At 60.9% G+C, this 56,620-nt stretch carries 58 protein-coding genes, 1 tRNA gene and 2 pseudogenes (1 of these 61 cut by a window edge); 33 read left to right on the top strand and 28 right to left on the bottom strand.

Going from position 1 to position 56,620, the window contains the following annotated elements:
* Positions 1-93: the final stretch of a hypothetical protein gene (locus tag ACP5H1_RS04130; RefSeq protein ID WP_427972046.1), read on the top strand. 981 nt of this gene lie to the left of the window's left edge; the window shows 93 of its 1,074 coding nt (coding positions 982-1,074); its start codon lies off the left edge, out of view; the stop codon is at positions 91-93.
* On the opposite strand, the gene ACP5H1_RS04125 is transcribed toward ACP5H1_RS04130, so the two are convergent.
* Positions 90-1,229 carry an NAD(P)-binding protein gene (locus ACP5H1_RS04125; RefSeq protein ID WP_427972044.1) on the bottom strand — a complete coding sequence of 380 codons (1,140 nt, stop codon included), beginning with the start codon at positions 1,227-1,229 and terminating at the stop codon, positions 90-92. The two genes, ACP5H1_RS04130 and ACP5H1_RS04125, sit on opposite strands and share 4 nt — an antisense overlap.
* A gap of 111 nt (positions 1,230-1,340) precedes the next feature.
* Here ACP5H1_RS04125 and acnA point away from each other — a divergent pair, with 111 nt between their 5' ends.
* The gene (gene acnA / locus ACP5H1_RS04120) at positions 1,341-4,013 is read left to right on the top strand and encodes an aconitate hydratase AcnA (RefSeq protein ID WP_427972095.1); all 2,673 of its coding nucleotides are present in this window, start codon (positions 1,341-1,343) and stop codon (positions 4,011-4,013) included.
* A 117-nt stretch (positions 4,014-4,130) separates the two neighbouring features.
* Here acnA and ACP5H1_RS04115 read toward each other — a convergent pair.
* The 3 genes and pseudogenes from ACP5H1_RS04115 to ACP5H1_RS04105 form a co-directional block, all read right to left on the bottom strand.
* A pseudogene (locus tag ACP5H1_RS04115) lies at positions 4,131-5,488 on the bottom strand (APC family permease).
* 69 nt (positions 5,489-5,557) lie between these two features.
* Positions 5,558-6,157, bottom strand: coding sequence for an alpha/beta fold hydrolase (locus ACP5H1_RS04110; protein WP_427972041.1), 600 nt, complete (start codon positions 6,155-6,157; stop codon positions 5,558-5,560).
* Positions 6,158-6,207: 50 nt separating this feature from the next.
* Positions 6,208-6,351, bottom strand: a pseudogene (locus tag ACP5H1_RS04105) (hypothetical protein); the annotation flags it as partial.
* A gap of 193 nt (positions 6,352-6,544) precedes the next feature.
* Between ACP5H1_RS04105 and ACP5H1_RS04100 the strand changes: the two are divergent.
* The 4 genes from ACP5H1_RS04100 to ACP5H1_RS04085 all read left to right on the top strand — a co-directional run bounded on the left by ACP5H1_RS04100 (position 6,545) and on the right by ACP5H1_RS04085 (position 8,670).
* A complete protein-coding gene (locus tag ACP5H1_RS04100) occupies positions 6,545-6,691 on the top strand; it encodes a hypothetical protein (protein ID WP_427972039.1) in 147 nt (48 codons plus the stop codon).
* Positions 6,688-7,770, top strand: a complete 1,083-nt coding sequence (locus tag ACP5H1_RS04095) for an MFS transporter (protein WP_427972036.1) — start codon at positions 6,688-6,690, stop codon at positions 7,768-7,770. The genes ACP5H1_RS04100 and ACP5H1_RS04095 overlap by 4 nt, the downstream gene beginning before the upstream one ends.
* A gap of 95 nt (positions 7,771-7,865) precedes the next feature.
* Positions 7,866-8,387, top strand: coding sequence for a hypothetical protein (locus ACP5H1_RS04090; protein WP_427972034.1), 522 nt, complete (start codon positions 7,866-7,868; stop codon positions 8,385-8,387).
* A 97-nt stretch (positions 8,388-8,484) separates the two neighbouring features.
* Entirely contained in the window at positions 8,485-8,670 is a 186-nt protein-coding gene (locus ACP5H1_RS04085) for a hypothetical protein (RefSeq protein WP_427972031.1), read from the top strand.
* Here ACP5H1_RS04085 and deoC read toward each other — a convergent pair.
* A complete protein-coding gene (deoC, locus tag ACP5H1_RS04080; protein ID WP_427972029.1) occupies positions 8,656-9,402 on the bottom strand; it encodes a deoxyribose-phosphate aldolase in 747 nt (248 codons plus the stop codon). The two genes, ACP5H1_RS04085 and deoC, sit on opposite strands and share 15 nt — an antisense overlap.
* Positions 9,403-9,455: 53 nt before the next feature.
* On the opposite strand from deoC, the gene ACP5H1_RS04075 reads away from it, so the two are divergent.
* Complete coding sequence (locus ACP5H1_RS04075; RefSeq protein WP_427972026.1) at positions 9,456-10,865, top strand: FAD-binding oxidoreductase; 1,410 nt, start codon at positions 9,456-9,458, stop codon at positions 10,863-10,865.
* A 13-nt stretch (positions 10,866-10,878) separates the two neighbouring features.
* Here the strand turns inward: ACP5H1_RS04075 and ACP5H1_RS04070 are convergent, their stop codons facing one another.
* A complete protein-coding gene (locus ACP5H1_RS04070; RefSeq protein ID WP_427972023.1) occupies positions 10,879-11,001 on the bottom strand; it encodes a hypothetical protein in 123 nt (40 codons plus the stop codon).
* A 111-nt stretch (positions 11,002-11,112) separates the two neighbouring features.
* On the bottom strand, positions 11,113-12,879 hold the full coding sequence (gene glmS, locus ACP5H1_RS04065; protein ID WP_427972021.1) for a glutamine--fructose-6-phosphate transaminase (isomerizing): 1,767 nt from the start codon (positions 12,877-12,879) through the stop codon (positions 11,113-11,115).
* A 50-nt stretch (positions 12,880-12,929) separates the two neighbouring features.
* Here glmS and nagA point away from each other — a divergent pair, with 50 nt between their 5' ends.
* Positions 12,930-14,024, top strand: a complete 1,095-nt coding sequence (gene nagA, locus ACP5H1_RS04060; protein ID WP_427972018.1) for an N-acetylglucosamine-6-phosphate deacetylase — start codon at positions 12,930-12,932, stop codon at positions 14,022-14,024.
* Positions 14,025-14,132: 108 nt separating this feature from the next.
* Entirely contained in the window at positions 14,133-14,774 is a 642-nt protein-coding gene (locus tag ACP5H1_RS04055; RefSeq protein ID WP_427972016.1) for a LysE family transporter, read from the top strand.
* Here the strand turns inward: ACP5H1_RS04055 and ACP5H1_RS04050 are convergent.
* On the bottom strand, positions 14,771-15,349 hold the full coding sequence (locus tag ACP5H1_RS04050) for an O-methyltransferase (protein ID WP_427972014.1): 579 nt from the start codon (positions 15,347-15,349) through the stop codon (positions 14,771-14,773). The genes ACP5H1_RS04055 and ACP5H1_RS04050 overlap by 4 nt on opposite strands.
* A gap of 174 nt (positions 15,350-15,523) precedes the next feature.
* Between ACP5H1_RS04050 and ACP5H1_RS04045 the strand changes: the two genes are divergently transcribed.
* From ACP5H1_RS04045 to ACP5H1_RS04030, 4 genes are all read left to right on the top strand, one after another.
* Positions 15,524-15,790, top strand: a complete 267-nt coding sequence (locus tag ACP5H1_RS04045) for a hypothetical protein (RefSeq protein WP_427972013.1) — start codon at positions 15,524-15,526, stop codon at positions 15,788-15,790.
* Positions 15,742-16,239 (top strand): hypothetical protein, encoded by a 498-nt coding sequence (locus ACP5H1_RS04040; RefSeq protein ID WP_427972011.1) that lies wholly within the window; start codon positions 15,742-15,744, stop codon positions 16,237-16,239. Before ACP5H1_RS04045 ends, ACP5H1_RS04040 begins: the two co-directional genes overlap by 49 nt.
* A 172-nt stretch (positions 16,240-16,411) precedes the next feature.
* A complete protein-coding gene (locus ACP5H1_RS04035; protein ID WP_427972008.1) occupies positions 16,412-16,597 on the top strand; it encodes a winged helix-turn-helix domain-containing protein in 186 nt (61 codons plus the stop codon).
* 60 nt (positions 16,598-16,657) lie between these two features.
* Complete coding sequence (locus tag ACP5H1_RS04030) at positions 16,658-16,936, top strand: hypothetical protein (protein WP_427972006.1); 279 nt, start codon at positions 16,658-16,660, stop codon at positions 16,934-16,936.
* Here ACP5H1_RS04030 and ACP5H1_RS04025 read toward each other — a convergent pair.
* Genes ACP5H1_RS04025 through ACP5H1_RS04000 form a run of 6 tightly spaced genes read right to left on the bottom strand, consistent with a single transcriptional unit; the run spans position 16,904 to position 21,132 of the window.
* Positions 16,904-17,824: a DUF4350 domain-containing protein gene (locus ACP5H1_RS04025; RefSeq protein WP_427972003.1), complete on the bottom strand. Its 921-nt coding sequence runs from the start codon at positions 17,822-17,824 to the stop codon at positions 16,904-16,906. The genes ACP5H1_RS04030 and ACP5H1_RS04025 overlap by 33 nt on opposite strands.
* Positions 17,821-19,602: a DUF4129 domain-containing protein gene (locus ACP5H1_RS04020; RefSeq protein WP_427972001.1), complete on the bottom strand. Its 1,782-nt coding sequence runs from the start codon at positions 19,600-19,602 to the stop codon at positions 17,821-17,823. Before ACP5H1_RS04020 ends, ACP5H1_RS04025 begins: the two co-directional genes overlap by 4 nt.
* Positions 19,592-19,834, bottom strand: a complete 243-nt coding sequence (locus ACP5H1_RS04015) for a hypothetical protein (RefSeq protein WP_427971999.1) — start codon at positions 19,832-19,834, stop codon at positions 19,592-19,594. The genes ACP5H1_RS04020 and ACP5H1_RS04015 overlap by 11 nt, the downstream gene beginning before the upstream one ends.
* Before the next feature lie 5 nt (positions 19,835-19,839).
* Positions 19,840-20,211, bottom strand: coding sequence for a hypothetical protein (locus tag ACP5H1_RS04010; RefSeq protein WP_427971996.1), 372 nt, complete (start codon positions 20,209-20,211; stop codon positions 19,840-19,842).
* Positions 20,196-20,528 (bottom strand): hypothetical protein, encoded by a 333-nt coding sequence (locus tag ACP5H1_RS04005; protein ID WP_427971993.1) that lies wholly within the window; start codon positions 20,526-20,528, stop codon positions 20,196-20,198. Before ACP5H1_RS04005 ends, ACP5H1_RS04010 begins: the two co-directional genes overlap by 16 nt.
* Positions 20,529-20,574: 46 nt before the next feature.
* Complete coding sequence (locus tag ACP5H1_RS04000; RefSeq protein WP_427971990.1) at positions 20,575-21,132, bottom strand: DUF1616 domain-containing protein; 558 nt, start codon at positions 21,130-21,132, stop codon at positions 20,575-20,577.
* Positions 21,133-21,222: 90 nt separating this feature from the next.
* On the opposite strand from ACP5H1_RS04000, the gene ACP5H1_RS03995 reads away from it, so the two are divergent.
* A complete protein-coding gene (locus tag ACP5H1_RS03995; protein ID WP_427971987.1) occupies positions 21,223-21,771 on the top strand; it encodes a hypothetical protein in 549 nt (182 codons plus the stop codon).
* A gap of 148 nt (positions 21,772-21,919) precedes the next feature.
* Positions 21,920-23,239, top strand: coding sequence for a DNA primase DnaG (gene dnaG, locus ACP5H1_RS03990; protein WP_427971985.1), 1,320 nt, complete (start codon positions 21,920-21,922; stop codon positions 23,237-23,239).
* Between the two features lie 33 nt (positions 23,240-23,272).
* Here dnaG and ACP5H1_RS03985 read toward each other — a convergent pair whose 3' ends face one another.
* Together ACP5H1_RS03985 and ACP5H1_RS03980 are read right to left on the bottom strand one after the other, a co-directional pair.
* Positions 23,273-25,681 carry a DNA-directed DNA polymerase gene (locus tag ACP5H1_RS03985; RefSeq protein ID WP_427971983.1) on the bottom strand — a complete coding sequence of 803 codons (2,409 nt, stop codon included), beginning with the start codon at positions 25,679-25,681 and terminating at the stop codon, positions 23,273-23,275.
* A 40-nt stretch (positions 25,682-25,721) separates the two neighbouring features.
* Complete coding sequence (locus ACP5H1_RS03980) at positions 25,722-26,927, bottom strand: NRAMP family divalent metal transporter (protein WP_427971980.1); 1,206 nt, start codon at positions 26,925-26,927, stop codon at positions 25,722-25,724.
* A 131-nt stretch (positions 26,928-27,058) separates the two neighbouring features.
* On the opposite strand from ACP5H1_RS03980, the gene tmk reads away from it, so the two are divergent.
* The 4 genes from tmk (at position 27,059) to ACP5H1_RS03960 (ending at position 29,366) form a co-directional block, all read left to right on the top strand.
* On the top strand, positions 27,059-27,703 hold the full coding sequence (tmk, locus tag ACP5H1_RS03975) for a dTMP kinase (protein WP_427971978.1): 645 nt from the start codon (positions 27,059-27,061) through the stop codon (positions 27,701-27,703).
* Between the two features lie 61 nt (positions 27,704-27,764).
* On the top strand, positions 27,765-28,082 hold the full coding sequence (locus ACP5H1_RS03970; protein WP_427971976.1) for a transcriptional regulator: 318 nt from the start codon (positions 27,765-27,767) through the stop codon (positions 28,080-28,082).
* A gap of 62 nt (positions 28,083-28,144) precedes the next feature.
* Positions 28,145-28,921 carry a DsbA family protein gene (locus ACP5H1_RS03965; RefSeq protein ID WP_427971974.1) on the top strand — a complete coding sequence of 259 codons (777 nt, stop codon included), beginning with the start codon at positions 28,145-28,147 and terminating at the stop codon, positions 28,919-28,921.
* Entirely contained in the window at positions 28,914-29,366 is a 453-nt protein-coding gene (locus tag ACP5H1_RS03960) for a hypothetical protein (RefSeq protein WP_427971971.1), read from the top strand. The genes ACP5H1_RS03965 and ACP5H1_RS03960 overlap by 8 nt, the downstream gene beginning before the upstream one ends.
* Positions 29,367-29,510: 144 nt before the next feature.
* Here the strand turns inward: ACP5H1_RS03960 and ACP5H1_RS03955 are convergent, their stop codons facing one another.
* Positions 29,511-30,365 (bottom strand): NAD(P)-dependent oxidoreductase, encoded by an 855-nt coding sequence (locus ACP5H1_RS03955; RefSeq protein ID WP_427971968.1) that lies wholly within the window; start codon positions 30,363-30,365, stop codon positions 29,511-29,513.
* A 68-nt stretch (positions 30,366-30,433) separates the two neighbouring features.
* On the opposite strand from ACP5H1_RS03955, the gene ACP5H1_RS03950 reads away from it, so the two are divergent.
* Genes ACP5H1_RS03950 through ACP5H1_RS03930 form a run of 5 tightly spaced genes read left to right on the top strand, consistent with a single transcriptional unit; the run spans position 30,434 to position 34,216 of the window.
* A complete protein-coding gene (locus ACP5H1_RS03950) occupies positions 30,434-31,480 on the top strand; it encodes an NMD3-related protein (RefSeq protein ID WP_427971966.1) in 1,047 nt (348 codons plus the stop codon).
* A 6-nt stretch (positions 31,481-31,486) separates the two neighbouring features.
* A complete protein-coding gene (locus tag ACP5H1_RS03945; protein WP_427972094.1) occupies positions 31,487-31,819 on the top strand; it encodes a translation initiation factor IF-1A in 333 nt (110 codons plus the stop codon).
* Entirely contained in the window at positions 31,816-32,598 is a 783-nt protein-coding gene (locus ACP5H1_RS03940) for a serine protein kinase RIO (RefSeq protein ID WP_427971963.1), read from the top strand. Before ACP5H1_RS03945 ends, ACP5H1_RS03940 begins: the two co-directional genes overlap by 4 nt.
* Positions 32,580-33,173, top strand: a complete 594-nt coding sequence (locus tag ACP5H1_RS03935; RefSeq protein ID WP_427971960.1) for a KH domain-containing protein — start codon at positions 32,580-32,582, stop codon at positions 33,171-33,173. Before ACP5H1_RS03940 ends, ACP5H1_RS03935 begins: the two co-directional genes overlap by 19 nt.
* Positions 33,174-33,226: 53 nt before the next feature.
* The gene (locus ACP5H1_RS03930; RefSeq protein ID WP_427971959.1) at positions 33,227-34,216 is read left to right on the top strand and encodes an NAD(P)-dependent oxidoreductase; all 990 of its coding nucleotides are present in this window, start codon (positions 33,227-33,229) and stop codon (positions 34,214-34,216) included.
* 15 nt (positions 34,217-34,231) lie between these two features.
* Here ACP5H1_RS03930 and ACP5H1_RS03925 read toward each other — a convergent pair.
* Positions 34,232-34,309 (bottom strand) — tRNA-Asp (locus ACP5H1_RS03925).
* A 68-nt stretch (positions 34,310-34,377) separates the two neighbouring features.
* On the opposite strand from ACP5H1_RS03925, the gene ACP5H1_RS03920 reads away from it, so the two are divergent.
* Positions 34,378-35,382: a Clp1/GlmU family protein gene (locus ACP5H1_RS03920; protein WP_427971956.1), complete on the top strand. Its 1,005-nt coding sequence runs from the start codon at positions 34,378-34,380 to the stop codon at positions 35,380-35,382.
* On the opposite strand, the gene ACP5H1_RS03915 is transcribed toward ACP5H1_RS03920, so the two are convergent.
* The gene (locus tag ACP5H1_RS03915; protein ID WP_427971954.1) at positions 35,366-38,329 is read right to left on the bottom strand and encodes an alpha-mannosidase; all 2,964 of its coding nucleotides are present in this window, start codon (positions 38,327-38,329) and stop codon (positions 35,366-35,368) included. The genes ACP5H1_RS03920 and ACP5H1_RS03915 overlap by 17 nt on opposite strands.
* Positions 38,330-38,544: 215 nt before the next feature.
* Here ACP5H1_RS03915 and ACP5H1_RS03910 point away from each other — a divergent pair, with 215 nt between their 5' ends.
* From ACP5H1_RS03910 to ACP5H1_RS03900, 3 genes are read left to right on the top strand one after another with little or no spacing between them, the layout of a single operon-like run.
* Complete coding sequence (locus ACP5H1_RS03910) at positions 38,545-39,048, top strand: hypothetical protein (protein ID WP_427971951.1); 504 nt, start codon at positions 38,545-38,547, stop codon at positions 39,046-39,048.
* A gap of 40 nt (positions 39,049-39,088) precedes the next feature.
* Positions 39,089-40,360, top strand: a complete 1,272-nt coding sequence (locus ACP5H1_RS03905) for a UbiD family decarboxylase (protein ID WP_427971949.1) — start codon at positions 39,089-39,091, stop codon at positions 40,358-40,360.
* Positions 40,361-40,403: 43 nt separating this feature from the next.
* Positions 40,404-41,480, top strand: a complete 1,077-nt coding sequence (locus ACP5H1_RS03900; protein ID WP_427971946.1) for a tyrosine--tRNA ligase — start codon at positions 40,404-40,406, stop codon at positions 41,478-41,480.
* A 19-nt stretch (positions 41,481-41,499) separates the two neighbouring features.
* On the opposite strand, the gene ACP5H1_RS03895 is transcribed toward ACP5H1_RS03900, so the two are convergent.
* Positions 41,500-42,879 carry a dihydrolipoyl dehydrogenase family protein gene (locus ACP5H1_RS03895; protein WP_427971944.1) on the bottom strand — a complete coding sequence of 460 codons (1,380 nt, stop codon included), beginning with the start codon at positions 42,877-42,879 and terminating at the stop codon, positions 41,500-41,502.
* On the opposite strand from ACP5H1_RS03895, the gene ACP5H1_RS03890 reads away from it, so the two are divergent.
* The 3 genes from ACP5H1_RS03890 to ACP5H1_RS03880 all read left to right on the top strand — a co-directional run bounded on the left by ACP5H1_RS03890 (position 42,845) and on the right by ACP5H1_RS03880 (position 45,414).
* A complete protein-coding gene (locus tag ACP5H1_RS03890; protein WP_427971942.1) occupies positions 42,845-43,585 on the top strand; it encodes a recombinase RecB in 741 nt (246 codons plus the stop codon). The two genes, ACP5H1_RS03895 and ACP5H1_RS03890, sit on opposite strands and share 35 nt — an antisense overlap.
* Before the next feature lie 81 nt (positions 43,586-43,666).
* Positions 43,667-44,581 (top strand): ABC transporter ATP-binding protein, encoded by a 915-nt coding sequence (locus tag ACP5H1_RS03885; protein ID WP_427971939.1) that lies wholly within the window; start codon positions 43,667-43,669, stop codon positions 44,579-44,581.
* Entirely contained in the window at positions 44,578-45,414 is an 837-nt protein-coding gene (locus tag ACP5H1_RS03880) for an ABC transporter permease (RefSeq protein WP_427971936.1), read from the top strand. Before ACP5H1_RS03885 ends, ACP5H1_RS03880 begins: the two co-directional genes overlap by 4 nt.
* Here ACP5H1_RS03880 and ACP5H1_RS03875 read toward each other — a convergent pair.
* The 3 genes from ACP5H1_RS03875 to ACP5H1_RS03865 all read right to left on the bottom strand — a co-directional run bounded on the left by ACP5H1_RS03875 (position 45,401) and on the right by ACP5H1_RS03865 (position 49,013).
* On the bottom strand, positions 45,401-46,105 hold the full coding sequence (locus tag ACP5H1_RS03875; RefSeq protein WP_427971933.1) for an HAD family hydrolase: 705 nt from the start codon (positions 46,103-46,105) through the stop codon (positions 45,401-45,403). The two genes, ACP5H1_RS03880 and ACP5H1_RS03875, sit on opposite strands and share 14 nt — an antisense overlap.
* An 87-nt stretch (positions 46,106-46,192) precedes the next feature.
* Entirely contained in the window at positions 46,193-46,771 is a 579-nt protein-coding gene (locus ACP5H1_RS03870) for a DUF99 family protein (protein WP_427971931.1), read from the bottom strand.
* Positions 46,772-46,781: 10 nt separating this feature from the next.
* Positions 46,782-49,013 carry a beta-glucosidase family protein gene (locus tag ACP5H1_RS03865; protein WP_427971929.1) on the bottom strand — a complete coding sequence of 744 codons (2,232 nt, stop codon included), beginning with the start codon at positions 49,011-49,013 and terminating at the stop codon, positions 46,782-46,784.
* Between the two features lie 160 nt (positions 49,014-49,173).
* Here ACP5H1_RS03865 and ACP5H1_RS03860 point away from each other — a divergent pair, with 160 nt between their 5' ends.
* Positions 49,174-49,302: a hypothetical protein gene (locus ACP5H1_RS03860; RefSeq protein WP_427971926.1), complete on the top strand. Its 129-nt coding sequence runs from the start codon at positions 49,174-49,176 to the stop codon at positions 49,300-49,302.
* Between the two features lie 2 nt (positions 49,303-49,304).
* On the opposite strand, the gene ACP5H1_RS03855 is transcribed toward ACP5H1_RS03860, so the two are convergent.
* From ACP5H1_RS03855 to ACP5H1_RS03835, 5 genes are read right to left on the bottom strand one after another with little or no spacing between them, the layout of a single operon-like run.
* The gene (locus ACP5H1_RS03855) at positions 49,305-50,516 is read right to left on the bottom strand and encodes a hypothetical protein (protein WP_427971924.1); all 1,212 of its coding nucleotides are present in this window, start codon (positions 50,514-50,516) and stop codon (positions 49,305-49,307) included.
* Positions 50,516-51,487: an ABC transporter ATP-binding protein gene (locus ACP5H1_RS03850; RefSeq protein WP_427971922.1), complete on the bottom strand. Its 972-nt coding sequence runs from the start codon at positions 51,485-51,487 to the stop codon at positions 50,516-50,518. Before ACP5H1_RS03850 ends, ACP5H1_RS03855 begins: the two co-directional genes overlap by 1 nt.
* Positions 51,484-52,470 (bottom strand): ABC transporter ATP-binding protein, encoded by a 987-nt coding sequence (locus ACP5H1_RS03845; RefSeq protein ID WP_427971920.1) that lies wholly within the window; start codon positions 52,468-52,470, stop codon positions 51,484-51,486. Before ACP5H1_RS03845 ends, ACP5H1_RS03850 begins: the two co-directional genes overlap by 4 nt.
* Positions 52,471-52,473: 3 nt before the next feature.
* The gene (locus tag ACP5H1_RS03840) at positions 52,474-53,361 is read right to left on the bottom strand and encodes an ABC transporter permease (protein ID WP_427971917.1); all 888 of its coding nucleotides are present in this window, start codon (positions 53,359-53,361) and stop codon (positions 52,474-52,476) included.
* Between the two features lie 7 nt (positions 53,362-53,368).
* Positions 53,369-54,406 (bottom strand): ABC transporter permease, encoded by a 1,038-nt coding sequence (locus ACP5H1_RS03835; protein WP_427972092.1) that lies wholly within the window; start codon positions 54,404-54,406, stop codon positions 53,369-53,371.
* 115 nt (positions 54,407-54,521) lie between these two features.
* Here ACP5H1_RS03835 and ACP5H1_RS03830 point away from each other — a divergent pair.
* Positions 54,522-56,620, top strand: a 2,099-nt coding sequence (locus ACP5H1_RS03830; protein WP_427971914.1) for an ABC transporter substrate-binding protein, incomplete at its 3' end; no start/stop codon positions are given.

Genomic DNA, 56,620 nt, shown 5'->3' with positions numbered 1-56,620 from the left:
CTTGAAGTTCAGCCAGGCGACCTTGAACAGGCGGTGGACCTGGTAATTAAGTCCATAGGAAAGCTCGCAGACTTGTTGGTTAGCAGTAGTTAGATAATGTCAGCAAGCAGCGAGGCCAGAAGCCTAAGCGACGTCACGGGGCTGGTTACAATAGTATTGGCTGCGGCCAGGTAAAATCGCCATGACTTAACAGACTCCCTGAAGAGGCTCTCATGGACGTCATAGTCTATCCTGCCTGAGACCCTCTCTGCAAGTCCTGAGTCCGCGGCGGCCCTTATCAGCACGTCGACGGCCTCGGGCCTCTCATGAAGTAGCCTGGAGAGCCTGTAGGTCCTCCTCAGAACCTTAAGTACGTCCATCACCGCCCCCTCTACGGCGTCAGCCGGTTCGGCCCCGCCGTTAATGAGGGCCTGCGCCCTTCGGGCGGCAGCCGCCGATGGGTAAAGCCCCCCGCCCGTGAGCGGCTTGTTCATAGAAGCGGCGTCGCCGACTGCTATCACCCTGCCCAGCCTCACCCTCCTTGGCATAGGGCCCGTCAATATGGGCCCCCCATATGTCTTCAGCGGCTTTCCCTCGGCCCCGTGAACTCTCATGGACTCCTCCAGCAGCCTACCAAGGCCCCTTGGGTCCCTCGAGGCGGTCCCTATGATGGTTAGGTCGTCTACGGAGACCCTCCACGAAAAGAAGCCGTCTGACGTGGACCTGTCGAACCTGGCCACGAAGTCAGCTCCACCGCCCCCCTCGAACTCGGCGTTGACCCCGAAGAGGGAGCTGCCTGAGAACCCTATGCCTAAGGGTTCCCTCAGGCGGCCGTTAAAGCCCTCGGCCAGCACGACGACATCATAGCTCCTGCCGGAGGGCAGCACCTCGCCCGAGGGCAGGGGCCTAGCCTTAGCCCTGCTGATGAAGTTCACGCCTTCAGCCTCTGCCTCCTCAAGCATGAGCTCCTCAAGCCTCACCCTGTTGAGCTTAACTATGGGCTGCGAGGCCCTTAGCCTAAGGGACAGCCTGGGGCCCGCTATGACGAAGCTCCCTATGGTTCCCAGCTCGGAGCGCAGGGCGGGGCGGCCTATCATGTCCTGGGTGGCCTTGGACACGAGCCCCGTGCAGTGCTCCGGGTAGCCGACCCTGTCGTGCTCCTCATACAGGTCAACGTTCACCCCGCCCTGGGCCAGCGACAGGGCGAACATCAGCCCTGAGAAGCCGGCCCCTACCACAGCCGCCCTCATGTCCTGGGCCTGTAAGTTCACGCCTAGATGCAATAGCTAAAAATTCAGATGCCTAGGTTAGGAGGGGACTGAAGCTTGAGCGCTCAGGACATAAGCGTAGCCTTTGAAAAGATGGACTCGTACGCTGGCCCAGTGACGATAGTGAACCTACGCAAGCTCGAGGAGAAGGGCATAGTAAAGGTCAGCGAGATGCCGTACTCAATAAGGGTCCTGCTGGAGAACATAGTTAGAAACTACGACGGCTTTGTTGTGAGGGACGAGGACCTAAAGACCATATTTAATTGGAGGGAGAACGCGGGAAAGGCTGAGATACCGCTCCTGCCTGCAAGGGTGATAATGCAGGACCTCACGGGGGTCCCGGCCATAGTGGACCTGGCTGCTATGAGGGACCAGTTCGCCCAGATGGGCTATGACCCCAACATGGTCAACCCGCTCATACCCGTGGACCTTGTAATTGACCACAGCGTCCAGGTAGACTACTACGGCACCAGCCTCGCCCTGAAGAAGAACATAGAGAAGGAGTTCGAGAGGAACTCGGAGAGGTACAGGTTCCTCAAGTGGGCTCAGAAGTCGTTCCAGAACCTGAGGGTCGTGCCCCCAGGCAAGGGAATAATTCACCAGGTTAACCTCGAGTACCTCGCTAAGGTGGTATGGATAGGGAACGACAGGCGCAGGGGCCTCACGGCCTACCCCGACAGCGTCCTCGGCACCGACAGCCACACGACCATGATAAACGGCCTCGGCGTGCTCGGCTGGGGCGTCGGAGGCATAGAGGCGGAGGCGGTGGTCCTCGGCCAGCCGTACTACATGCTGGTGCCCCCGGTGGTCGGAGTTAAGCTCGTCGGCAAGCCAAGGGAGGGCGTCACGCCGACGGACATAGTGCTCTACATAACGGAGACCCTAAGGAAGGCAAACGTCGTAGGCAAGTTTGTCGAGTTCTTCGGCCCAGGCATAAAGTACCTGAGCGCCCCTGACAGGGCGACCATAGCTAACATGGCGCCTGAGTACGGGGCCACCATGGGCTACTTCCCAATTGACGAGGTCACCATAAGCTACCTGGCCATGAGTGGGAGGGACCCGAGGCACGTGAGCTTCGTGGAGGAGTACGCCAAGAGGGTCGGCCTCTGGCACGACGAGAACGCCCCGCAGCCCTCCTACAGCCAGCTCATAGAGATAGACCTGGGCAAGATAGAGCCGGCCATAGCTGGGCCAGCCCACCCCGAGGACAGGATACCCCTGAGCGCTGCCAAGCAGCAGCTCAACGCCATAATAGAGTCATATGCTAAGTCACAGAACAGGCAGAGGAAGACGTCTAAGCTCACAATAGACGGTGAGACCTACGACGTGGGCGACGGCATGGTAATAATTGCCGCCATAACTAGCTGCACCAACACCAGCAACCCAACCAACATGATAGCCGCTGGCCTCCTGGCCAGGAACGCGGTCCAGCGCGGCCTAAGGGTGAAGCCATGGGTTAAGACCAGCAACGCCCCAGGGAGCAGGGTGGTCACCGAGTACCTTACAAGGCTCGGCCTTATGCCTTATCTTGAGGCCCTGGGCTTCCACATAACTGGCTACGGCTGCACTGTCTGCATAGGCAACACGGGGCCGCTCAGGAAGGAGGTCGAGGACTTCATAAGGTCCGAGAAGGTCTACACGGCTGCAGTGCTCAGCGGCAACAGGAACTTCGAGGGAAGGATACACCCGCTCGCCACCGGTGCTTTCCTGGCCTCGCCGCCGCTGGTCGTCGCATACGCCATAGCCGGCAGGATAGACATAGACTTCGACAGGGAGCCGCTGGGCTACGATCCCAACGGCGAGCCCGTGTACCTGAAGGACATATGGCCCTCGGCCGAGGAGGTGGCCAAGTACGTGCAGGGAGCCCTTGACCCGAAGGAGTTCCAGGAGAAGTACAGCGACATATTTGAGGGCACCGAGGAGTGGGTGAAGCTAGAGTCGCCCGCGACGCCGACGTTCCAGTGGGACCCCAAGAGCACCTACCTCAAGAGGCCCCCATTCTTCGAGGGGATGACTGAGAACCCAGAGCCGCTCAAGGACATAAAGGGAGCCAGGGTGCTCATCTACGCCCCAGACAGGATAAGCACAGACCACATAAGCCCGGCCGGTGCCATAAGCCCGACATCAAAGGCCGGCCAGTACCTGCTCAGCCTGGGAGTGAAGCCTGAGGAGCTCAACACGTGCGGGAGCAGGAGGGGCAACCACGAGGTCATGATGAGGTGCACCTTCGACAACCCCAAGTTCAAGAACCTGCTGACCCCGGACAGGACCGGGGGCTACACCATATACTGGCCCACAAAGGAGGTCATGCACGTGTTTGACGCTGCAGTGAAGTACAGGGAGGCCGGCATACCAGTCATAGTGCTGGGCAGGAGCCAGTACGGCATGGGAAGCAGCAGGGACTGGGCCGCCAAGGGACCCTACCTGCTGGGCGTTAAGGCCGTCATAGCTAAGAGCTTCGAGAGGATTCACAGGAGCAACCTGGTAGGCATGGGAATAGTGCCCATAGAGTTCATGCCTAACGAGGGTCCGGACGAGCTGGGGCTTGACGGCAGCGAGACCTACGATATAATAGGGCTCTCCGACCTGACCCCAGGCAAGATCCTGACCATAAGGGCCGTGAAGCCAGACGGCAGGGTCATAGAGTTTAAGGCCAAGGCCAGGGTCGACACGCCGATAGAGGTCGAGTACATAAGGCACGGAGGTATACTGCACTACATGCTAAGGCAGCTGATGAGGGAGGCAAAGGAGAAGGCAAAGGGGTGAGGGGTGCAGTTTAAGCTATTCAAAAACCTTCGCATATGAGGAGGCTGGAACTTTTTCTGTACGTCTTAGTTCCTTCACCTCCCACAGAAGTGGGTAACAGGCGGAAGTTATATGTGTTCACCCGCGGGCGCGGCCCAGGTGCCCTCTTATGGGGTTTCTTGAAATCGACCTCCTTCCAGGCCGCTCACTCCCCAGCATGTCTAATATCTCGGCGTAGAAGAAGCCGAGGATTATCCAGCCCATGAAGACGTAGACCACGTACTTGTTGACACTGGGAAGTGAGTACAGGAGCACGAAGATGCTGAGGGAGGCGCCGAGGAGCCCTATAATGAGCTCATGCAGGTGCTTGAGGACCCTCCTGGCGGAGAGCCTTGCCAGGGAGAAGTTAGCGGACGAGTGTATGAACAGGTTGAACATGCCCGCGAGGGAGCCGAGCGCAACGAAAGTGTAGAAGAGCCCAAGCCGATAGGCCAGGAGGGTGAGAACTGCGACGAAGAGCGCGGCAGCCATGGCCTCGGCGTAGAGGGGCCTGCCCCTGGCCCTGGCTGAGAGCGGCCTCGGCATGTAGCCGTCCAAAGCCATGGCCTCTATGGTCCTTGAGAGCGCAAGCATGTACGAGACCCCGCCGAGGGCGCCATCATTTATTGCTATGACAGCCAGCGGCACCAGGCTGTAGAGGCCAAACCTGTGGAGCGAGTACCCCACTAGGTTCCCTGAGAACTTCATGGCCTCGAGCGAGTAGAGGAACAGGGAGGCCAGCAGGCCGCCGTAAAGGACAACCATGATAGCGGCCTTGCCTATGTTCCTGGACTCAGCGTCGCCGCCGAGGGGCGCTATGGAGCCGTAGCCCGTCGGTATTCCAAGCCCTAGGAGGGTGGCCGCGAGGAGCCTCGAGCTCAGCCCGAATCTGAACGGGTCGTAGAGCCTCCAGCCCGAGTCCCTGAGGAAGACCACTGAAAGCGTCACAACGATGATCATCTCCGCTATTGAGACCGCCTCGGCGTACTTGGCGGAGTACCTTACGCCTAGCATCACGACAGCGGCTGCCGCGGAGCTCACTAGGAGCGCGAGGGCCCACTGGGGCACTACATTACCAATGCCCTGCTGAAGCACGTAGGCGCCTCCTGCAGCAGGGTGCCGCCGTAAGCTATGGCGTAAGCCAGGTAGGTCCAGCCCGTGTTAAGGCCGAGGTTTGGGGTTAGGGAGTAGTAGGCGTAGACATAATAGCCCCCTCCCCTCTTGAACCTCCTACTCATGAAGTAAACCACGAGGCCGTTTATGCTGACCACTGCTGTAGCTATGAGCATGGCCAGGGGCGCAGCCTCCCCTGCAAGTATAACCATTGCTGTCCCAAACGTGAGCAGCGATATAAGGGGCGCCCGACCTCCAAATGATAGGAAGAAGAGCTCGCTGAGGCTGAGCTTCCCGCGTTTGTCCTCCTTCGCCTGCAGCAGCTCGGCCCTTGGCTCTGACACCAGGACTCAGCCACGGAGCTCTGGGCCAGGAGGGCTAAAGGACGTTTGAGGGGCAAAAACTTAATAGGTTCAGGCCCGCGTCACCCTGCTCTTCAAGAACTCAACGACGGTCTGTACAAAGCCCTGGGGGTCGTCAAGGTAGCAGGCGTGCCTCTCACCTATTCTGACCAGCTCGGCCGTGTTGACCCTGCTCATGACGGCTTCAGCGTTGTCTATCGGTGACACGTCGTCGTGTTTGCCCCATATGAGCAGAATCGGCTTGCCGGTCAACATCTTGAACTGGGGCCCGTGCCTCACCAGGTCCACTGCGCCCACCAGGATCAGGCCAAGCACCTTGTCTGGGTGGGCCAGGGCGTAGGTCGCGACTGTATTGCCTCCAAGGCTCGCGCCCAGCAGCACGCCCGCGTTGAAGTTAACCATGGGCAGGAAGTCCTCCAGGAACTTCAGGCCTCCCCCGAAGCCATACTTGCCCTGGGGGGTCTCGCCCTGGCCAGGGGGGTCAACAGATATGGCCCTGAACCCGGCGTCGGCCACGGCCTTGACGAGGCCCACCTGTACCCACGTCCTGGCGTTGTAGGCGGCCCCTGGCATCATGACAACAGGGGTGCCGGAGCCCTCCTCTACGTAGTGAACCTTAACTCCTCCAACGGTAGCGTACCTGTCAGGCACTCCAGGTCCCAGGGAGGCCTGGGCGTTTGAAGAAAAACGGTTAACTCCGCTTACCTCAGCCTCAGCCCGGCCCTCCTTATCTTACCTATGGCCCTCTTGGTTATCTCCATGTTACAGGACCCGTGGGCGGAGCACCAGGACTCGCAGCTCCTGGCGGTGTCGCTGTCAGCATATATCATTCCGCAGACCTCACACGCGTAGTACCTTGAGCTTCCTAGGACGAACCTCCAGCGTTGCTATCACCGTCGAAAAAAGGTGTACCCATGAGGTTTTGAAGAAAGGTCCTTATGGCTGCGCATTCATCGACTAGCCGTAAGCTGCAGGGCCTCTGGTGGGCCTCTGGCACGTTTAAGAACGCTTTTATATAATTAAGAACAGCTGTTCTTAATGGTGGCGGGCTTGCCCGAGGACCTTGGAGGCCTGATAGACAGGGCCCGCTGGGGGAGGGCCCACACACTAATATTTGCGTCAACGGCGATAGGCTTCTTCGTGTGGGGTATAATTAACGCGCTGGCGTACTCCGTTTACCCATGAGCCTCTACGGAATAGGAAGCGCTATAATAGTGTTGGACCTGCTGCTGCTTAAGCCCGGCCTCAGGCAGATGATCATATTCCTGGCGGCCTACGCGATCTCTATGATTGGCATTGAAGGCGAGGTGCCCGTGGGGCTGGCGCTCCTAGCGGAGATCATGCCAGTCAGGTGGAGGCAGAAGAGCCTGGTCCTGAGCCCTAACTTTGAGAACATAGGGGCCGCGGCCGGCGCCGCAGCCATATATCTGACTTACTTCCTGGGCCCCCACGCCCCCGTCGTTGACGCATTATCAATAGTAGGCATGGCCGTGGGAGGGCTCGTCGCCGCCATAGTAATTAGACTCATGATGCCAGAGTCCATAAGGTGGCTCACGGCCAAGGGGCTGGCCAACGTAGCGGAGAGGGAGGTGAAGAGGGTCAACTTCACTGAGGACCCCGACGTGAAGGTTGAGGAAGTCAACAGCAGGCTGGGCATGAAGTCAAGGTTCCTGGTGCTCACGTCGTGGAGCATAGCAAACTACCTGACCTGGTCGCTCATGGCGTTTGTGCTGGCGGACTATTACTTCAAGCCACCGCAGCTGTACCTGGTAATGTTCTACGCTAACCTGGGCGCCGCGGCGGCAGGCCTGGTAGTGCCGCTCTTCATAGAGAAAATTAACACCAGGATCTACAGCCTGCTGTCCTTTGCCCTGGCGTCGCTGAGCTTTATACCGGTGCTGCTCTACGTAGCTTTAGGCCTTGATAACGCCGCCGTATTTTATGCCCTGACCTTCACTAACCTGTTCTTCATAACATTTACCTGGTTTGCCAGAACTATATACGAGCCCCTGCTCTTCCCAACGGAGAGGAGGGCCTTCATGGTGGGCTCCTTCAGAGCAGTGGCGATGACTGCTTACAGCGCATCCACCTATGTCACGTACAACTTCTCGGAGCTCGACTTCGCGCTCTACGGACTTATCATGGAGCTCGTTGGGCTGGCTGGGGCCCTGTGGTGGGCCTTCAAGGGCTATGACGTGAGGATGAAGTCCACAGACTCACTGTCCGCCATACCATCAAGGCCGTCCTATAGGCCGCTACCCTGAAAATGAAGTATCGATAATAGATTTTTATAAACTAAATTAATTAGTACATTAGTTTTAAAGGATTCGCCGCCTTGTGCAACACATGGGATACTGCGTTGGAGCTTCCGAGCTACCTGGACCTGTTAGACTACCAGGACGACAGCATAGCAATTAAGGCGTGGAGCGAGGCCGTTAAGAACCTCTCAGCGGACGACGTGAAGGCAAAGGTGACAGCTAACCGGGCGAGGCTACTCTCAATGTTGTCCTCAAGGAGCCTACAGGTCAGGATGGCCGCCTGGCCAATTGCCGTGGCCCTGCTCAAGGAGGGGCTCCTGGGCGAGGGCGACCTGAGGGCCCTGGGCAAGTATTATGTTGAGGCGCTCAGCTCCATAGGCCCTGAGGACTACCTTAAGGCCGCCTTCGTCTCCGTGGCGCCCGAGCTGATATCGAGGGGCGTAATACGTAAGGAGGACGTTAAGGCTGCGAGCGACGCCATATGGAGGCTTGTTGACAGGCTGGGGGCCAGCAACCCTCAGCTAACCCGGGCCGTAGAGGAGCTGCTTAGGGTCGGCGCGCTTTCAAAGAGGAGCTGGTCCAGCGGCGTCAGGGTCCTGAGTGACGACGCCATAATTCTTTAAGGCTCAGCTAAACTTTTTAACCTGTCCTAAATCAGTATAGAGGTAAGCGGGTGATCCTCCAGAGTTGAAACGACGGAAGCCAGGTAAGGTTATGTACGTGGTTCAGGGCTTAGCATTTTTTGTATCCCTGGCCTGGGCGCTGGCAACTCACCACGTCTCCCCAGCCGAGATGGCGGGAACGGTTGGAGCCTCAATGATAGACGACGTGGTCATAGCTGCCGTCCCTCTGCTGATGAGGGCCCTGAAGGCAGCTGGAATAGTCAAAGGCTCAGGCCCTGCCTAAGCTGACGTCCCTCCATATGGAGGCCGCCGCGCTCGTGCCAATTCTAAACTTCGAGGGGTCCGGGGGCCTTCCTGAGGCCTCAAGGAGCTCCTGGACCTGCCTCAGGGTCCTTATGCCTCCAGCCGCCTTTATTCCAAGCGAAGGGTTGTACTTGTTGGTCACCTCAGCCATGAGCCTCACGTTGTCTGCCTGGGCCCCCGGCCTGTTGCCTATTGACGACGCGTACTCCCTGTCCTCGAAGCCCGTGCTCGTCTTTATGAAGTCGGCCCCCGAGGTGGCCACGATCTCGTAGAGCTTAAGCTTCTCATCCCTGGTGGTGTAGGCGTCCTCAACTATGACCTTTATCACGAGGCCCTCGCCGTGGGCCGCCCTGACGACCCTGCTCAGGTCCCTGGAGACCTCGGCCCAGCGGCCTGACTTGACTAACGTGATAGGGGCCACTATGTCTACCTCGTCAGCCCCGTTGGCCGCGGCCCTGGCTATCGCCTCAACCCTGGACTCCGTGTCCATGGCCCCGAAGGGAAAGTCTATGACTGAGCAGACCCTCAGGGCGGCCCCGGAGTCGTCCACGAGGCTCCTCGCAAAGCCCACGTAAACTGGGTTGACGCAGATGGAGTAGCAGCCGAAGCTGATGGCCTCCTGGAACACCTTCCTTACGTCCTCCCTAGTTGAGTACGGCTTAAGGATTGTGTGGTCCACGAGCTTCATAACATCGGCCCCTGAGAGCCCCAAGCCCTTTCCCTCGGGCGCTAGGCTTATTGCCATTATTAAGCCTAAGGTACTCGGTGCGGCGGTTGGAGGACAAGGTAGGTGAGGCTATTAAGCTGCTGAGGGACGAGCTCGGCGACGACAAAGTTATAACTGACCCCAACGTGGTGACGCTGTACTCGAGGGAGCCCGACGGGCTGGCCCACCAGGCCAACGCCGTCGTCTTCCCCTCCACGCCTGGCGAGGTAAGCAGGGTGGTGGCGACCAGCTACTCCTACGAGGTCCCGATATACCCGCAGGGAAGCTCTAGCAGCCTCTCGGGCAACGCTGTGCCCCTGAGGGGAGGGCTTGTGCTGAGCCTTGAGAGGATGTCGTCAATACTCGACGTCAGCCTGGTGGACTCCGTCGTTGACGTTGAGCCCGGGGTCAGGATAGACGACCTGAACGTGGAGCTCTCCAAGGTGGGCTACATGTTCCCGGTTGACCCGGCCAGCCAGGCGGTGGCCACGGTAGGAGGGGCGATAAACAACGGGGCAGGCGGCATGAGGGGGGCAAAGTACGGCACCATGAGGGACTGGGTCAACGGCCTTGAGGTTGTTTTGGCAGACGAGTCAGGCACGAGGCTCTGGCTAGGGTGCCGCACCGTTAAGTGCAGGGAGGGCTACGACCTGGTAAGGCTCATAGTCGGCAGCGAGGGCACGCTGGCCGTCGTGACCAGGGCTGCCCTCAGGATAGCGCCCCTGCCCGAGAAGGTGGTGACGGCGCTCGCCTTCTTTGACGACGTAGGCTCTCTGATGAAGGCTTACATGGCCATTAAGACCAGCAGGGTGCAGCCCTACATAGCCGAGTTCATGGACGCGCCCACCGTTAAGCTGGCCTCGCAGGCCGTGAGCCTGCCCTTTGATGCCAGCGGCAACATGTTCCTGGTGAGCCTTGAGAGCACGCCGGAGAGCTCAGAGAGGCACCTCAGGTGGCTTGAGGGCGTCATGAGGTCCTCGGGGGCCAGGAGCGTCTACACTGCCGACAACGATAAGGAAGCCGAGCCCCTATACCAGCTCAGGAGGTCCCTCTTCCCAGCACAGGTCAACATGTTCAGGAGGCCTGGGAGGCCCTTCCAGCTCTTCATAGAGGACATAGTAGTGCCCCCGTCAAGGGTGCCAGACGCTATAAGGGAGCTCAGGGCCCTTGACGACAAGTACGGCCTGACCTCGTCGCTGGGGGGCCACATTGGTGACGGCAACTTGCACCCAGCCATAGGCTTTGACCCCACAGACCCCGAGTCGACTAAGGTTGCCCTGCAGTGGTTTGACGACGTTGTTGACATAGCGCTGAGGCTGGGAGGGGCCGTAAGCGCGGAGCACGGCATTGGGGTGATAAAGAGGGAGGCGCTCAGGAGGGCGGTGGGCGACAGGCAGCTCGAGCTGATGAGGTCCATCAAGGCGGCCTTTGACCCAAGGGGCATACTTAACCCTGGGAAGCTTTTCTGACCAAAAAGTAGGTTTACCTTGTGAACCTGTAGAGCCCGCTCTGCACCAGGGAGCTCATCTGCAGGGAGTCCTGCTGCCCGTGAGGCGACCTCACTATTCTGGCGGAGCTCCTGTTCTCGTGCCTTACGGTTGACATTTTTCTCTCCCAGCCCAGGTGTACTGTTTCAGCACTTTTAAACAGTTATTCGTATTAATGAATCAGTAAAAATAGACATTGATTGATAATAAAATGTGTACAGCGAGCTGTTCACGTAGTTATAGCCTTGGCCAGGCCCGGCGGCGAGTCTATGGGCAGCCCCCTCTCAAAGCCCACCCTGTATGCAAGGAGCTGAAGCGGCACTACAGCAGCTATTGGGTAAAGCTCGGGCCTCATCGCGCGGGGCGACTGCAGGGCGGCCTGCGTTGAGTCTGAGACCTCTATCACCTTGGCCTCCCTGGCCCTCAGCTCAGACATGACCCTTGAGTAGAGCTCCTCCGCGGCCTCCTCCCTGGGCTTTATGACTATTATTGGGTAGTTGCCGCTTGCCAACACCATGGGGCCGTGCCTGAGCTCGCCGAGCTGAACCCCCTCCGCGTGCAGCATTGCGGCCTCCTTGAGCTTGAGGGCCCCCTCCAGGGCCACGGGGTAAGTTATGCCGCTGCTCACCACGTAGGCGTCCCTGGAGTCCCTCAGCTCCCCCGCTATCTTTGACGCGGCCGCATCTATGGCTGGCATGCCCTCGGCGAGGGACCTGGAGAAGGACCTCACGTCGTTGTAGAGCTCATTTAGCTCCGCCTGCGATAGCCTGCCCGCGGTGAGGCCCACGTGGGCCGCCAGCAGCATGAGGGCCACGAGGGTTGACGTGAACGTCTTAGTTGCTGGCACCGCGAGCTCGGGCCCAGCTCCTATCGGGAGGTAGACGTTGGACTCCAGGGCTAGCCTCGAGCCCAGGACGTTGGTCACCCCAACTATCACCGCCCCCCTCTGCTTGGCCATCTTGACGCTCCTTATGACGTCGCTTGTCTCGCCGCTCTGGCTGACCGCCAGCACGACGGTGCCGGTGCCCACGCTGTCCAGCGCGTAATAGGGGAACTCGGCCGCGCTGATGACGTCTATGCTCATGCCCCCAAGCGACGAGAAGTAGTAGGCAGAGACCATGCCTGCGTGGAGGCTTGTGCCGTTGCCTATTATAAAGGCCCTCCTGGCGCCGTAGAGTATCATGCCCGAGAGCCTCAGGTACTTGTCCATCAGCGAGTGGGTCGTCCTCTCCAGGGCCTCAGGTATCTCGTAGATCTCCTTAAGCATGTAGTGCGGGTAGCCGGCCTTGTCAAGGGAGCCAGGCTCGTACTTGACCCTCTTGGAGGTGAGCTGCTGCACCGGGCTCCCGTCGGCGCTGAAGACGGAGAGCTCGCCTGAGGCTGATATGTAGCCGTAGGAGCCCTCGGGCACTATCACCGCCTCATCGGCGAAGCCGTAGAGGCTGGGCAGGTCGCTGGCCAGGTACAGGCAGTCCTGCCCCCTGCCTATCACCAGGGGCTGGCCGTCCTGCACGAACCAGACCCTCTCGTCACCTGACCTCACGTAGGCCGCCGAGAACGTGCCGCGGAGCGTGCCCAGAAGGTCCCCGGGCCCCTTGCCCTCCTCAAGGAGGTGCGGTATGACCTCCGTGTCCGTGGTGGTCACGAGCCTGTGCCCCCTAGAGGCCAACGACGAGCGGAGCTGCTCGTAGTTGTCTATGACCCCGTCCATTACAACAGCCACCCTGCCGGTGCAGTCAAGTATTGGGTGGGCGTTCTCAATGGTTGGCCACCCCCTGGTGGCGTACCTGGTGTGGCCCAGGGCCACCCGCGAGGTGAACGAGAAGAGCCCAGGGTTCCTGTCGGCGGGGCCCATGGCCTTCTTGACTTCAATTTTATCGTCAAGGAACGCCACGCCGACGCTGTCATAGCCCCTGTAGGTCAGCCTCCTCAGCCCCTCAAGTACCGCTGAGCCATCCCTGGGCGACCTGCAGGCGAACGCGAATATTCCTCCCAAGCTTCCACCAAGTGATCTGGGCCGTGGGAGCTATAAAGGGGGCTAGATCCATGGGCAGCTTGACCCTGAGGCACGCAGTAATATTAACCCCGCACGAGGTCATACCTGAGGGCTTCGTAAGGATAGTCGACGGGGTGGTGACGGGCATCGGTCCTGAGCCAGCGGAGCAGGGGCCTGACGACATCAACGTGAGGGGTCACCTGGTGGCCCCAGGCCTTGTTGATGTACACATACACGGCGCGGGCGGCTACGACGTCATGAGCCTGAAGTCAAGGGACCTGGAGGGGATGGCCAAGTTCCTCGCCTGCAGGGGCGTGACCTCCTTTGTGCCTACCACCGTCAGTCTTCCGCCCGATGACATAAAGAGGGCGTGCGCGGCCCTAATCAGCTTCATGGACTCCAGGCCGAGGGGCGCGGCCAGGGCCCTGGGGCTTCACCTCGAGGGGTCCTACATAAGCCCTGGGAGGCGCGGCGCCCACCTGGCCGAGAACCTCAGGGCCCCGGACCTCGGGGAGCTTAGGGAGCTGCTCGCCTCGTGCAGGGGCGTGATAAGGGAGGTCACCATAGCGCCTGAGCTGCCAGGGGCCATCGACGCTATAAGGCTGCTGTCGTCCAGCGGGGTCACGGTCCAGCTGGGCCACACAGACGCAACTTTCTCTCAGGCCATGGAGGCCCTCAGGGCCGGGGCCACCAAGTTCACGCACCTCTTTGACGCCATGAGGCCCTTCCACCACAGGGAGCCGGGCACTGTGGGGGCCGCGCTGCTCAGCGACGCCTACGTTGAGCTAATAGGGGACCTGGTCCACGTCTCCCCTGAGGCGATACTCCTTGCCTACAGGGCTATCGGACCTCGCAGGCTGGTCCTAGTCTCAGACGCCACGCCGGCGGCCGGGCTGCCCGAGGGCGAGTACTCGTTCTGGGGCCTCAGCGTGGTCTCGAGGGGCGGGGCCGCCTGGATCAGGGGCTCTAACACGTTGGCCGGGAGCGCCTCCACGCTGGAGACCGATATGGCCAACCTCTACAGGGTTGGGATTAACATCGCAGATGCCGTGGGGGCGGCCACCCAGAACCCAGCTATGTCAATAGGAGCACACTTAAAGGAAGGTGTCGGGGAGCTGAGGACTGGCATGAGGGGGACTTGGTGATCCTTGACAAGGAGCTGAAGGTGGTGGCCTCCGTAGTTGACGGCGAGACGGTCTGTGGGAGCCTTTAAGACGCAGGGTTATATAGCGAACTCTTTCCCACGAACGGGGGTGCTAGAGCTGCAGGTGCTCCAGCTCATAGCTCTGACCGTGGCCCTGTCCGCAAGCGGAGCGCTTTCACCTGGGCCCCTTTCTGCCGCGGCGGTGGCCAACGGCGCCAGGCAATCCTGGAGGGCGGGAGTTAAGATGGCCGCGGGCCACATGACCTTTGAGCTGCCCTTCGTGGTTGCGATAGGCCTGGCCGCCTACGAGCTCAGGTGGGCCCTCAGCCTCAGCATAGTTAGGTACGCCCTTGGAGCGGTGCTCGGGGCCTTCATAGTTTACTTCTCCGTGGCCACGGCTACTGACGGCTTGAGGATGCTCAGGGGCGGGGACCCTGAGGTGAGGGCATCGCTTGCCTCAACGCCATACGTCACGGGTCTCGCACTCACGGCCCTTAACCCCTTCTTCCTCCTGTGGTGGCTCACGGTAGGGCTTGTGCTCGTGGAGGCGGCGTCCACGATGGGCCTCGTGGTGGGGTACTCAATAATGTACCCGAGCCACGTGTGGATGGACTACGCCTGGCTCACCCTCCTCTCGGGCCTCGGCCACCAGGGCAGGAGGCTCTCGGTCAGGAGGTACGGCCTCCTCCTTCTGGCCCTCTCAGCCGTCATGCTGGCCGCTGGGGCCTATGCACTGATGGCCCTCGCCTAGGGCCTCCTAGCTATCAGGACCCCCTCCAGCGTGGGCACTACAGCGTACCTCCAGCCCGCGCCGCTGAGCTGCTGGAAGGTCTCGGCCGGGGGCGGGGGCCTTATGGCGTTGTGGAACATGACGAGGCCTCCCCTCTTGAGCTTCCTAAGCATGAGCTCGGCGACCCTGGGGTAGAGGCTCACGTGGACATCAACAAAGGCCGTGTCTATGCTCTCATCATCGACTCCCTCAAGCACGTTGACCGCGTTGCCCTCAATAAACGACACCTTGACCTTCTCGAGCTTGATGTCCCTGAAGAACTCCTGGGCAGCCTTGACCCTGTCGCCCCTTAGCTCGACGGCGACGACGTCGCACTCGCCTGAGCACGAGTCCTCGAGGGCCTTAGATATCCAGAGCGTCGAGTACCCCATGGCCGAGCCCAGGTCAAGGACCTTGGCTCCAGAGGCCCCGCTCAGGTGAGTGAAGAGGGCGGAGTAGATTACGAGGCCGTCATCAAAGTCTATCCTGCTGACGCCGGCTGAGTCCGAGTCCAGCCTGAGCTTCAGCTCCAGGTCCCTGAAGTCGCTCTCCCTCAAGCAGTTACCCCAGGGCTCAGTGGGGCATTACTAATTTAAGGTAACTCCTTTTGAAACAAAATATTTTCTAATTTAAAACGTAATGGAGAGGCTTAGGATTTGCACACGAATTGCACATAATTTTGGAAAGGTGATTTTAATTTTAACCTAGCCTAAACTCCTTGAGGCGAGAACGTGGACGTAAAGCTAGTGGGCCTCTCGGTGCTGGTCATCGTGCTAGTGGTAGTCGCCGGTGCCCTGGGCGTCATGTACTCATCGCTTGCCTCGAAGTACTCAAGTCTAAAGTCGAGCTACTCCTCACTCAAGGGCAGCTACTCCAGCCTAAACACGAGCTACACAACCCTCAGCGCAGCTACTCCTCACTCAAGGGCGAGTACTCCTCGCTGCAGAACATGTACTCAGCCCTTGAGAGCATGTACAAGAACCAGCAGGCTGACGTAGTTCTGGCCGCAGCCATGAGTCACTGGAACGACATAGCGATAGAGAGCGCCCCGCTCGTGATAGCTGAGTACGCGCCCAATGCAACGCTCGACTGGGTAGGAGGCCCCCTGAGCGGCGTGTACACAGGAATCTCAGCCATTAACGCCACCTGGACAAGGTTCGACAACATGTACGAGTACGTTGTCTGGTACGCCCTCGTGCTGCCGACGGTGCAGGTCAAGGGTGACATGGCCATGGTGAAGGCCTCGCTGCAGTTCGTGGTGTTCCCGTACCCGACGGCGTCCAACCCGCATCCCGTTGAGCTGGTGCTGAACGTGACCGAGATACTCTATTACAACTACAACGCGACCGCCATGCAGTGGCAGATAGTCAACGAGTACTGGATAGTGCACCCGCTGTCGATATCTGACGTGGCCCCAGACTACTCGCCAGGCCAGTACCAGGGCTGAGGGGCCCAGCTTGGCCTGCCTAAACATAAAAGCTGGACCTTTTTTGTTCAATCCGCTTATTTACTCAGGCTTACGTATGACCTCCTGGGAAACCTATGAATGCCTGAGAGGGGCCTCAGCTTTCGAGACAAGGACCACCTGCTCTGGTGGCTCTTCATCGGCTCAAGGGGAGATGAGGCTGAGGATCGTGGAGCTGCTCGCCAAGGGGCCGGCCAACGCGAACCAGATAGCTGAGGCCCTGGGCGTCAACTACAGGACCGTCAGGCACCACCTGGAGCTCCTTGTGGAGTCCGGCCTGGTCATGACGGAGGGCCCCAGGTACGGGCAGCTCTACTACCTAATTGAAGGACATGCTTGAGTCCCTGGGAAGGGTTAAGGAAATGGTCAAGGAGGGGAGGCTCAGGTGGCGATGACCCTCATGTCATTCTGGAGCCTTGAGATAGCGGTCTCGGTAGTTGGCCTTGCGCTGGCTGCCTACGTGTTCTCATTTTACTACGGCTCGGGCGTCAGGAGAACCTCCATAGGGAGGAAGCTGACAGCGGCCGTTGGCGTGTTCACGGCTCAGATGCTGGTCACCATAGCCCTGTCGCTCTACCTTGCCAGGAGGTTCTCCGCCGACGTGGCGGTGCCTATGCTGGTGATAACGGCTCTGGAGGTGGTCGGGCTAACCCTTATCACTCTGGCCGTCAGGGAGTGACCTCCCCTTAGCTATGTCCTTAAGCTTCTCCTCGTCCCAGTCCGGGTGGAGCGCGAGCAGGGCCTTCACCTCGTCCTCGGCCTCCCTGGCCGCCGACCTGGCAGGGTAAAGGACGACGACTGCAGTGAGGAGCAGGGCTACGAGGGCCTGGCCCTTCAACGAGCGGACGAAGTAGAGGGCCTCCTGGGCGAACACCTGCAGTGGGGGTCTCAGCCAGAGGAACTCGACAAGGTAGGCGTCCGTGCTGTTAATAAGGAGCTTCAGAGCGTTGGAGTTGTCGGCCTGGGAGAGGAGCTCGCCTGAGGCTATGTAGGGGTCAGAGATAACTATCAGCTCCCCGGCTCCAACCTGCTGGTAGGCCGCAACCACGTAGGATCTGTCTCCACTCAGCGTGCCGTTAACAAGGACGCTTGAGTTCGGGGGCGACTCCATGAGGGGCTGGGCCCCAGGGCCAAGCTCAAGGGGTGAGGCGTTGAAGAGCACCACCGTGAGGTTCCTGAAGGCGGCCAGCGGCGCCAGCGGGGTTCCAGAGTTAATTGAGGGGTTAACTATTACTCCATCAGCGACGGTTATGCTGGAGTTCAAGGATCTGAGGAGCTCGTTGACGCCGGCGCCCGAGCCTATCACTACGACCTTCCCGCCCATGCTTAGGAACTCCCTGAGCGAGGAGGCCTCGCCTGCTGTGGGCTTAAGCTCGGGGTCCACAACTATCGCAACGTTTGCCCTGCCGCTGAAGAGGCTGCCCGGCTGGGGGGCAGGGACCAGGTTAACGACGCGGGCCAGCGATGACCCAGGCTGCTGCCCCCACGAGGCCCCTATGGCCAGCCCCACCACGGCTGCCAGGACAAGGCCGAGGGCCATGTAACCCAGCGGCAGCCTGTGCTTCACAGGCCCTCAGACCTCCTCAGCTCGTCAACTAGCCTCCTAATTCTGTTAATGGCGGCCTCATCCCTTAGCCCGCCGTAGGCCACCCTCTCCATGAGGTCCGCGAGCGCTGAGAGCTTATCCGCCAGCTCCCTCCTCCTTGAGGCTATCATGTTGCTAAGCTCCCTGACGGTAGTTGACGGCAGCACTGGCACGCCGAGCCTGTTGCCCATTCTTGCCAGGAGGTCCCAGGCGTCGCTAAGCGCGCCTGCAGGGGCAGGCCATCTGGGCAGGCCCAGCCGTGGGAGCCTGCGACGCCTGTACGACACGTAAAGCAGGGCCGCCGCGGCCGCTATGGGGACCTCCGCGGGTACCGCAAGTAACCTTATTGTTTGAGAGTAGGGGGAGAAGGTAGCGTTAACCGGGTACATGGCTATGTCAGCCGTGTAGGTGAGCTGTGGCTGCGGCAGCGGGAGCACTACGATAAAAGCGCCCCTGGGCACTGCGGCTTGCGCCGTGTGATTCTCAAGGCTTACGCTCAGCCTTGAGGGCGCCGGCGATGTTCCGGAGATGACCAGCAGGCCCGGGGAGAGCGCCCACGCAGTTAGCTTGCTTGGCCTATCGGGCGGCCTGTATACATAGACCTCCGCCGTGGCCGACGAGGGGCCGCAGCTGCCGTAAGGAGAAGCCGTTACTGTGACGTTATTGTAGCCTGAGAGCCCCGGAGGCACTGTTAAGTTAGCGGCCGCAGTGCCATTACTTATAACGCCCCCGAGGCTCAGGGCGCCTATGGTAATCGTGTAGCTGGGGCTGCACGTGACGTTGGAGTACCTTATGTGAACAGAAATGGTCTGACCGGGCATTACTATGGATGGGCTCACAGTGACGTTAAGGTGCGTCGGAACGAAGCTGAGCTGCCCGCACACATACGATGTTAAGCTCCTGTTTATTATCAGGGCTTCAGTTGAGATCGCCCTGGCGTAGACGCACTCGACGCCAGAGGCATTGTACACAGGCTGTAGCTCGACGCTGAAGTAGCCCGAGGAATTTGACATGACTAGCACGCTGGTATCGCCTACCCCCACCTCCACTGGCACGTTGCCGAGCGGCGAGGACCCGTTCACGAGAACTGTACCGTTTACATAGAACTTCTGGCCCAGCTCGTAGTGGCCTGGGGCCCTGAGGCTTACCGTTACGAGGCCATTAACTTTTCTGGCCACGGAAAGCCGTATTATCTTAAGTTCAAGGTAGTCCTCCTCCGTGAAGAGGCCCGTCACGCCTAAGGCTCTCTGGACCAGGTGCATGGCGCCTTGGTATACCTGGGGGCCCAGCTCGGCCTGCTCCACGTAGATGTACGACATGAGTGAATAGATGGTGGCATTCGCCCTGGCCAAGTACTGAAGGGACAAGTTTGCGTAGTATGCGGCTAGCGCATAGTCGCCCTTACTATAGTAGCTCTGAGACAGCAGGTAGTAGCCTCCTCCCTCCCTGGTTAAGTTGGTAGCCTCCGCGATCTGATTAAGCAGGGGCGTGAGCTGGGGAACTGACGCCAGCTCTCTGTAGGCCGTTTCGATAGTTGACTCCACCTGTGACGGCGTTGAAGCTGAGGAGAGGTTACTTATGAACTCTTCTGAGATGACGGCAAGGGGCGCTATGTAATACTGAAGCTGGGGCAGCTTAACCTGGTTAAAGCCCTGGACAAGCCTAGACCTCTCCCATGAATAGTAACCGATAGAGGCCACTATTATGCTCCCTACTATCGCCAGGGCAACAGCAAGCGCTAAGGCCTGCTTAAGGTACAAGTCCTACCACCTTGAGGGCACTGTAAAGTATGAATGCAGCTGTCACGACGACAGCTATGGCCATCACGTGCCTGTACCCTCTGGGCTTGGCGTACCAGGCCGCAGGTAAATAGCTTAGGGAGTAGAGCCCCAGGTAGACGCCCAGCGACTTTTCGCCCCCAGTTACCAAGGCAAGCCCTATGGCAGCAGTTATGAAGAAGACATATATCAGGAACGCCTCGCTTCTGTCCACTGCTATCAGGCCCCCAGAAGCTTGAGCTCAACGGCCCAGCCGTCCTGCGTCCTGTAGGAGTCGACGACCGCAACTGGAACTCCCTTAAGGGAGGCCACGGCCGCGGCCCCAAGCAGAAGCGGAAGGGTTCCTGCCCTGTTCAGCCTGGGCAAGTAGTCTATGACGGGGTCCACGGCCTCAAGCCTAATCACGCCATCCCTCTCCTCAAGCCTAATGGCCCTGGCCATCTCGGACCTCTCCACAACCACCTCCCTGAGGGCAGACTCCATGTCAGTGGAGCTCAGCGGGAACGGCGAGGGCAGGAAGGCTAGCACCCCCCTCTGCCCTGCAGGCGACGGGAACAGGCCCTGCGGCGCGCTTCTTAAGGCCCTGGCCACGGCCTCGGGGTCCGCGTCCTCGCTGAGGGGTATGAAGGCCGCGCACCTCCCCCCAACGGGGGCATCACTACGGCCCTCCCCCTGGCGTCGGCCTCCTCGAGAAGCGCTTCTATGTTAACGCCCAGCGCTGAGAGCATGGACCTGAGCTGCGGCGGCTGCGGCCTCGGCGAGTCGCCGATAGCTATAGCGCTCAGGCCAGCGATGGCGAAGCCTACCATGGAGAACGCCAGGGGCCTGTAGCCCAGCGAGAAGTATGCTATAAGCCCCAGCGCCGCGGCGAAGGCCGTGGTGGCGTAGCCCAGCTCCCTGATGGCCACACAGAGCCCCAGTGGAGGGCTGCTAACGCCATTATTAAAATGCACGTCAGCCCCTCCTCAGGGACTCCTCGTAGCTGGCCCTCCTGGCCGCTGCTATTAGTATCAGCGCTACGGAGAGGCCGTCCACAGAAATTAACGTAGTGTTGACCGTCAGGTCTACGCCTACGGTGACCAGGGTTATCCCTATGAGGGGCAGCATGGACAGGCTCATGGCTATGGCCAGGGCTGCCTCGTCGAATCCCTTCCACTTCCACTCGGGGTACAGGGCCCTCACGAGGGCCAGGCCGGGTATATAGAAGAGGGAAGGCGCGCCCATGGCTACCTTTATGAACTCAAGCTGCACGGGCGAGTGGGGCACGAGGAGGGCAGCTATAACGCCAAGGGCCACCCCCAGGAGGGCCAGCCAGGCCCACCAAGAGGCGGGGCTCAGCATGTAAGCTGCAAAGCCCCTGCCCTCGCCCCTGAGGTCTATTTCGCCTGACTCCCTCATGGACCACAGGGCCCTGGCGACCTCCTCACTGTAGCCCATGGAGCTGGCTATCTCCCAGACGTAAAGCGAGCCTCCCCCCTCCCTGACGGCCCTCCTTATGGCCTCCTCGCTCAACTCTGCCCAGGGCAGAGGGCTTGGGCGCGCTTAATACCTTAACGTAAAGCGTTTTACTTCGATTAAGGACCCACCTGCTTCAGGGGAGCCATGGAGCCCATAAAGGCCAAGAGACTCGGCAGGGAGTCCACGGACGGCGTCTACTACTTTGACTTCAGCAGCGGCTACTGGGTCATGATGGAGGAGTCGGCCTCGCCGCTCGTCCCCAAGGAGAGGTACTCCCTCGTCTACTTTGACAACACCCTGTGCCCCGTCTGCAGGAGGTACGACCTGCACTGGTACCCGTTCGTTGAGTCAAACCTAGATAGGCTCAGGGGCTTCGGGCTTTACGTGGTGCTCTGCGACTGGTTCACGCAGCAGTGCACCTCGGCCAGGGGGGCCATGACATTCATAGAGTACAACGTGAGGGCGTCGCCTACGACAATGTTAATGCTGAGCGACGGCTCAAAGGTGATCTACACGGAGAGGTACGAGGGCCTGCTCACCGAGAGGGACCTGAACAACATAGTCTTCACGTTCCCGGAGAGGGCTGAGAGGGCGGCCAGGGGCGAGAGGGTCGAGAGGCCCTTAACGGAGGAGGAGATGATAGAACAGCTATCAAAGACCCTCGCGCAGGGAGGCGCGGGGACGAAGCCTTAGCGCTATATCCCTTCATGGCAGCACGGCTTAGGTCAAGCCCTGGAGACCTTATTAAAGGGCTTTTATCCTGCGCCCCCACATACCCCTTGAGGCAAGAGGGTAGCCAAGCCACAGCCCTCTTAGGAGAGAAGAGGTGTGACGCGAGGTGTTGAAGTACCTCATAAGGGCGTCATTTGAAGTCGACGGAAGGGTGGAGAAGCACGACATAATAGGTGCGGTCTTCGGGCAGACGGAGGGGCTCCTGGGCTCTGAGTTCAACCTAGAGGAGCTCCAGAACAAGGATAAGATAGGCAGGGTTCACATAGACCTGAAGTACCAGGGCACCAAGACCGTGGGCGAGATACAGATACCCAGCAACCTTGACAGGGTCGAGACCGTCCTGCTTGCAGCCATGATAGAGACCGTGGACAAGGTAGGCCCATACACCGCCAGGATAACGGTGGAGTCCATAGAGGACCTGAGGGCTGAGAAGCTGAAGTGGATAGTGCAGAGGGCCAGGGAGCTGCTGCAGACAGTCAAGGAGCAGGAGCCGGACATAAAGGAGATCATAAGGGAGGTCACGCAGAAGATAGAGGCGCAGCCCAAGGTAATAGAGTACGGCGAGGACAAGCTCCCGGCCGGGCCGGACGTTGAGAAGTCGGACACCATAATAATAGTCGAGGGCAGGGCCGACGTAATAAACCTGGGCCGCTACGGCTACACCAACACCATAGCCATAGGGGGAGCCAAGGAGAGGGTGCCCAAGACCATAATTGACCTGGCCAAGGGCAAGAAGGTCATACTGTTCGTTGACGGCGACAGAGGCGGAGAGATGATAATGAGGACCGTGCTGAGCCAGATGCACGTCGACTACGTGGCCAGGGCCCCTAAGGGCATGGAAGTGGAGCAGCTGACGGGGAAGGAGGTGGCCAGGGCCCTGGCCCAGATGGTGCCAGCCGAGGAGATTATGAAGCAGCTCGGCATGGCTCCAGCCCAGGCTGCCCAGCAGGTCCAGCAGCCTCAGCCACCCGCTGAGGCGGCGGCCCAGCAGGAGCAGCAGGCTGTTGTCCAGCCCCCCGCGGCCCAGCCTCCTCAGCAGCCCCAGGCTGAGGCCCAGGCAGCGGCTCAGGGGGCTCAGCCACAACAGGCTGAGGTAGCCCAACAGCAGCAGGCCGGCGTCACGTCGCTGATAATGCCCAAGCAGGTCCTCGACAGCATGAAGGAGCTCAAGGGGACCCTGGAGGCGGTCGCCTACGACAGGTCGTGGAACGAGGTCGCCAGGCTCAAGGTTAAGGACCTGTTCAACTGGATACAGCAGGTGGAGCCAGGCAAGGTCTACGCCGTGGTCTTTGACGGGATAATAACGCAGAGGCTCATCGACGCCGCCTCCGAGAAGGGCGTGGCCCTGCTCATAGGGGCCAGGATAGGGAGCAAGGTGTCGTCGAGGAAGGGCGACGTGGTCTTCATGACTTTCAGCGACATCATGTGAGCCAGGGCCCCTCCCCCTCTTTCTTTTTGCCGCTTACTTCTTGTTTATGTAGTCGAAGAGCGAGGCCTGCCTGCCGCCCGCCTTGAGCTCCCTCTCGCTGATGCCAAAGAAGCTGAGTATCCTGAGGGCAGCCGGCACTATCTGCTTGTCTATGTAGTAGTTAACATCTATGTCCTGCGGCTTCACCAGGAAGTAGGGCCTGGCCCTCCTGCTCAGCGGCCCGTCGCCCTTAACAATTACGTAGCCTATCTTTGAGCCGACGTCGACCTTGAAGCCCAGCTTCTCCATCATCTTAGCCACGTACACGTGCGGCGCCTCGGCCTCGTACTTGTCAACGCTCTTGGTCAGGGTCTTCCATATTATGAGCTTCTCCACCTCCACCTTGCCGTTCCTGAGGTCATTTATGACCTGCCTCACGTAGTCCACGGCCTTCCTCACGTCGTCGCTCCTGAGAACTATCTCCGCCACCTTGGCCTGGGTGTCCTTGGCCAGGTCGCTCCAGTCGCCCCTGACGGCCTCAAAGCCAACTATGTCTATCTTGCCCTCCGGCGTGAGGCCCGCGTACCTCTTCTTTGCCTCAGTGAAGAAGACCCTGCTGTAAACCTTGTCTATCTTTATGTCAAACTCAAGGCCCTTGGTTATGCCCTCTATGACCTTCTCAACCTTCTCCGGGTCGTTCTCAACGAAGAGGCTGTCCGTGTCGCCGTAGTAGACCTTGAGCCCGAGGGACCTGGCCAGGGAGGCGGCCCTGGTGATGAGGTCCCTGCCCCACGCGGTCACGGACTCGGCGCACTGCCTACAGTACCACCTTGCCCCTGCCCAGCCCATGTAGCCGTAGCTGGCGTTGGCGAGCACCTTTATGGCCCTCTGCCTCTCGTTGAGGAGCCTGTACTGCGGGCTCCCCTCGGGGTACTTCTTCATGGCCGCCTTGACCTCAGCCCTCCACTTCAGGAACCTCTCCAGGACCCTCTTGAAGAACGCGTCCCTGTCGGCGCAGAACCTGTGCCTGACCCCGGGCGCCTCGTTTACCCTCTCGCAGGCCTCCCCCTCCTTGAGCAGGGTGTCAGGGCCGACGTTGTACTTAACCATTATGCTCGGGTACATGCTGGCAAAGTCAAGGACTGCCACGTTGTGGTGAATCCCCGGCTTGGGCTCTAGCACGATGGCGCCCGTGTACGTCTCTAGCTCCCTGGTCTCCTCCTCGGCCCTGTTGGGCACCAGCTCCCCCAGCTTCCTGGCCTCCCTCATGAACCTCATCTCAAGCCTGAAGGCCACGCTGGCGGCGGCCACCTGGTCAAGGGGCAGGCCGCTTATCTGGCTCAGCTGCGCCCCGAAGGGCAGGAACTGGTAGGCGAGGCCAAGGGTTGACGTCACGTCGTCCATGTTGTATGCTAGCAGGGTCTTCCTCTTCTCCGGGTCGTCCCAGTACTCGGCTATCCTCCACCAGTCGACGTTGACCCTCTTGTCCTTAGGCATAACGCCAAGGTAGTCCGCGACCTCGTCAAGGGTCTTGACCTTGACCTCCTCTATCTCCTCAGCGAAGTTATAGAGGTCGACGTTAAGCCTCCCTTGCAAGGAGATGTGCCCGAAGACGCTGGGGTTGGGCTCGGCGCCCCTCTTCCTGCCCACCTCAAGCTTGACGCCGTTTACCTTGGCCCTCTCCAGGAGGTAGGGCCAGTCGAAGGAGTTCTGGTTGTAGCCAACTATTATGTCTGGGTCCTTCCTCCTTACGACGTCGACGAACTTCTGTATGAGCTCCTTGTCGGAGTGCCCCGCGGCCTCGAGCTGCAGCCTCTCGCCGTCGTTAAAGGCCACCCCTATGATAATGACCGGGTCCTTTGAGGGGTTGGGCGAGCCCTGCGGGTTGTATGCCTCGATGTCAAACGCCATTATCCTGAGGCCGTCGAGCGGGTCGACGTCGGCCATGGAGGGCTCCTCTGACGGCCTGCCTGCTAGCCTGTAAGCGCCGTCCGCAATTATGTCGCTCCTGCTGATGGGCTCCGCGTCGGCGACGTACCACCTCATCGGGTACAGGTTCAGGTCTATCAGGTACCTCATGGAGAACCTCACGTCGGCCTCAAGGACCTCAGCTACCCCCGGGAGCTTGGCGGCGAGGTCGCGGTACTCCCTCACGCTCTCAGGTATGAGCGTCGTCACCTTGAGCGCGGTCACGGGCCTTCCAAAGTACTTCATGTCGACCTTCTCAACGGAGGTCACGGGGCTCCTGGGCCTCGAGAGCCTCCTCAGCTCCTCGGCAAGCTTGTCCAGGTTAGCGCCGTCCTGAGGCAGTACGTAGAAGTAAGGCCTGAAGGTATCGTCCAGGAGCAGGAGCCTCCTGCCCTTGACGTCCCTGGCCCAGATCTCTATTACAGGCCTCCCGCCCTCTACCGAGTAGCTCACGTCAAGGAGCTGAAACGTCAGCCTCTCGGCCACCAGCTGCACCAGGCTAACAGGGGCGACCGAAGGCTTAAGCCCTTGCTCTTCAGAGCGACGCGGCTATCGCTATAAGCCCTGAGGCCACGACGAGGGCTGACATGACCCAGTAGGCGACCGCCCTCGCGCCCCTGAGCCTGGCGCTCCCCATGATGTCCTCCCTGGAGGCTATCCTGCCAAGCATGTAGAGCAGTGGCGCCAGTATTATAGTGAAGGCCGCCATGAGGTCGAGTATCAGGTTGACGAGGTCGCTCAGCGAGAGGGCCACTATCACGAGCGCTGGGGCGCTCTCAAGCACGTAGGTCAGCCTGTAGGCCAGGGTTCCCCTCTTAAAGTCGACTGCCTCGAGGAAGCCCCAGGCGGAGCCGAGGGATATGACTACCAGGGCCAGGAAGCCCGAGGCCATGAAGCCGACGCCCATTATGTACCTGCTCGCCAGGCCCAGGGGCTCCAGGGCGCTGGCCAAGGCGTTGGCGTCAAGCGCGGCCCCAGCCCTGTTGCCCAGGAATATGCCAACGAAGACAGTGGCAACCATGAGGAGCTCTGACACGATGGCGCCGACCAGGGTCTCAAGCCTCTCCGGCCTCAGCTCCTCAGGCCTAAGCCCCTTCCTGACGTCAGCGCCTGAGTGGAAGAAGAGCATCCACGGCATTATCACGGAGCCCACGCTGGCGGCTAACATGTAGTCAAAGCCTGGCCTCCAGAGGGGCCAGGGGCTGAGCAGGGCGTTGCCGATCCTACCTGGGTCAGGCCTCGTGACTAGGGCCGTGTAGAGCAGCGCCGCAACCAGCAGGAAGCTAATCGGAAGCAGGAAGGACTCGGCGTGCCTGTACCTGCCGCTCCATGCCACTGCCACGTGTATCGCAAAGACCGCCAGCAGGCCGGGGAGGACGGGGAGGCCCAGGAGCTTAAGGCCAACCGCGATCCCTGCGTACTCCGCCACGTACTCCATGATGTCGGCGACCGCCATGGGGATTGACGCCAGCTGGGCCGTCCTTCGGCCGTAGAGCCTCTTTATGGCCGTGCCCAGCCCCATGCCTGAGACCGTCCCAAGGGTGCCCGCGGCGTCCTGAATTACAAAGAGGGGCACCGTTAGCGCCAGCATGACGCTGACCATTATGTAGCCCCAGGCCGCCCCGACCTGGAAGCCGGTGACTATAGAGGCCACGTCAACGTCTGCCATCATTACAAGCCACGCTGGCCCGAACGTCCTAAGTGAGTCCTTTAACTCCCTGCTCAGCCTGCCGACGTCCATCTTCAGCTCTAGGCTTTTTAGTTGACCTGAGGCTTTTTTAAGTGTGCCTAATTTTTAAGGTTATTTAACTAATATCGGTTATCCGAAGTAAGCGGTAAATTAAGGCCCTCCAGCTGTCAACTGGTCAGGCCTTGAAGGGCGCCATAGTGGCCCTTGAGGGGATAGATGGCAGCGGCATAACAACGCACGCGAGGCTGCTGGCCCAGAGGCTCTCATCGATGGGCTACAGGACAATATATACTAAGGAGCCCACCGAGGGCCCCGTGGGGCAGGTCATAAGGCAGCTCCTGGCCCAGGGGAGGCCTGAGCCGAGGCTCGCGGCGCTGCTCTTCGCCGCCGACAGGTCGTGGCACCTCTGCTGCGACCCCTCCCTGCCGGGGGGCGTCATGGGGGCGCTGGAGCGGGGCTACGTGGTTGTTATGGACAGGTACAAGTACAGCTCCATAGCGTACCAGGGGGCCTCCGGCGCCGACCCGGACTGGCTCTGGGAGGTGAACAGCTTCGCCCCGGAGGCTGACCTCCTGATATTCATAGATGTCCCCGTTGAGGTTGCCCTGTCCAGGGTGGCCAAGAGGCAGAGGAGGGAGGGCTACGAGGTCGAGGGGTTCCTCAGGAGGGCCAAGGAGGAGTTTTACAAGGTCCTGGCCCAGGCCGAGGCCAGGGGCGTGGCCGTGGTCAGGCTGAGCCAGGTAAAGGACGACAGGCCCCTCAGCGTAGACGAGTTCTCCTCACTAGTCCTGGGGGAGGCCCTCAGGTTCCTTAAGACATTAAGGTAAGGCGTGCTGGGAAACGCTTAAAACTTAGACAAATAGCAGATCCACTGGACGGTGAAAGTATATGGCCAGGGATAAGGTCACCGGCGCGGCGCTGCTGATAATCTCTGTTTTCATAATAATAATATACAACGTTGCCATGTGGTACCCGCCGCTCTCCAGCATGGCCGCGTCGTTCCTGCTGAAGCTCACGGACTCAATAATAGTCATAGTGGTGCTCGCAATACTCGCGTGGATAGGCTACACGCTCGTCACGACCCCTCCGCCTAAGCCCATAGAGGAGATAGAGAAGGAGCTAGAGAGCGAGCTCAAGAGCCTGACCTCGCAGCAGGGGAGCTCGTCCTCCAGCTCGGGCAGCGGCAAGAACGGCGAGCATTCTTAATCAAAAAAGATCATTCAAGGAGTTTTATTAGCGTCAGCCGCTAGGAGCCCCTGGGTGGTGTTTTGAAGGGCAGGGAGTCCTTGAGCAGGGCTGAAGCCATAGTCATAATTGTTATAGCAGTGGCCGCGGTGGCCGGGGCCGCTTACGTGATCAGGCAGTCGCAGTTTCACAGCGGCGCTCCAAAGGCCTCCCAGGTAAGCTCGTCAACTACAACGTCGTCGGGTCCCCTGACGCTGAGCGACACAGAGTCCCTGAACTCCAGCTGGATAATATCGCTGGGCCCCCTCAACTCGTCAAAGGTCATAGTTGTGGTCTACGACCCCGAGTGCCCCTACTGCTCCCTTGAGCTCAACGCCACCCTGCCATTCCTCTACTACGTCTCTGAGAACACCAGCCAGGCCAGGGTGATATTTCTCGGGCTTCCGATACACGAGTACTCTGTCCAGATGCTAGAAATTCTCTACGAGGTGTATCACCTCTACGGTCCTGTGGCATTCGTAAAGCTGCTTGACGCCAACTACGCCTACTACACGAGGAACATAGAGCTGTACCTGAACCACGAGACTGACCAGCTCGTCATACCTACCAACTACACCCTAATATACATGGCCGACGCCCTGGGCTACAACGTAACCCAACAGGAGTCGGAGGCCTGGTACCCGGCGGTCGAGGGAGTTGCGAACTTACTTCTGTCGCACAACATAAGCGCCGCGCCGGCCCTGCTTGCCTTTAACGGGGCCGGCGCGCCCGTGTACTATGAGGTCGGCCTGGAGCAGCCCCTGTATATAGAGGGCAACCTCACGGAGAGGCTTGGCCTGCAGGTGCCCGGGCTTGGCTGACTGTGACCTCAGCGAGGTCAGGGTCCCCTGGGGGAGGTACCTGGTGGCGATCTGCGAGGGCCACGTGGATGACAACGAGCTCGAGAGGGCGTCAACGGAGCAGGGCCTCAAGGCGTTGGTCCTGAGGCTCGCCAGGAGGCCCGACCCATGCGAGGCGGCCCTCTACCTGGCCTACTCCAGGGAGGACGCGGACCAGGGCAGGGTGAGGCTAAGGAAGCAGCACCTACAGGCCCTCCTGTATGCCACCAGGTCGAGGCAGCTCTCTGAGGCCCTGAGCCTGTCGAAGGGGGGCAGCATCATCGTGGTAGTCTCGGGCGACCCCTCAAGGCTTGAGGGCGTGGCCTCGAGGCTCGGCCTGAGCCTGGGCAACGTTAAGGAGGCGAACTGCGACCCCTCGTCGCTTCAGGACCTGAACTCCTTCAGGCTTCAGCTGCTGCTCGGCTGATCGCGGGTCGAAAGCGGTCCCAGCCCCCTTGGCCTGCGGCGACGGGGCTCCTCGCCGGCAGAGAATTTGAGCCCCGAGTGCAAGGTGCTCCGTGGCCCGATGATTGGGTGGACCGCTGCTGAGCGGTGAGGATGGAATCCAAGGCTATGAGGGCCTCTTGGGCCTCACGAACTCTATTATCCCGGTGTAGTCCAGGTCCCCCATCCCGTGGGCCTCAGCGCTCTTGTAAAGCCTAGCAGCCGCCGAAGTCACGGCCGCCGGCAGCCCGACGTCAAACGAAGCCCTGCTGGCGTATTCGAGGTCCTTGGCCGCCAGCGAGAGCCTGAAGTGAAGCTGCGAGCCCGAGAGCATCCTGTCTATGTACTTCTCGGCCACCCCCGCGAAGGCGGTTCTCCTCATAACTTCCTTCAGCTTCTCAGGGCCAACGCCGTAGGCCTCGGCGAGGGATATTGCCTCGGCAAGCGACGACATGGTCGTTATCAGCACAGAGTTGTAGGCGAGCTTAAGCGCCATGGCTGAGCCCGGGCCGCCGCCCACCTCCATCAGCTCCCCGGCGGCGCTGAGGACGCCCCTTGAGAGCCTGACGCAGCCCTGGTCCCCTGCCACAAGGAAGAGGGCGCTCCCCCTCTCCAGGTCGTTGGCCCCGCCGACGACGGGGGCCTCGACGTAACATATGCCAAGCCCTGCGAAGTGCTCTGCCAGCGCCCTGCTGGTGTTAGGTGTTATGGTAGAGGAGTTTATGAAGAGGAGGCCGTCGGCCCTCCTCATGTCAGTGGCAACCGATATCATCGCGTTGTCGTCAGAGAGGAAGGCTATGGCCGCGTCAGCGGCCTCCACGGCCCTCCACGGGGAGCCGAAGGCCTGGCCCCCTGCCCGCTTGGCAAGGTCCTCCGCCTTCTCCCTGGTCCTGTCCCACACGTGCACCTGGAAGCCCTGGGAGCTGAGCCTCATGGCCATGGCTGAGCCCATGAGGCCGGCCCCTAAGACCGCGACCTTCACCTAAGCCACCGAAGTATTTAGCTTCAGGGGACTATTTCTGCCTGCGCAGGGAGGTCGGAAGCACAGCCTTGCCTGAAAGGATCTGTCCCATGTGCGGCAGGAGCAGCAGGGAGGTGGAGTTCATAGGCAGCCTCTGCAAGGACTGCTTCGTTAAGAAGTACGGCATCGCGAGGCTGCCGGAGCAGGTGGAGGTAACGTACTGCACGTCCTGCCACGCCCACAGGACCTCGGGCAGGTGGTCTGACCCGTACCAGAGCCTGGAGGAGTCGCTCACTGACTACTTGGAGGCGTACCTTGCCAACAAGGTTAAGCCCGTGGAGCCCCTGGAGAGCGTAGGCATAGACGGCGTGAGGCTGGAGCTGCAGGGGGGCACGGCGACCGCCTACGTTGACCTAGAGGGAAGCTATGGTGACGTCAAAGTTAAGGGGACAGCGGTCGTCAAGGTGATGCTTAAGCCGACCCTGTGCCCCGTGTGCTCCTCAAGGAAGACGGGCGAGGGCTACACGGCTGTGGTGCAGCTGAGGTCATACCCAAGATCCATCAGCAAGGTCAAGCACTTGAGCGAAAGGGTGCAGAGGATAGTGGCCTCGATAGGTGACGACATAGTCAAGGTTGAGGAGCGCAAGGAGGGCCTCGACGTGTACGTCAGGGAGCACTCGGCCGCCAGGGTGCTCGCGACGAGGCTCAGATCTGAGTTCAACGCCAAGGTCATAGAGACCTACAAGGGGAGGGGCGACAGGCTGAAGCTCTACGTCTCCGTGAGGCTGGCCACTGTGTCCCCGGGGGACGTGCTTGAAGTGGACGGAACGCCCTACTTCTACATGGGGGACAGCCAGAACGGCCTGCTGCTGATAAACCTTGAGACGGGCAAGAGGGCTGTCATGACCCCTGATGAGCTGTGGGACCAGGGCTTCAAGCTCTACGAGGGCCAGAACCTGGAGAGGATGATGCTGCTCAGCAGGCAGGGCAACAGGTACGTGCTTGTCGGCGACGAGGGCTCCATAGAGGTGCCCTCCGACCAGGTGGAGGCCTTCACAGAAACTGTAAATGAAGGCGACCACTTCTTAGTTTATTTATCCAGGAGGCGCATCTACCTCGTGAGGAGGGAAGAGTAGCGCTTGGTGGAGAAGAGGAAGCAGGGCAAGGGAGAGACCCCTCTTCCAAACGATGAGGAGGGGACCATGCTCTGCGTGACCGAGAGGATACTCGGAGGTAACTTCGTGGAGATAATGTGCGCTGACGGCAACAGGTACAGGGCCATGATACCGGGCAAGATGAGGAGGAGGGTGTGGATACACGAGGGCGACCTGGTGCTCTTCCTGCCCTGGGGCACCCCGGACAACAAGGGGGAGCTGGTCTACAGGTACAGCGAGTCGGAGTCCAAGGAGCTCACCAAGAAGGGCCTCGTGCCGAAGGACCTCCTCGACCTCATGAGTGGTGAGGGCGCCACTTGAGCCCGCACAGGATAAGGATTGACAGGGAGGAGAGCAAGGTAAAGGACGAGGACGTAATAAAGACCGTGGAGGAGGTCTTCGACTCCTTCACAAACTACCACGTTTACAGGCTCAGGAACTCGATGAAGGCGTTCAAGGAGCTCAAGGGGGCCGTAAGCGCTGGCAAGGAGGCCAGGGTTTACTGGGCCAAGGGGTGGAGGGGCGAGGACCTGGCGGTCAAGATATACCTCACCTCCTCTGCCGAGTTCAGGAAGAGCATAAAGAACTACATAGCTGGCGACCCCAGGTTCCCCTCCGTGCCGTCCAAGTTCAGGGACCTCGTCTACCTCTGGGCCAGGAAGGAGTACGGCAACCTTGAGGACATGGCTAAGGCCGGCGTCAGCGTACCCACCCCGGTGGCCGTCTCGGGCAACGTGCTAGTCATGAGGTTCCTCGGCGAGAACGGCCTCAGGGCCCCCCTGCTGGTCGAGGCCTGGAGGGAGCTCGAGGACGAGGACGTGGAGAGGATGTTCAACTTGTTGGTAGATGACATAGAGAGGATGGTGTGTAAGGCCAGGCTGGTCCACGGGGACCTGAGCGAGTACAACATAATGATATGGGAGGGGAGGCCCTGGATAATTGACGTGGCCCAGGCGGTGAGCCTCGACCACCCCAAGTCAAGGGAGCTCCTTGAGAGGGACCTGAGTAACGTCTTTAGCTTCTTCTCTCACAGGCTGGACGTGAGCGAGAAGGAGGAGAGCCTCAGGAGGTCCTTAGAGCAATGCCTGGAAGCGAGCTGAGGCCCCAGCCCCAGGCCAGGGCCTACGAGCCCGTGCCGCCCGAGGAGCTGGGGAGGGTTAAGGAGGTCATAGGTGGGATATCCAAGCAGGTCAGGGAGAGGCTCGGGGTCTCCATAAGCGTTGACGAGCAAAACTCCGCAGTAATAGTGGAGCCCCTGACGCCCCAGGGCTCAGCCAACGTGCTCAAGGCGAAGGACATAGTCAGGGCACTGGTCATAGGATTCCAGCAGTCTGACGTTACGGAGCTATTTGACGACGACGTTATATTAGTAGTGGTTGACGTGGCCTCCGCCCTGGAGGACAAGGAGAACCACGTGAGGAGGGTGCTGGGCAGGATAATAGGGGAGAGCGGGAGAGCCAAGAGGGCCATAGAGGAGATAGCGGGCGTCAAGATAGCAGTTAACGACGGCAGGGGGCTGGTCGGCATAATTGGCGACTACGAGAGGGCCATGATAGCAAGGCATGGGATTGAGATGCTCGTAGAGGGCAAGATGCACGGCACAGTCTACAGGAGGCTCGAGGCCATGATGAGGGAGCTCAAGAGGAGGGAGTCCACGGAGCTCTGGTACAAGTAAAATGTGATAACCAATTTATTTCTAGGCGCGCCCCACCCCACTGGGAAAAGGACTTGTCCTCGATTGTCCTCTCAGGGGACGTGTCGCTCCTGAAGGGCAAGGTGATAGCGGTCCTCGGCTACGGCAACCAGGGCGAGGCGCAGGCCAAGGTACTCAGGGACAGCGGACTTGAGGTAATAGTTGGCAACGTTAACGACGAGTACAGGAGGAGGGCCGAGAGGGACGGCTTCAGGGTCTACGACATACCCGAGGCAGCCTCAAGGGCTGACGTAATAATGATGCTCCTCCCCGACGAGGTCCAACCCTCCGTGTTTAACGACGTGGTTAAGGCCGTGGGGGACAGGGACGCCGTGATAGACTTCGCCAGCGGCTACAACGTAGCCTTCGGCCTCATAAGGCCCCCCGACAGGTATGACGTGGTCATGGTGGCCCCCAGGATGATAGGGGCCGGCATCCTGGAGCTTCACTCCAAGGGCATGGGCTACCCGGTGCTGATAGGGGTCGCAAACGACCACAGCGGCAGGGCGTGGGACTACGCGGCCGCGATAGCGGCTGGCGTAGGGGCCATCGGGAGGCCAGGGGGCATTGGGGTTAAGGTGACGTTCAAGCAGGAGGCCTTCATAGACCTCCTTGACGAGCACACCAACTGGCCCCTGATATTGGCCAGCTTCATGGCGTTCTTCGACGTGGCCACGGAGAGGTACGGGGTGCCGCCTGAGGCCGTGCTGCTCGAGCTGTACGCCTCGGGGGAGATGGCTGAGGTTGCCTCGAGGATGGCGAGCCTTGGCGCCTTTGAGCAGCTGAGGCTTCACTCCACGACAAGCCAGTACGGGCAGCTGAGCAGGGCCTTCAAATTCTATGACATGATTAGGCGGGTTGTTGAGGACGAGGCGTCCCAGATATGGCTTGGGGACTTCGCCAGGGAGTGGGCCCTTGAGCAGCTCGCGGGCAGGCCGAAGTTCAACGCCCTGTGGGACGCCGCCAGGGGCTCAGACATGGCCAGGGAGGAGGACAGGCTGTTCAGGCTGCTGGGAAGGAGGTAAGCGAGCGGCGCGCCGTGGCGCCGCGGCCGGGATTTGAACCCGGGTCACGGGCTTGACAGGCCCGCATACTATGCCGGGCTGTACTACCGCGGCGTGCCATCGCATATAGCCCATGCTAGGGGCTATTAACCTTTTTGCGTGAACTCTGCCTGGGCTTCACCTTGAGGCTCAGCGGCTGCGTAGCCGTCAGGGGGCCGTCCGTGATAACAGTCAACGAGGGCGACATTAGGGTGCTCGGGGCCCAGGTGCCCCCGGGCTCATCGCTCACCGTGCCGGTTGGCAGGGCGGTGATTGTTGAGGGTGAGGGTGACGCAACAGTTAACGGCCAGCTCGAGCCCTGCGACGGCGAGAGCCTTAAGGCAATGGAGGGCGTCGTGGAGGAGGTCAGGGGCGCCAGAAGGATTATACTTGTGGGCCCCAGCGACAGCGGCAAGAGCACCCTGGCGGCGTACCTCTACAACTCGGGCGCCGTGAACTCCATTATATCAACAGACGTGGGCCAGAACGAGGTCTACTGCCCCGGCTTTGAGGCCCTCTCGATGCCCAGGAGGCCCTTCCTGCCAGGCTCCCCCCAGGACCAGCCCCTCTCGGCCTGCCTGGTCGGGGACTTCACTCCCAGGGGGCTCGAGGGCAGGTACATATCGTGCGCCGTAAGGCTCTCAAGGCTCTCGGGCAGCTTTGTAATAGACACCGACGGGTGGGTGTCGCAGGAAGGGGTCGAGCTTAAGGTTGCCCTGTCGCTCGCCGTTAACGCCGACGCCGTGGTCGCCATAGGCCTTGACAGCGACTCGGTGGCCGCCCTGAGGCACGAGAAGGCGGGCCCCCTGGTCGCCGTGCCGAGGCTGGCGCCGGCCTCCAAGAGCGCCCCAGAGAGGAGGGCCAACAGGGACAGGCTGATAGCCTCGTGCATAATGAGGTCGAAGAGGAGGACCCTGAGGCTGGAGGGCCTTGCCCTAGAGGGCAGGGGGCCCGGCGAGGACTGGCAGGGCCTCCTGGTGGGGCTTGAGGGGCCGGGGAGCGACTACTTCGGCGTAGTTGAGAGGGGGCCCTCGAGGTCCGGCGCTATAACGGTTATCTCAGAGTACCTGGGCGAGGTGGCGGCTGTTAAGCTCGGCAGGGCGAGGGTCGACCTGGGGGCCTTCAGCGGCCTCATCGGGCAGGCCTGAGGAGCAGCGTTATGATCTCCCTGGGCCTGTAGGAGAACCTAACCAGGTTGTCCTCAACGCTCAGCTCCCTTGGCACCTCGTCCTCCTCAAGTATGTTGACGCTCCTGGCCTCGCCCACCCTGAACGGCGCCCTGAGCACGCCAACGCCGGAGGAGTTGTGGGCCTCGAAGACCCTCAGTACTATGCCGTCGCCGTCCTCCGGGGCCTTCACGGCCTCCAGCACCAGGTTGCTGGGCGAGAGCTCCATGAACGACCTCTCGCCACTCCCCGGGCCTACTGTGAGCTGGAATGCGTACTCGTAGGCCACCCTGGGCGCGTTGGCTGACCTCCAGTCTCCTGGGTGGACGTATATGGCGTAGGTGAACTCCTGCCTCCCAAGGTCAGTGGCGGGGTCAGGGAAGACGGGCGTCCTGATGAGGGTGAGGCCTACCCTGTTGTCAATGACGCTCGCCCCGTACTTCTTAGGCGAGAGTACCGCTGCCCCCCTCGAGGAGTCGTAGACGTCTATGAACTTCTGGAACGGCACTTCGAACATTGCCCTCTCCCAGCTGTTGTTCCTGCGGGCAGGCTCCTCCAGCACCCCCAGCGGGGCTCCGTAGGCGTAGTAGTCATTGTTTACATTAAATGAGTGCCAGACCTTGAGCATCTGCTCCCTGTCCACGGCGTCAATGGTCACCTTGAACTCGACCAGCGGGAGCCCAGCGTAAACCCTGACCTCCTCCGTGACCCTGCTCCTGCCGAAGGAGTACGTTATGATCGCCGAGGCCCTGAGCGGGCCTGACTCCTTGACGGTCACCGAGTCCGCCTTAAGCTTGACCTCGCCCAGGCGGTAGCCGGGCTCTATGTCCCACGCGTCCGCCCAGCCCGGCGAGTTCTGGTAAACTGCGAGCTCGTTGGCCCTGCCAGAGACGAACTCGTGGCCGCCGTCCTTCAGCAGTACTGACGATATGGTGCCGTCGCGCTCTATGACGACCCTGAGCCTGGAGCCCTCAAGTATTACCTTATCGCCCTCCGCCCTGGCGCTGACAGAGTCGCCCGGGTCGGCTGGCCTGAGGGATGAGTAGCCCATGGGCGGGACCTTGACGAACGCCAGGTAACCATCATCAACTTTCTGGGCCCCGTCCACTGGGGAGTTTACGACCACGTACCCTGACCTCGGCCACGGCAGCGAGTTGAACACTGCGTTGCCAGAGCCGCCGGCCAGGACGGACATGGCCTTGGTGGCCCCTGCCCTGGCCTTGTCTATCACGTCCTGCAGCTCCCTGTAGACATCATCGTAGACCTCCCTTATGGCGGACCCTGGAAGGACGTCGTGGAACTCGTCCTTCATTATAACCTTCCAGAGCGACTGCACCTCCGACCTGTCGTAGGCGTTGGCCAGGGCCGACCAGGCCTCGAGCTCCCTCATCCACCTCTCCGCGTCGAAGTGAAGGGCCTTCATGGCAGAGTGGCTCGTGTACGTGCCCCTGTGGGTCTCAACGTAAAGCCTGCCCCTCCACCTGTCGAGGGAGGAGACGTCTATGTAGTTGAAGTACTCGGAGGGCCGCGAGTGGACTAGCCTCGGAAGGCCCGGCATCTCATTTATCACGTTAGACAGCAGCTCCATGTCCTCAGTTGGGCCCCCGCCGCCGTCGCCGTAGCCATATGATATGAGCGTCGGGTACTCCTTGGTGGGCCACCTGTCCCACTGCTCCAGCACCGAGGAGGCCGTCAGCGGTGAGTTGTAGCCCCTGCCCCCGAAGCCGAAGACCACTGATGGTATTGGACCCCCGTCGCCCCCGTCCCAGAGGAACGGCCCGTAGGGGAACTGGTTGGTGTCGTTCCAGGTGAGCTTGTGGGTCGCGAAGTACCTGATGCCTGAGAGCCTGGCTATCTGGGCCAGCGTCGCCTGGTAGCCGAAGCTGTCGGGCAGCCACAGGACCTCGGCTTTCCTGCCGAAGGTGCGCTCGAAGAACCTCTGGGAGTAGAGCAGCTGCCTCGCCATGGACTCGCCTGACGTCACGTTTGGGTCGAACTCAACGTAGCCAGCCCCCAGCTCCCACCTGCCCTCCTTGACCAGCTTGGCTATCCTGTCAACCAGCTCAGGGGCGTCCTGCTGGAGCCACTCGTAGTAGAGCGACGAGGACTGGACGTACTTCATGTCCCTGAACTGGTCCATTAGGGTGAGCACTGTGGCTGTGGTCCTCAGCACCTTCCTCCTGGTCTCGCTGAACGGCCACAGCCACGCCGCGTCTATGTGGGCGTGGCCAACGACGTGGGCGACGCCGGGCTTGCCGTGCCTCTCCACGAGCTCCTTGAGCCCCTCCCTGAGGACCCTGAGCGCCTCTGAGAACTGAACCCCCTCTGGCTCCACGTAGACGCCTGACAGGCTCTCGTCGAGCGAGACCAGCACCCTGCCCGCGTCGTAGCTGGTCCTGTAGAGGGTTGACGCTATCTCAAGCTGCGCCGGCGAGAGCGAGGGAACCCTGACGAGCGACAGGGACCTTGAGAGCAGCGAGAGCAGGTCATCCCTGAGCTGCTGGTCACGCGTCGACTGGGCCACCTCAAGGGCCGAGGACGCGTAGAGGAACAGGGAGTAGCCCTCGGGGTCCCTCAGGGCCGTGTAAGCCCTAGGCGGCGCCAGGGGTCTGCCCATCTTGAGGGCGGGCTCGCCGAAGTCGTCATATATCGTGAGCTCGACAGTCACCGCGTGCTGGCCCTGGGGCAGGGGCACCTGGCGGTGCTCCCTGTCAATTTCATAGTAGGGCCTTCCGTCAAGCCTCACCAGGGCGGGCACGGAGTGCGCTGTGACTATCATGTAGAAGTCCTTGGGTGACTCAGAAGAATATCTATAGGAGTATACCAGCGTTCCCTCAGGGGACCAGGGGACGGGCCTTACCTCCCTGAAGGAGGAGGCGAGGACCAGCAGGACCCTGTGGGCAAGCGCCTGAGGCGTAAGCCTCTCCAAGCTTAACACCAAAACAAAAGGGCTTAGCCCACTCTTATTTCCCCTTTGCCGTAGGGCCCTCGAATCAAACCTTGCGAGGGTTTTTAACTTCAGCAGGTTAAAGCCCTCGCGGTGAGGAGCGGGTCGCCAGGAGGATACTCTGGCTCAGGGCAGACCCAGGCGGAATAAGGGAGCTGAGGAGGAGGCTGTGGCTGCTGGCCCCTCAGGGCGTTAACGTGACGTTTGAGGTCGCCTCCTCCTGGGAGGTCGCAGTCATGCCGATGCCGGGCTCCCCGGAGTACAGGCTCCTGGCGGACAAGGTGGACGGCAGGCCCAAGATATTTGAGGAGGACCCGCTCAGGGCGCTGCTCCTTGCCATAGCTTACCCCCTCAGCGGCTTCTCAAGCCTCAGGGTGGGCATAGACCCAGGCAGGAGGTCCTGCGGCGTGGCGGCGCTGGCCGACGGCATGATCTTTCACGCCTCCTCCATAGGCTGCAGCGACGTGGGCCGCGAGGCGGCCTCAATAATTAGGGCGGCGCCCGCTGAGAGGTTCTCCGTGTTCCTGGGCTCCGGGACGGGCTGGGAGGAGGTGGCCAGCTCGCTGCTCGAGGCAGGCGTTGAGTTTAAGGTGGTCGACGAGTACGGCACGTCAAGGGGCGACCTGGGCCTCCCGCTCCCCCTGAAGGATAAGAACATGAGGGCCGCCGTCAGGCTAGCTCTGACCCCTCCTGAGGGTTAAGGCCTTTAACCTGGGCCCATGTAATTAGCTAGGGCTTGGCTTGAGGGCCTCGCTCAGCGAGTTTGTCGATGAGATAGGCTACGAATACGTGGGCCGCCTGCCCAGGGAGTTCGCGGTCGCGGCTGAGCTGAAGAGGAGGCAGGGCAGGGGCAAAGCCGTAAGGTTCCTGGTTGAGGGCTCGGAGCAGGACGCAGTTGGCAACGTTGTTGACAGCAGGGACAAGGTGATCAAGGCGCTCTCGGCGAGCGACCTGAAGGACGCGTACCGCAGGGTGCTGAAGGCTATGAGCGAGCAGGGCGAGCTGAGGGAGGCCGGCATGCCGAAGCTCAGGGAGGCCTCAAGGGGCCTCCTCTCGCTCCCCGCGGTCAAGTTCTACGAGAGGGACGGGGGCCTCTACCTGTCGAGCGCCATGTTCATTGCGTGCTACGAGGGCGTGTGCAACGCGAGCATACACAGGGTCATGCTGTTGGGCGAGGGGAGGGCTGCCGTGAGGCTCGTGCCCAGGCACCTGTGGTACCTCTACGACAAGGCAATGTCAAGGGGCGAGCCCCTGCCCGTCACTGTCGTTGTTGGCGTTCACCCGGCCGTCCTGCTGGCGGCGGCCTCATCGCCGCCCCTTGGGTTCTTCGAGCTCAGGGGCGCCTCAGCTATTGTCGGTGGGCTTGAGGTCTTCAGGAGCCCCCTCCACGGCAACCCGGTGCCGGCCGGCGCCTCAGCAGTGGTTGAGGGCTACCTGACCTCGGAGCAGGCCGACGAGGGGCCCTTCGTAGAGGCCATGGGGGGCTACGACAGGGTGAGGAAGCAGCCGGTGCTCGAGGTCAGGTCGGTCCTGATAAACCCGGACGAGGTCTCCCACGTGATCCTCCCCGGCGGCCTTGAGCACGGAATGTTGATGGGCTTCCCCAGGGAGGCCGCGATATATGATGCCGTCTCAAGGGTCGTGCCGGAGGTGGTGGCCGTGAGGCTGACCCCCGCCAGCGGCACCTGGCTTCACGCGGTGATATCAATAAGGAAGAGCCATGACGGGGACGCGAAGAACGCCATAATGGCCGCCTTCGCGGCCCACCCGAGCCTCAAGCACGTTGTCGTGGTGGACGACGATATAAACGTTGACGACCCCTACGACGTGGAGTGGGCCATAGCAACCCGCTTCCAGGCAGACAGGGGGCTCGTCATAGTCACGGGGGCCAGGGGGTCAACCCTTGACCCCAGCAGCTCCCAGGACGGCCTCACCGCCAAGGTGGGGGTGGACGCCACCAAGCCCATGGGGCAGGGGGAGCGCTTCGAGAGGGCCAGGATACCCGGGCTCTGATAACGTAAATTTACCCCTGGTCAGCTCACATCTTGGGATCAGCTTGGACGCGGAGGAGAGGCTGTCGCTGATCACGAGGAACGCGGTGGAGGTCATAACCTATGACGAGCTCAAGGAGAAGGTGAGCTCCGGGGCCCAGCTCAAGGGTTACATAGGCTACGAGCCCAGCGGCCTGGCCCACATAGGGCACCTGATATGGATGTTCAAGGTCAGGGACCTCGTGGAGGCGGGGGTGCAGTTCAACGTCCTTGAGGCCACCTGGCACGCCATGATAAACGACAAGTTCGGGGGCAACATGGAGCTCATAAGGAGGGCGGCGGCCCTCTTCAGGGAGGTCATGAGGTCCCTGGACATACCGGTTGACAGGATAAACTTCGTCGATGCCGAGACCATGGTCTCTGACAAGGACTACTGGGCCCTGGTGCTCAAGGTGATGAAGATGACCAGCCTGGCCAGGATGAAGAGGGCCCTCACCATAATGGGGAGAACCATGGACGAGGCCGAGCTCGACTCCTCCAAGCTTGTCTACCCCGCCATGCAGGTGTCTGACATAATTTATATGGACCTGGACATAGCGCTCGGCGGGCTTGACCAGAGGAAGGCCCACGTCCTCCAGCGCGAGGTGGCCGAGAGGATGGGGAGGAAGAAGGTGATAGCGATCCACACGCCGATACTTACTGGCCTCGAGGGCGGCAGGAGGATGGACAACGCGGAGAGCGACGAGCAGGCCGCCGCCTTCAAGATGTCCAAGTCAAAGGCCTCGTCGGCCATATTCCTCAACGACAGCCCCGAGCAGGTGAGGGCTAAGATAAGGGCTGCCTACTGCCCCCCAAGGCAGGTGGAGCTCAACCCGGTTATCGAGATAGCCAAGTACATACTGTTCTCGAGGCCCGGCTTCACATTGCACGTGGAGAGGCCTGCTAAGTACGGCGGACCCGTTGACTTCACGAGCTACGCTGAGCTCGAGAAGGCCTACGTGGAGGGGAGGCTCCACCCGCTGGACCTCAAGGAGGCCGTCGCCGAGGCCCTCAATAAGGTGCTCGAGGGGCCCAGGAAGCTGTTCGAGAGGCCCGACATAGCTGAGCTCGTGGCCCAGCTGGAGTCCAAGGTGACCAGGTGAGCTGTGGCCTGCCGCGGCGTCACGCCTGCCTGAAGGCCTCGGCAAGGACCTCCATTGGAGACGGGTGTGGCGGGGCCAGCCAGTAGAGCCTCTCGGCGTCAAGGCCTGAGCCCATGGCCATGGCGAAGGCCGTCAGTATGGCGTGGGCCTCGGGGGCGAAGGCCTGGGCCCCTAGCACCCTGCCGGACTCGTCGACGAGGACCTTGACCCACGAGTCCTGGTGGCCTAACATTAGCGTGTAGGAGTTGGCCTTCATGCTGTACCTTATGACGTCGAACTTAACTCCCATGGCCCTGAGCTCCTCCTCGGTGTAGCCCACGTAGCCCATCTCAGGCACGGTGTAGACTACCGAGGGGACGTCCAGGTAGCTCATCCTGTAGGCATCCCTGCCAACCAGGATGTTCCTGGCCGCCACCAGGCTGCCCCTCACGGCGGCGTGGTAAAGCATGGCCTTTCCGGTGACGTCGCCGGCAGCGAACACGTTCTCCCTGCTCGTCCTCATGCCCGGGGACACCCTTATGCCAGGGCCAACGTCAAGGCCCAGGACCTCGAGGCCGTAGCCCTCGAGCCTTGGCCTCCTGCCCACGGCCATCATCACCTCGTCGGCCTGAACCTCTATGGAGCTCCCGTCCCTCGAGGTCGCCCTGAGCACCTTGACCTGGCCCCTCCTCTCGACGGAGGAGGCGGCGTAGCCTAGCTTCACGTCAACGCCCCTCCTCTGCAGGGCCCTTAAAGCTGCCCTAGAGAGGTCCATGGGCATGTTGGGCAGGAGCCTGTCCATCATCTCAACTACTGTCACCTTGACTCCAAACCTTGAGAGCACCTCGGCCGCCTCGACGCCTATGTAGCCGCCCCCCACTATGACCATAGAGTCCGGCAGCTCCCTCGGGGTCCTCATGTAGGTGTAGAGGTCGTCGCTGGTAACGCAGAGCTCCGCCCCGGGGACCCTGGGCACCACGTTGACGGAGCCAGCCCCTATGTGGAGATACCTGAAGTTCACTGTGAGCTCGCCCTCCTGGGTCCTGACCCTGAGCTCCCCGTCGCTCACTATGGTGGCCCAGCCCCTGAGCACGGTAAGCCTCTCGGACAGCTGCTCCGCCATCCACCTCAGCTGCGAGAAGACCTGGGACTGGACCCTGTCCTTGGCGTCGACGGCCCTCCTCCAGACCTCGTCGGGGTCCACCTTAGCGCCGGTGGAGATCGCCTCGTCAACCTTCAGGGCCCACTCCCTGATGGCCTTTGAGGGCACGCAGCCGCTGTGGAGGCACTCGCCCCCTAGGAACTCCCTGTCGTCAACTAGGGCCACCCTAAGGCCCGCCCTGGCGAGCTCGAAGGCCCCTGGGTATGAGGCCCCGCCCCCTCCTATGAGGGCCACGTCCGCGGTGAGGGCGCCGGGCAAAAGCTTCACCGCGGAGCGCGGGATGCCAAGGTATTTCAGCCTTATCCTTAGGCATTACAGTATTTACCTTGGCCTCCACAGGGCGCTCGGTGAGCCGGTGCTCAGGGCCAGCGAGTCCATAGCGGCCTCCCGCCTGGAGTCCATGGGCTTCAGGGTGCTGGAGTTCCACAGGAAGGTTGTAGTGGACGGCGTCGAGGTCTCAGACATAGACATAGTAGCTGAGAAGGACAAAGTCCTCTACGCGGTCGAGGTCAAGGCCGGCCTTGTTGATGTGTCGTCCGTCAGGCAGGCCTACGTCAACTCCGTGCTCACAGGCATGAGGCCAGCCATAGTGGCCAGGGGCTACTCTGACGAGGCGGCCAGGGCGGTGGCCTCAAGGCTTGGAGTTGAGGTGATAATTTTAGATGACCAGCTCTTCGTTCAGCCCGACGAGCTGAGGGAGCTGATAGTTGACGCCGTGGAGGAGGCCCTGGAGAGGGTGACGCTGCCGCTCTCCTTCTGCGGCAGCCTGAGCGAGGAGGAGCTCAGGGCGGTCAAGGCCATAGCGTCCGCTGAGGACTTCAGCTCCGCGGCCAGGGCGCTCGGGGTCACAGCTGAGCAGCTGGGAAGGCTCGTGGAGTCCATGAGGAGGAGGGGCGTGATGCCGAGGGGCGACTTCAGGGCCATGAGGGTGGCCTCAAGGCTTTTGCTCCTGTGCAGCCGCTGAGCTTATTTGGCTAGTGTTTCCGATATATCAGTGAGAGAGTGAAACGACACGGAGGCGGTTGAGACCCAGGACCTGACGAGGGTGTTCAGGGTCAAGTCGCTGGAGGTCAGGGCCCTGGACAGGGTAAGCCTCAGGGTACCCAGGAGCTCGGTGGTCGCCCTGGTGGGCCCCAACGGCTCGGGCAAGACGACGCTGATAAAGATACTCTCGACCCTTCTGCTGCCCACCTCAGGGAAGGCGTACGTCATGGGCCACGACGTCACCAGGGAGGTAAAGGAGGTCAGGGGGAGCATAGGGCTCGTGCTGACGGGCGAGAGGCTCTTCTACTACAGGCTCACGGGCTACGAGAACCTGCTCTTCTTCGCGAGCCTCTACGACATGAGCCTCGGCGAGGCCAGGCGGAGGGCTAGGGAGACGCTGGAGCTCGTGGGCCTGGGCAGGTGGGCAGACGTGCAGTACATGAAGTACAGCCTGGGGATGCAGAGGAGGCTCGCCATAGCCAGGGCCCTGATCCACGACCCCCCTGTGCTCCTGCTGGATGAGCCGACCCTGGGCCTCGACCCGGTCTCCGCCAGGGAGCTGAGGGGGCTCGTCAAGTCCCTCTCGAGGGACAAGGCCGTCCTCATGACTAGCCACTACATGGGCGAGGTGGAGGGCCTGGCCGACTACATCTACGTGATAAAGTACGGCAGGATAATAGCTGAGGGCACGCCGGCCAGCCTCAAGGCCGCAGTAGGCAAGGTCGTGGAGGCCTCGCTCCCCTACGACGCCGTCCCCCAGGACCTGAGGAGGTTCATGGCCTTCGTCAGGGGGAGCAGGGCCGTGCTCAGGGTGCCCAGGAGCATGGCTGACAGGCTTGACGGGAGGGCCGAGTACTACAGGGAGGACGAGCCTACCCTCGAGGACGTCTACGCGGCCCTGGTGGGCGAGGAGACCATGGAGATAGACCACAGGGCCAGGGGCGGCTGGGCCTGGAGGAGGGGTGGGATGGCTTGAGCCTGGCCAGGAGGCTGAGCGTTGTAGTTGCCAGGCTCTACGCCTACGTCTACCTGAGGGGCTTCAGGGTCTGGAGCACCTACAGGACGCAGATGGCGCTTAACGTGGTCAGCTGGGTGCTCCCGGTGTTCACCTACTACTTCACCGGTACAGCCCTAGGCGCCAGGATAGTGAGCGGGGCCTTCAGGATGAGGCCCCAGGAGTACACGCCCTTCGTCGTCATTGGCCTGGCCTTCCAGGGCTACGTGTCCTCCGTCATAACGACGATAAGCGGGAGGATGAGGAACGAGCAGCTCATGGGCACCATAGAGTACTACCTGATGACGCAGAGCGGGGTCCTCGGCATGCTGATATACTCGACGCTGTGGGGCTTCATAATGAACTCGATAAGCATGGCTGTCACCCTGGCCATAGGCTACGGCCTGGGCGTCAGGTACGCGGCCTCCGGCCTGCCGGCCGCGGTGATCATAGTTGCCGAGCTGCTCACAGCCACCGTCGGCATCTCAATGGTGGCCGGGGGAGTAGTTATGATAACAAAGCAGGGCAACCCTGTGGCGTTCTTCTTCTCAACAGTCACCACCCTGATAGCCGGCACCGTGTTCCCCGTGTCAGTGCTCCCCGCGTGGCTCAGGTACGTAAGCTACGCCGTGCCCCTGACGCCCGCCCTCCAGGGCCTCAGGCTGTCCCTCCTTGATGGCGTAGGCGTGGGCGGCGTCCTCTGGTACATACTTGTGCTCCTGGCCTACGACGCGGTCCTGCTGCCCCTGGGAGTCGTGGTTTACACGTACGGCTTCAACAGGGCCAGGAGGGACGGCACGCTCAGCGAGTACTGAGGCTCAGGATCACCTGCCTGAGCCCCCTGAGGTCAGGCACCACTGCAAACCCCAGCTCCGGGAGCACGATTGCCTCGCTCACCCTGCCCCTGGCCACCAGCACCGCCCTGAGGCCGGCCGCCAGGGCGCCCCCCAGGTCCTCCGACGCCCTGTCGCCAACGTGCACTAGCTCGCCTATATCAACTCCCAGCCCCCTCGCCGCGGCCAGGAAGGCCTCAGGGCTGGGCTTTGAGTGGCCTATCTCGTCGGCGAAGCCCATGAAGTCGAAGGCGTCCCCGAAGGCCCTGCTCAGGAGCCTCCTGGTGGCCGAGCTAGACCAGAACAGGGTGTTCCCCAGGACCCCGACCCTAAGGCCCAGCCCCCTCACATCCCTCACGGCCTCCAGCGAGTCCTGGAAGGTGACAGCGCTCACGTCGAGGGAGGCAACGGCGTCGTTTATCACCTGCAGCAGGTCGCCCCCGTAGCCTAGGGATGACGCCAGGTAGCTGACGGAGGCCCTGACGCTCTCAGCGCCGCTGAGCCCCTTGAGCTGCCTGAGCCTCCTGACGTGCCTGTCCGCCTCGCTGACGGCCTTCCTGACGTCGTCCGCGGGCCTTCCCGTGACCCTTGACACGGCCCCTATCATGGCCTCCCTGGCCACCTTGAGGTTCAGCAGCGTGTCCCAGACGTCAAACGTCACGGCCCTTATCATGACCTCTCGCCGGGGCCAGGGAGCCTACTCATAGACTAAAACCTTAATATTAAGATATCCTGCAGGGCCTGGTCGGATCCCCTACCTTCACTCTACCTTGCCTGCTCCGCCCTGCAGCCCCAGGACCTCCGACGCCTCGGAGGCGAGCCTGTGGGCCACCCTTATGGGCTCAGGCACCCTGGTGAAAAACTGGTACAGCTCCACAAGCTTAGCGGCCTCCTCGACGCCCATGCCCCAGGCAACTATGTAGAGCCTGCCCCTCCTCGTGTTAACCTCCCTCGCGCCCGAGACCAGCGATATGGCCCTGAGCCTCAGCTCCGCGTCCCTGAAGTGCCGCCTCAGCGGCCCTGAGAGCCTCTCGAGGCTGGGCATGTAGGAGTACACCACGACCACGGGCATGCCCGTCAGCCTGCTGAGGCCCGGCAGCGAGACGAAGTTGAAGCCGCCTATGGTTATCGAGTCCAGCATTATGACGCCTGGAGGCCTAGCCATGAGTGACACCATGCCTGATATCACCGAGGTGGCGTCGAGGCCATCAACGCGTATCAGGCCTATTGAGGCGCTGCGGGGCCACAGCTCCCTGTAGGAGACGCAGGCGACCGCCGTGACCCCGCCCCCCAGCTTTCTGACGACGCCGTCGTCGCATGCAACTGCCGTGAACTCCAAGGCGGGCCCCTCAGTAGCTGACGGCAGCCCACAGGGCGCCGCCGCGGCCCCTGAGGCGCACCTCGTCAAGCTTCACCGAGCCGCTCAGCCTCAGGTCAGCGGAGGAGGGGCCGACGTAGAAGCTGTAGGCGCCCCCGGGCACTACAAGCCTGTCGCCCGGCAGGTGGACGGAGAGCGCCTCATAGCTGACGCTGAACGTGACCCGCCTGGCCTCGTTGACCTTAAGGGGCACCCTGGCGAAGCCCACCAGCTCCACCCTTGGCCTCTCGTAGGCCTGGGAGGGAGCGCTCATGTAGAGCTGTGACACCTCCTCAACATCAAGGGGGCCCAGGTTCCTTACCGTAAAGGAGGCCCTGACGCCGTTTTCATAGGTCGTCAGCTCAAGGTCGGAGTACTCGACCCTCGAGTAGCTCAGTCCATGGCCGAACGGGAAGGCCGCCGAGGGCCTCCTCCTGGTGATCCTGGAGTACGAGGACCTACGGAGGTTGTACCTGACCGGCAGGTCGCCAACGGAGGCAGGTATCGTCACGGGAAGCCTGCCCGAGGGGTTCACCGGGCCAGCCAGGGCCCTGGCTATGGCGTTGCCCCCCTCCTCGCCCGGGTAGAACGAGTACAGGATCGCCGCCGAGGACCTGACCACGTCGTCAGGTATGGCCAGGGGCCTGCCTGATACTATAACCGTGACCAGCTTGGCCCCGGAGTTGGCCAGCTCCCTGAGAAGCCTCACCTGGCACTCGGGCAGCGCGGGGTCCCTGTCTATCCCCTCGCCCGAGGTGACCTCGGGGTCAGCCAGCCAGAAGCCGCCCGCGACCTCGCCTACAACTGCAACTACTGCGTCGTGCCCAGGCGCGGCCTCAGCGGCGGCCCTGACCTCCTCGTCGCTGCAGCTGGTCCAGCCGCTCACCCTGACGAAGTCCACGTTGAGCCCCAGGCCCCTGAGGCCCTCAAGGACGCTAACCACCCTGGTGACCTCCTCCCTGAGGCCCCTGTGGGCCTGGAGGTGGTAGTCGAAGAGCAGGGCCCTGCCCTCCGCGGCGCTGGGGCCCGTGAGCAGGACCCTAGCGCCGCGCCTCAGCGGCAGGGTTCCGTCATTCTTGAGCAGCACCAAAGACTTCTCGGCCGCCTCCCTGGCCAGCTCCCTGTCGCCCGGCCCCTCCAGCGGCTCGCCCGAGTAGCTCACGTATGGGTTCTCAAAGAGGCCGAGGGCCACCTTGACGGCCACTACCCTCTCCGCCGCCCTCCTTATCACGGACTCCGGCGCCCTGCCCGACCTGACCATGTCTGCCAGGGCCCAGTAGAGCCTTTCCCTCATGGGCGCGTAGCCGTTCTCCACGTCAACTCCTGACGTTATTGCCAGGAGCGCGGCCTCCCCCCTCCCCCGGGCGACGCCCTGGACATCAATGAGCATGCTCAGGGCCTCGGCGTCAGACACCGTGAAGCCGCTGAAGCCCCACTCACCCCTGAGGACGCCGTCTATGAGGAGCCCGTTGGCGTGGCTTGGGACCCCGTCAACGTCGTTGTAGGACGGCATTACTGAGAGGGGCGAGGACTCCTTGACGGCAGCCTCGAAGGGGACCATCACGAGGTTCCTGAGGTCCAGGTAGCCTATGGGGGCGTTGGCGCCGTTCCTGCCCCCCTCGGAGGCCCCGTAGGCCACGAAGTGCTTCAGCGTCGCGGCCACCCCCTGGGACTGCACGCCCCTGACGTAGCTCACCCCCATGGCTGCAGCCAGCCTGGGGTCCTCGCCGTAGGTCTCCTCGCACCTGCCCCACCTGGGGTCCAGGCAGAGGTCAAGCACTGGGGAGAAGAGCTGCCTGACGCCGAGCCTCGAGGCCTGCCTTCCAATTGCCTGGGCAACCCTCAGCATCAGGCCGGGGTCAAAGGTGCTGGCCATTGCCAGGGGCGACGGGAAGGCCGTGGCCTGGGGGACCATCAGTCCCCCAGCCCCCTCCTCCTCAGGTATGGCGGGTATGCCCACCCTCTCCATCAGGAACCGCTGCAGCCTGTTGAACTCCCTGGCGGCGGCCGCCAGCTCCCTCAAGACGCCGTTGCCGTAGACCCTCTTGACTATGCCGACCCCGCTGCCGACCAGCTCCCTTGCCTTCTCCTCAGAGAGCCTCCCGCTCTCGTCGAGGAGGTCAGTGAACGGTATGGCCTCCAGCTGGGCTATGGCCTCCTCCAGGGTCAGCTTTGAGACTATTTCCCTCGCCCTGAGGAAGTGCTCAGGCCTGAGCTCCAGCAACTTCGCCCCGCGGCTTTGTTGCCTAGGCAGAATAAATGCACGTCAGCGCCTCAGCGGGTGTTGAGCGCTGTATACTTTTTTCTACTCATTCATGTCTATTTTAATAGATTCTTTGATACTAAGAAAGGTTTTTAAAGATTAGAAAGATTTATGATGTGTGGTGATGGAAGTGGCCTACCAGAGGAAGGACATAAGGGGGAGCGGAGCCAGGTACTCCGCGGACGCCAGGTACGCCATATGCGAGAAGCTGGGCTACACCACGTGCCTCAGCCTCTACGGGTTCAAGTGAGGTCACCTTCTTTTAGTCAACAGGGCAAGGGCTGCAATTAGCGCCACGACGGCAACTACTACAGGAACCAGCAGCTCCTCGACTTCATGGGCTTTGGCCGGCCTGACGGATGATATGGATGTAGTTGCGTGACTTGTGGAGGCCGCGGGCGCGCTGACGCTAGTTGTGCTCGTTAACTGTGAGGCCGTAGCTGAAGTCGTTGTGGTCGTAGCGCTGCAGAGGTTCGTGGGGGAGCCGTTGACCAGGTACCAGGAGCTGACGTTGAAGTTCATCATCATATCGCCGCCTGGGGCGTCAACCTCGGCCCCGAGCTGTATAACGCTCAGGTAAAGCCCCTGCTCCCACTGGGTGCCGTTGAACTCCCCGATTATGTTAAGGGTCTCGTTCATAAGCTCGCCCAGGTCGACGCCGTACTCACCCTTAAGTAGCCCGTGGTACTGGCCGCCGCTTTCGTTGACCTCAGGTATCAGTATTATGAGCATCCAGCCCGAGGGGCCCCCGTTGCGGGGAAGTATGAAGACCTGGTAGGTCACGTTTTTAATAGTGCCGTTGATGAGCGTCGGCATGGTCACGGGCCTCCACGTTACCCAGTACGGCAGCCCAGCCAGGCTCTGGTTAGCGTACATCCAGAGCATCAGCTCAACGTCGCTTGGTCCGAGCGATGTGGCGCCGGGGCTCCTGACGAGCCATATGTCGTACGAGAAGTCGTTGTAGGCGCCCCTGCTGAGCGAGAGGGAGTAGTTCACCACGGACCAGAGGTCGGGCACCTCAGAGGCCGGCATGGGGAGGCTCAGGAAGCCGTAGCTTGAAGTCCTGGTATAAAATGGCCCCCAGGAGTACCAGCCGTACATTATGTCGGGGAAGCCCACCACCGGCGTGAACTTGATGGCCCTCGAGACCCCAGTGACGTTAATGTAAACATAAAGGTGCCCCCCTGAGAGCACCATTGTCACGTTGCCTGAGCCCCCGACGAGGTTCCAGAGCATGGGGGATATCATTGCAGCGGCCCCGTCCTGAAGGCCACCTATGTAGGCGTTGTAGTTGTTGACGCCGGCGAGCGTGAGGAGCGTGTAGTTGCCCCTCGGTATCATGGTGTAGTGCTGGCTGCAGGCCGCCGCCTGGAGGCCAGTCAGCGCGAAGGCCGCTATGCCAACAGCTAGGGCCAGGTAAAGAAGCCTTACACTCATCCTTACACGCATGGCGCTGGCCTCCATCAGCTGGCTGACTTTAGGGCCTCCAGCGCGTAATGACATGAGGCCCAGTGGCCCGGCTCAACTTCCTTCAGCGTGGGCTTGTTGGACCTGCAGTAATCCCTTGCGAATGGGCACCTGTCGGCGAAGACGCAGCCCTTTATGTAGCCGGTCTTGAACTCTATTGTCGTCGTGGTTATGCGGTCCCTCCACCTGGAGGTTATGCGGGGTATGGACTTCATAAGCAGCTGGGTGTAGGGGTGGGCAGGCCTGCTGTAGACGCTGTCGACGTCGCCGTACTCCATGATCTCGCCCTTGTAGAGCACCAATATCCTGTCTGCTATGTACGACGCCAGGCCAAGGTCGTGGGTCACGAAGAGCACGGACACCCCGGCCTCGGTCTTGAGCTTGTAGAGCAGGTTAAGCACGTTGGCCCTCAGCGAGGCGTCTATCATTGAGACTATCTCGTCGGCCAGGAGCACCCTGGGCTTTATCAGGAGGGCCCTGGCAATCATTATCCTCTGCAGCTGTCCGCCGCTCAGCTGGTGCGGGTACTTGCCCAGGGTCTCGTCTGGGTCCAGGCCAACGAACTCCAGGGACTCCCTTATGGCTTTCGTCCTCTCGGCCTCTGACGCCGAGGGCATGTACGTCTTCGCAGCCATGTAGAGGGGCCTCTCAACCCTGTAGAACGGGTTGAAGGAGGAGTAGGGGTCCTGAAGCACGGCCTGAACCTCCCTCCAGTACTCCCTGTTGTCCCACCTCTCCAGCGGCCTGCCGCGGTACAGTATGGTGCCTGAGGTGGGCCTCTCGACCTTCATCAGTATCTTGAGCAGCGTGCTCTTCCCGCTGCCGCTCTCGCCCACAATCGAGAGCACCTCACCTTCCTTCAAGTCGAATGATATGTTGTTAAGCGCGTAGATCCTCGTCGTCCTGAAGAAGCCCGTGCTGAAGACCTTGGTGAGGCCCTTAACCTCGTAAAGCTCCTCGCCGTTCACTGAGCCTCGCCTCCGGCGTAGAGCCAGCACGTCACAGTCCTCCTTCCTCCGTCTAAGTGAACTGCGGGCGGGGCCTGGCGGGAGCATACGTCCTTTGCCATCGGGCACCTGGGGTGGAACCTGCAGCCGCTGGGAGGCGATATCAGTGATGGCGGCTCCCCCCTGAGCCCCTCGACGCGCCTCTTAGTTATCCTGACCCCCGGCTCGGGTATGTTTGATACGAGGACCTTGGTGTAGGGGTGCCTGGGGTTCGTCATAATGTCCTCTGCGGGGCCCGTCTCCACTATCTGGCCGGCGTACATGACCGCTATGTCTGTTGATATCTCATTCACTAAGGCTATGTCGTGAGTTATGAACACCATGGACTTTATAGAGCCCTCGCTGACCAGGTCCTGCAGGTACTGTATTACCAGCCTCTGCACCACCACGTCCAGCGCGCTGGTCGGCTCATCCGCTATAAGGACCTCAGGGTCCAGGAGGGTGCTTATTAGGATGGTCACCCTCTGCCTCATGCCGCCGCTCAGCTCTATGGCGTACCTGTCAAAGACCCACGGGGGAAGGCCAAGCTTCAGGGCCCTCTCCCTCGCCAGCTTCACCCTGTACGCGAACTCGTCAGGTGGAACATCATGGGATATCAGCAGGTCCCTCACTATATCCCTTATCTTGCTGGTCGGGTTCAGAGCGTTCATGGCGTACTGGGGAATTATGGATATGCCTGCGGCCCTCACCTTCCTAAGCTCCTCAGGGTGCATTGTAAAGATGTTCATGCCCTTAAACAGGACCTCGCCTGAGACCACCTTAAGCGGGGGCCTCATGGTGTTTGATAGGACGCTGCCCAGCGTGCTCTTCCCGCTGCCGCTCTCGCCCACAACTCCCAGGACCTGCCCCTGCTCCAGGTCAAAGGAGACGCCGTCCACAGCCTTAACCTCGCCGGCTGACGCGAAGTAGTACGCCTTGAGGTCCCTTACCTCGAGCAGCTTCAACCCTCATGCACCCCTCAGCCTTGGGTTAAACACCCTGTCCATGCCCATTGCTATCGCCGTGAGCGAGGTGGCCACGAGAATTATGACTACCACTGGCGGCATCCACCACCACCACCAGTTGTAAACCAGGGCCCCCCAGCCCCAGGCGTAGCCTATCATGAGGCCAAGGGTTATGGTGTTCCCAGGGCCAAGCCCTATGGCGTCAAGCCCCACGTCTGCCATTAGCGCCCCGTTGAGCGTCATCACGAGCATTATAGCTATGTAGGGGAGCATCTGCGGCATTATCTCCGTGAGGGCTATGGACAGCCCGCCCATGCCGTTGAGCCTGGCGACGGTGACGTAGTCCCTGCTCCTCATGTTCAGGGCAAAGCTCCTGTAGGCCCTCGCCCCCCAGGGCCACGAGAACGCGCCTATTATTACGGCCTCGAGCTGAAGGCTTGGATGGTGAACTATGGAGGCTATCAACAGGAGTATGGTAAAGGTGGGTATGACTAGGAACGTGTTGGTCAGGAAGTTGAGCACGGCGTCAGGTATGCCACCCATGAAGCCGGCTATGACACCTATGGCCAGGCCTATGAACGTGGCCAGGACGGCCGCCACTGTGGCAACGAAAAGCGTGTGTTGCGTGCCGAAGAGGAGCTGGGAGAGGACGTCCTGCCCGAAGCCAGTGGTGCCCAACAAGTACTTAGCCGAAGGGGGGCTGTTCAGCGACCCCACCGGGGCCAGGTAGTCCTTGTAGGGGGCTATCACGCCGGCCAGAAGGGCGGGGACAACTACTATAAGGAGAACTATTACACCCCCCAGGAAGAACCTCTCCCTCAGGAGGGACCAGAGCAGGGAGTTCCTGATGCTCTGGACCTCAACCTTAGGCCTTGGGATCCTCCTGCTCAAGGTATCGTCACTCCCCTACCTCAGCCACCCTGACCCTGGGGTCAAGCACGCTGTAGAGTATGTCAACGATGTAGTTAGCCAGCAGCACCACGATCGCTATAACAACGAAGACCCCGGCCACGGTGAGGTAGTCGTTGTCGGTGGCGGCTATGCCCATTATGTAGCCCATGCCGGGGTAGCCAAATATGAACTCGAGCACGTAGGAGCCGCCCACCACGGTTCCAAGGCTGAGCGCCAGGCCAGTTATCTGGGGCAGGAAGGCGTTCTTCATGGCGTACCTCGACAGTATTGAGGGGCGGATCCCCAGGGCCTCGCCGTAGTTCATGTAGTCGCTTCCCTTCTCGTTAATTATGAGCTGCCTCATGCCGAGGACCCAGCCGCCGAGCGAGACTATGGTTACAGAGGCGAAAGGCAGCACCCAGTGCCTGAGGAGTATCGGAAGGTAGGACCAGGTAAGCCTGGGTATCGCTGAAAACGTGTACCCGGTGGCAGGAAGCCAGTGGAGGTCCACTGCAAATACAAGTATGAGCAGGAGGCCAAGCACGAAGAACGGTATGTTATTTATAGCCACAAAGGCTATCATTGAGGCCTTGTCAGTTATGGTGTCCGTCTTCCTGTAGCCTATCTGGGCCCCCAGTATGTTGCCAATGACCCAGGCCACCACCGTGGAAGGTATTATTAATATAAGGTCATAGGGCAGGGCCTCAGCTATCACCTTGTTGACAGTGGCAGGGAAGAACGCTATCGAGGGCCCGAGGTTCCCGTGGAACAGGTCCTCCCAGAAGTGGACGTACTGAAGCCACAGCGGCTCGTTGGCGCCGAAGAGCCCCTCTATGTAGTTGACCATCTCCTTATACTCCTGCGGCGATATCATGGAGGAGCCCTGGGTCAGCGACCTGACCATCTGAGAGACCGTGATCTCAACGGCGTTGTAGGGCAGGAGGCGAGGGATGATCCACGCCACCGTCACCGCCACGAACCATGTAAGCAGGTAATATAGTCCCTTATACAGTACGTGCTTTACGAACGGCGAAAGCCTAAGCATCTTCACGCCTCGTGTATTAGGTGTAACTGCCTGCGTGGTTTTAAGTACACCTTTCACTGAGTTAAACATGCACTTAAATCTGTGCACAATGCTTCACACCTACACGAGTGAGAGCGTGAAAGGCAGGTCTTTAGGATTTCTTGGCATAGCAGTTATAGCGGTCTTCATAATAGCCATGGCGGGGTACCTAGCCCCGGCTGTAAACTTTAGCCCTGTCAGGGCCCAGACGACGACCTCGCTGATCTCGCTGCCTCCGGATCAGACTGTGTACGCGGGCGGCGTAAGCTGGAGCCCAATAACCACGCTCAACCCGTTCTCCACGGCGAACGTGATAGACGCCATGGAGCTGGGCATGGTGTACTTGCCGCTGTTCCTCTGGTCCCCCGTCACGCTGCAGTACTACCCGGCCCTAGGCGAGAACTTCACGGTAACGTCAGTCACGGTGCCCGCCTCCATGGTCTATGGGCCTAACGCCACGGGCACTGTGGAGAGGGCCGCGCTTCTCGTGTGGATATGGCCTAACGCCACCTGGCAGGACGGCCAGCCTGTGACGGCGGGCGACGTTGCCTTCACGTACTACCTAGGCAAGTACTACCCCTCGCTTGCATGGGGCTGGATGTGGTCCCCGGGGCCTGGGGCGCTGCTGAACGTCACGCCAGTTAACGATAAGGAGGTTGAGTTCATATTCAACAGCTCGCCCTCGTCGCCGCCGTGGGGCAACATACTTGCGATACTCACAAGCCCGTCGTACCCGGTGCTCCCGCTTCACGAGTTCTACCCAAGCCTCAGCGCCTTCTTCGCCAACGCCTCTAAGTGGAGCCCGATAACTTGGAACCCCAACACGTCACAGGTTATAGGCGACGGCCCGTACGAGATATACGCCTACACCCCGAGCGAGGTGGTCTTCAAGAAGTGGAGCGGCTGGTGGGGCTGGAACATATGGAACGTGTCCGACAACGGGGCCTACGCTCCAACGTACCTGGCTGACGTAGTGATAACCTCAAACCCGCAGGCCATATCAATGTTTGAGAGCGGGGAGATGACGTGGGGCGGCTACTTCCTGACCAACGTGTGGCAGCTCAGGTCCAACGGCATCTACACGTACCTGAGCCACGCCCCCTGGAACCTGCAGGAGGGCCCGTGGGTGACGCTCCTCATAAACGAGATGTACCCGCCTTACAACATAACCCTCGTGAGGAGGGCAATAGCATATGCCATAAACACCGAGCAGCTGGCCCAGGTGGGGGAGAACGGACAGGAGGAGCCAGCTAACATAAGCAACGGCTTCGGCTTCTTCGCGCCGTACAACATCTACAGCAAGGCGTGGGGCAAGTACATCAACATGAGCATAGTGCAGAAGTACGGCTGGACCTTCAACTTGACGGAGGCCAAGCTCCTCATGGACGAGGTGGCTAAGGAGTACGGCTGGCACATGAACTCGCAGGGCTACTGGGTGACGCCGCAGGGGTGGGTGGTTAACGCCACAATAATAGTGCCCTACGGCTGGACCGACTGGATGACGGACGCCCAGCTCATAGCCCAGAACCTGTCTAAGATAGGGATTGACGCCTCAACGGTGTTCCCATCCTACAGCCAGTGGTACAGCGACGTGGCGGAGGGCGAGTACTCAATGTCACTGATGTGGTCGTGGTCGGGCGTGATACCCAACACCTGGTTTGAGTACTTCCTGTGGACCACGGGCACAGCGCCAGTGGGCAGCTGGGCGTGGGCTGACATGGAGAGGTTCAACAACACGGCCGCGTGGCAGGCCTACAATGACATGAGGGAGATATTCACGATAAACCCGGACAACATGAGCGCCCTCATGCCGCTCTACGATAACCTGCTAACCATACTGTTAAACTACACGCCCGTCATACCGCTGTTAACTAATGGCATATGGTACGAGTACTCAACCACGTACTGGCAGGGATGGCCCAACGAGACCACGGGCTACCTGTTCCCGCCGGCTCCATGGGACAACCCAGGCAACGCCTACGTGCTAGTGCACCTGTACCCCAAGGGAGCCACCATTACGACCACCACCTCAACAACACCTACCACAACGACAACCACGTCTGCCACCACGACCACCACCTCAACAACACCTACCACAACGACAACCACGTCTGCCACCACGACCACCACCTCAACAACACCTACCACAACGACAACCACGTCTGCCACCACGACCACCACCTCAACAACACCTAC

The sequence above is a fragment of the Acidilobus sp. genome, from assembly GCF_049973875.1.
Lineage (GTDB): Archaea > Thermoproteota > Thermoprotei_A > Sulfolobales > Acidilobaceae > Acidilobus.
Note: the sequence above shows the minus strand (reverse complement) of the source record. Positions and strands in the feature narration are given on the sequence as shown.

What these genes read in the sequence shown, in the direction of transcription:
- ACP5H1_RS04030 (WP_427972006.1), top strand. Translation starts at nt 16,658, where the DNA reads ATGTCATTCTGGAGCCTTGAGATAGCGGTCTCGGTAGTTGGCCTTGCG.
- ACP5H1_RS04040 (WP_427972011.1), top strand. Translation starts at nt 15,742, where the DNA reads ATGTACTCAGCCCTTGAGAGCATGTACAAGAACCAGCAGGCTGACGTA.
- ACP5H1_RS03935 (WP_427971960.1), top strand. Translation starts at nt 32,580, where the DNA reads ATGCCTGGAAGCGAGCTGAGGCCCCAGCCCCAGGCCAGGGCCTACGAG.
- ACP5H1_RS03995 (WP_427971987.1), top strand. Translation starts at nt 21,223, where the DNA reads ATGGAGCCCATAAAGGCCAAGAGACTCGGCAGGGAGTCCACGGACGGC.
- ACP5H1_RS03835 (WP_427972092.1), bottom strand. Translation starts at nt 54,406, where the DNA reads ATGCTTAGGCTTTCGCCGTTCGTAAAGCACGTACTGTATAAGGGACTA.
- ACP5H1_RS03855 (WP_427971924.1), bottom strand. Translation starts at nt 50,516, where the DNA reads ATGGAGGCCAGCGCCATGCGTGTAAGGATGAGTGTAAGGCTTCTTTAC.
- ACP5H1_RS04070 (WP_427972023.1), bottom strand. Translation starts at nt 11,001, where the DNA reads ATGTCAACCGTAAGGCACGAGAACAGGAGCTCCGCCAGAATAGTGAGG.
- ACP5H1_RS03875 (WP_427971933.1), bottom strand. Translation starts at nt 46,105, where the DNA reads ATGATAAGGGCCGTGACGTTTGACGTCTGGGACACGCTGCTGAACCTC.
- ACP5H1_RS03890 (WP_427971942.1), top strand. Translation starts at nt 42,845, where the DNA reads ATGAGGGCCACGTCCGCGGTGAGGGCGCCGGGCAAAAGCTTCACCGCG.
- ACP5H1_RS03970 (WP_427971976.1), top strand. Translation starts at nt 27,765, where the DNA reads ATGGCCAGGGATAAGGTCACCGGCGCGGCGCTGCTGATAATCTCTGTT.
- ACP5H1_RS04095 (WP_427972036.1), top strand. Translation starts at nt 6,688, where the DNA reads ATGAGCCTCTACGGAATAGGAAGCGCTATAATAGTGTTGGACCTGCTG.
- acnA (WP_427972095.1), top strand. Translation starts at nt 1,341, where the DNA reads ATGGACTCGTACGCTGGCCCAGTGACGATAGTGAACCTACGCAAGCTC.
- ACP5H1_RS04125 (WP_427972044.1), bottom strand. Translation starts at nt 1,229, where the DNA reads ATGAGGGCGGCTGTGGTAGGGGCCGGCTTCTCAGGGCTGATGTTCGCC.
- nagA (WP_427972018.1), top strand. Translation starts at nt 12,930, where the DNA reads ATGGGCAGCTTGACCCTGAGGCACGCAGTAATATTAACCCCGCACGAG.
- ACP5H1_RS03980 (WP_427971980.1), bottom strand. Translation starts at nt 26,927, where the DNA reads ATGGACGTCGGCAGGCTGAGCAGGGAGTTAAAGGACTCACTTAGGACG.
- ACP5H1_RS04035 (WP_427972008.1), top strand. Translation starts at nt 16,412, where the DNA reads ATGAGGCTGAGGATCGTGGAGCTGCTCGCCAAGGGGCCGGCCAACGCG.
- ACP5H1_RS04100 (WP_427972039.1), top strand. Translation starts at nt 6,545, where the DNA reads ATGGTGGCGGGCTTGCCCGAGGACCTTGGAGGCCTGATAGACAGGGCC.